This is a genomic window from archaeon CG10_big_fil_rev_8_21_14_0_10_43_11 (assembly GCA_002763265.1).
GTDB lineage: Archaea > Nanobdellota > Nanobdellia > PEZQ01 > PEZQ01 > PEZQ01.
Window position 1 is genome coordinate 37,788 of the sequence record PEZQ01000008.1, and the last position, 44,640, is coordinate 82,427.

Consider the following 44,640-nt stretch of genomic DNA (forward strand, 5'->3'; position numbering starts at 1 on the left):
CTTGAATCGTGATGCCTCGCTCTTGCTCTTCCTCAAGAAAGTCAAGCGCGCGCGCTTCTCCTGCTACTTTTTCACTGAGCATGCCTGCTCCTGAAAGAAGCGAGTCTGAGAGCGTGGTTTTTCCATGGTCAATGTGAGCTACAATACCCATGTTTCGGATTTTTGTAGGCTCGCTCATCAATTCCTTAATCTTTTGTGAATTATCCTTCTTTGCCATACTAACACCATTAATACGAGTAGTCAAACTAAACTCACATAGCTTTTTAATGCTTGTGGTACGCCCTTATTTTCCTGCTGACCCTACACATGCAAACCGCCTTTTTTAAAACATGACTCGTGTAGGTAACAACAAACCAATGCTTTAAAAAAAAAGCGTGCGCAAAAAACCCGGGCTAACTCACTACTCGCGCGTGGTTAACAAGAGTTAAAAAGAGTTAGTGCGCATAGTTTAGAGGCATTTCTTGAAATACGCTCCTGAAGGATAATCATGACAAACAGAAGCGATGAACGTAAAACTCTTGAAAAACTTGTTGACACAAAAAATATGTCTAGTCAGGTGCCTGATTGGACTGCATACGAGAATGGATGGTGCAAAGACCCGCGCGACCAGACGTGGATTTACATCCAAAATGGCAAACCCTTGTTTGGAGGGTATGGAAAAACAGAATTACGCTAAAGACTAGTTTTTGTTTGCGTAGCGGTACACTAAAAAGAGCAGGGCGCCTGCAGCAACAATAGCACCAATATACCACGGCGTAAGACCTGCATCAATAATCACGCGTCCGGTAATCATACTAAGAATTAGAGCAGGTGAGTGATTTAAACGTTTAGGAAAAAAAAGGTTTAACGGCTTGCTGCTGCTTGTCGTTCTGCTTCAACTTTTTTAGTGATTGAAAAACTGGTTTTATCATCTTTTGATGCTTTGATAAGCTCGTCTGCCAATACTTGCGCTGCGCTGCGCTTGTTTTTCACACATTTCAAGTACACGCCCTGCGTGAGCCAGCGAAGCGCTAAATCAACGCGTCGTTGCGGTGAGCAATCAACTGCTTTGGGGTGTCTAATACCCCCATACTCGATAGTAGTAACTTCTTCCATAGGTGCAGAATATTCGATTGCGCGCACAAGAATCTGAATAGGATTATCATTTGTTTTTTGCTCAATAATATCAAACGCATCAAGAACGGTTTTCGCGTTAGACACAAATTTTCCGCTGTTTCTTCCGCTGGTGAAATTGTGTTTTTTTCCTTTGTGGCCTGAAACCATCATTTTCGTGATAAGTCGCTCAACAATGTGCATGTCCTCACTTTTCCAAAAACGCTTGGTTTCCTGTCTGCCTTCGTTTCGTGGAACAATGATGTTTGGCGTGCTAATGTAGCCAATAAGACCCGGATCCCTAATTGAGACCGCGTTGTCATACTTATTGAATAATCTGATAGTGTCAACCATGTTTTAGCGCCCTACTTTTTCTTCTCCTTTTTGCCCTTAATAATTTCAGGCAAGCTGATGTTATTGACTTTAATTACTTTAAATTTAACCCCCGGCATGTCTCCTGCACTGCGTTTTTGGGGTCCGCCAACACGCTGAATTATCACGTTATCGTGCTCATCAATGTGCTTGAGCGCGCCAACACCCGGCATGAATGCGGTTACGGTTCGGCCATTTTTGATGAGTTGCACAACCGCACATTTACGCAATCCGCTGTGAGGCTGTTTGACTTCAACGTTTTTCTTTCGAATAACAATACCTGACGCCATTGGAGCTCCTCCAAGCGGGTCGTACTTTCTCCACGTTCCCTGAGACTTGTGCAATGACCCTTTTGCGGAGTTCTTGTAGTCTTTTCTTCGCTTTAATAAGGTTCGTCCGGCCATAATGCCGCGTGCTTTCTTAACCATTTTACCTCACAACTAATAGCACAAGGGTTTTTAAAGGTTATTCTTTGCCATGCAATAAACCAAACACGGCATTGCTTTTATCATCATCACAAATCGTTACCTGACATATGAAAGTACAAAGAGAATGCTCAACAGGATTGGCTGGTGGATAAGATAGATGACAAGCGAGCGCCTGCCAAGAGCACACAGGTGACTGACTACCGGCAATTTTGAGAAGTCTGGAACGCTGAGTTTTCGCGTCTGATTTTGGTAAAAAAACGCGCCAAAGGCAACACCGCTAAAGACGAAAAAAAGCCAGGGAATAAGGGGTTCATAATCAAAATAATACCAGTTGGGTTGCACAAGACCGGTTGGAATAAAAAGCGGGTGTGAAAATGAGAACAAGGGCTTTGCATACGTGATAAGGGCAACTCCAAGCGCGAGAATACTGTTTGCAACACCCAAACCAAGGTAAAGCGGGGCAAAAAGTACTGCTACCCCGATGAAGTGAAGCGTTCCAAACACAACCGTGTTTTGAGGAAAAAATGTAAACGTTACGATAGTGATAATAACGCCCAAAAGGAATACGCGCGCGCCGCGAAACACAAAATGCGTTTTTTGTTGTCTGCGCGCGTAGCTAATCGCAAGACTGGTGCCTACAAGAAACATAAATAATCCAAGACCAATCCACACCCCTACTTTGAAAAACGGCGCTGACAAGTTAATAGAGACAAACCCAAAAAAGGCAAGGTCAAACAAGAAGTGATACACGACCATAAGGCTGATAAGGCTTCCGCGCAAAAAATCAACTTCCCAAAACCGCTCATGCATAGTTATGGTTTAGGAGTGCGATTCATATTCAAAAAGTATTCGCGCTCAAGGCAGTTGCGTTGAAAATGAGGTTAAGGCGCGTTTGAGTTGGGCAGTGTTTGTAAGAAGGCGGTTGCGCAACAATTGCATGTCAGGTTTCTTTTCAATCTCATCAAGATTCCTTTTGCACATTTCAAACAAACTGTAGAGAAAGCCAAACGAGCGTTTTGTTGAGGTTGGCGTGTTCCTGATTGCTTCACGAACGCTCGGCGCGTGTTCTGCAAGCTCTTCACATTCCTCTAAAAGCGCGCGTATAGATGGTTTTTCTGTTGTGCTAAACGCGTCAAGATTAGAACAAAACGTGCTTGTTGCACGAATAAACGAATCAAGGGATTGTCTAGTCACAATGCTCACTCTGACGTATTAAGAATTAAAACATTGTTATACGCCACAGAATATGATTTTTCTCAGGTTAAGCGCACAATAGTAATGTTGTGGTAGCGCTTGATAAGCTGGGTTGCGTATTTGAACTTGCTTTTTACGAGCCCCTTATCACTTTCAGGTGACAAGTGCAGAATTGAATTGCCTGATGAGTCAGTGCTCACATAACTTCGTCCAAGCTTTGCGGGATGAAAAATGTTGCTTGCAAACTTGACCGGGTCCTGGCTAAACTCAATAACTTCCACTTTCTTATTGAGCTTGTTTTGAAGTGCAACAATATTACTTCCTCTCCTGCCTATTGCAAGTCCTGCTTGGCCTTCTTCAACAACAAAAATTATCTTGTTATTTCCAACAATACAATCTTTGACACGCGCGCCTGTTACACTCTCAAATAATCCAACAAAACGAAGCGAGTCCGTGTCAAGCTTGATTCTAACCATCTTACTTTTTCACCGCTAGAGCACTAACCATAAATGGTTTTTTACACACCACGCCAAGGTCATAACTGTTTCCAGGAAATACATTCACACGCGTGCCAGTTAGTTCTGCGTAGTACGTGACGCGCTCTTTGACTTTTTGGCTTGTGTTATTTGAAAGAAAGACTTTGCTCACAGCATCTTTTTGCAGTGCAGAAATCACATCATCAACGCCCACAACAGTTTTTTTTGCTTTGAGCGCTGCACGTATTTCAGTTGATTGTGCTACGCGCGAAGCGTCTTGTGTTATGTCAGTATCTTGTGTCATGGGGGAACGCTTACTCCTTAGAAGGTTTAACCTTCTTCTCTTTTTTATTACTATCTGTTTTTTTTGCAACCAGTTCAGGAAGCCCTGTTCCAATTGGTGCAGGCTGGTTTATCATGATATTTTCAATCACACCGCGAAGCATGTCTACCTTATTGTGTGTTGCTGCGTCAAACAAGTGTACGATAGGTGTTTCAAAACTTGCTCGTGCAAGCGGACTTGATTTTCTGCCAACAATACCATAGCGAGTGATTCCCCGAATCTCGCCTGTGTAGGTCATAAGGTCTGCTACAAGCATGATGTGGCGAATGTCAACACCAAGACCTTGTTCTTCCATAGTGCTTACAACTTCGCGAATAATTGCTTCACGAGCAGCATCAATGCCAAGCACGTCATACATTTCCCAAATATGATTGCTATGCGTGCGGGTTTCGTCAACTTCAGGAATTTTCACCACTTTTTTAAGGTTGGTTCCGCTTGTTTTAATAACAAAACCGCGGCCGCTTCGGATTGGAAGCACTTGTGAAATGCCTTTAACACCGCGCACATAGGTTTGCAACACTTTTGCTTTAAACTTGTACACGTCAGTCACATCAATATTTGTTTCTGCGCTAATGCAAATAGTTGATTCGCCTGCAAGCTCTGCTTCAATTTTCTTGACGCGCTGCTGTAATGATTCAAGCACTTCTTGTGCAGTAATATCATAACTGCCCAGTTTTTCTTCATCAAGTTCAAAATTGATTTTGAAGTTAAGCAGGTCAATAGTAACATACTTGATAAGGTCATCGAGCGTGATTTCAATCAAACGGGCTGCCACCTTTCGCGCAATTGACTCGTCTGCTTCAAACTCTGGTTTGAGATAGATAACCATTGTTGGCGTTGAGGGCTCTTTTCGTGCGTCAAAAATTTCAATAATACGAGGCAAACCCAAGGTAACGTTCATATCACTTACGCCAGCGTGATGAAACACGTTCATAGTCATCTGCGTGCCGGGTTCACCAATGGATTGTGCTGCAATAACGCCAACGCTGTCTCCTTCTTCAACGTACATGCTATATAATCGTTCCAAAATCTTTGGAAGCGCGCCTTTCTTGTTTTTTGAAGCTTCAAGCTCTGCTTCGATTTCGCGTCTAATTTGTGGAGCAACGTCTTCTATGTTCATTCAAGCACCTCAGTAATGATTTGTCTCATGTTTGGTTTGCCGCCGGCACTTTTTCCAACGTCAATACCATCTTCTCCAAACAGGAATTGAACAATGTTATTCCAGTCATCTCGCACGCTCTTGTCGCGCACAACCTTAAGGTCTTGCAAGGAATTAACCAGTCTGCGCTGCAAATAACCGCTCTTTGGCGTTGCCATGCTCTTGTCCATAAGGCTTGCACGACCCGTGACCGCAACAAAGAAAAACTCGAATGGATCGAGCCCGTGAATAAAACCGTTTTCAATAAACCCATGACTTTTTGCACCAAGGTCTCCGCGCTCAAAGTGAGGAAGCACGCGTTCAAAATATCCTTTGCTGATTCGTGAACCGCGCAAACTTGTTTGTCCGTTAAACGCGTTCATCAAACCAATGTTGAGAAGTGAGCCTTTTGCACGTGTTTTAACCATAACCATGGTATCGTTTTCAAGCGTTTTAAAGACTTTTCCAATTTCATTGATTGCCTGGTTTCGTGCTTTGTTAAGCTCAGTTACGATGCGAAGCTCAAGAGTTTCTCTAAGAGTCCTGCCAGGAAATGCAACCAGTTTCTTTTGCTTGAAGTCAGTAATAAGATCCAAAACGCGTTTGATGCCATCCCGTTTGATTTGCTTAACTGTTTTTTCAAGGTCTTGGGGGATTCTAATATCTCGAAGCAGCATAGAAAACCCGTGCATTTGCAGGGTTTGCACTGCAATTGATGAGATTTGTTGGATAAACGTTGCCGCGCGTGCTGAGCCATGCTTATTTGCAATTGCTTGCACAAGCTTTCCGCCAGGACCCACGCTTGATGCGTCAATGGCACCATGCACAAGCTTTCCTGATTTAATCACCACAAGCGCATCATCTTTGATAAGCTCATCTTTACTTGCTTGTTTTTGTCCATACGCAGTTGGGCCTTCATAATCAAAATCGTCGGGCAAAAAAAGACTAAACACTTCTTTTCCCGTGTACTCTTCTTTTCGTTCAGGAAATTCTGTTTCAATGCCTGACTTGAAAAGAAGCTTGTACGCTTCTTTTGCGCTAAGCACCATGCCTTTTCGTGTGAGCACGTAACAACCACTAATCTGGTCTTCTACAGGTGCAATAATTGATGTACCATGTCGAGGAGAAATTATAAGTTCATTAACGCCCATGAGGATGCGTGCTTCTGCTTGCGCTTCTTCAGTTTGGGGAACGTGCAAGTTCATCTCGTCACCGTCAAAGTCTGCGTTGTACGGCTTTGTAACTGCTAAGTTGATTCTAAACGTTTTTCCAGGCAACACGCGCACGCGATGACCCATAATAGACATTTTGTGAAGTGAGGGTTGTCGATTGAAAAGTACAACATCATCATCAATGAGGTGGCGTTCAACAATGTATCCTGGCTCAAGTTCTTCAAGCAATACTTCTTTTGTTTGGTCAGTGACTTTCTTTCGCTTTCCATCAGGTGTGATAATGTAGTTTGCTCCCGGATAGTTCGGCGTGTTTTTGAGCAGGCGTTTCATGTAATCCATGTTCCATTCTGTCACGCGTTCAGGAATAGTGAGGTCTTTTGCGATTTGTTCAGGAATACCCACCTGATCAATTGCAATACGTGAATCAGGTGAAATAACGGTTCGTGACGAGAAGTTCACGCGTTTTCCTGCTAAATTTCGTCTAAAGCGACCTTCTTTTCCTTTGAGTCGTTCTGTAAGGGTTCGCAGCGGTCTGCCGCTTCTGTGTCGTGCTGGTGGGATTTGTGAAATACTGTTGTCAAAAAATGTAGTAACGTGATACTGAAGAAGCAACCACAAGTCTTCAATAATAGGTGCGGGTGCTCCTGCGTTAAGGTTCTCATAGAGGCGTTGGTTTGTCCGCACAATGTCACCCAGCTTGTGGGTGAGGTCGTCTTCGCTTCTCTGTCCGCCTTCAAGCGTGATAGATGGTCGCACAGTTACAGGAGGAACGCCAAGAACAGTGATGATTGCCCATTCAGGTCGTCCTGCACTCAAGTCAAGACCAAGAAGCGCGGTGTCTTCTGAGCGAATTTTTTCAAGCCAATCACGAATATCAATAGGAGTAAGTGATTCAGTTCCAAGGTAGAATTTGCTTGGTTTTTCGTACACAACTTTTTCTTTCTCAGCATTGCAGTGCGGGCAGGTTTTCTTTGCTTTGAGCCGGTTCACGATTTTTTTGATGTGCGCCCACATTTCAAGTTCTCCAACGTTTTCTTTAACTTGGTGGAGTTCATGTTCGTATTTTTCTTTTGTTGCATCCGTTACCATTAAACGGCCGCAATCACGGCACGTTCCGCGAAGCATGTTGTACATCATACCAATGTATTCATAATGAAGTACCGGCCGGGCTAGTTCAATAATGCCAAAGTGTCCTGGACACTCATTGACTTTTGCACCGCACGTTCTGCAACGGATGCCCGGGTCAATCACACCCATACGCTGATCCATAAGACCACCCTCAATAGGGTAACCGTCAACATCGTAGAGTTCAGGGTTTACAATATTTACAACAGCATTACTCCTGATGAGCTCAGGTGCCATTATCTTGAATTCAATGCTTCCGACTTTATCCATTACGCGTATCATAGTAGTGTTCAACCTTTCTTGGGTTTTAGATTTAGTTTTGGATGAATGCCCAGTGTTCTTAGCTCATCAAGCATGAGTTTGAATGCGTAGCTCATCTCTACGAACGTGATTCGTGCTTCTTTACAGCTTGGGCATACTGCTTCATTTCTAAATGTGTTGTATACTGCAGTAAGGCCACAATTCTCACATACGGGAATAACGGTTTTGTCACTGTCAAAGCGCTCCTTGAGCAGGAGTGATGCTCCGTGAGCAACAAGCACATCTTTTTCCATCTCACCAAGGCGCAGACCGCCGTCTTTAACACGACCTTCAGTTGGTTGTCTTGTGAGCAGCTGCATTGGTCCGCGTGAGCGTGCGTGAATCTTTTTGCTGACTAAGTGTTTGAGTCGCATATAGTAAATATTTCCAACAAGGATTTTTGCCTGCATTTGCTCGCCAGTCACACCATCGTAGAGTGTTTCTGAACCGTCTTCTCTAAATCCAAGTTCTTTGAGTTTTTTCATGAATTCTTCCTGTTTTTGACCTTCAAACGCGGTTCCATCCATGTACTCACCGGTAAGCGCACCAACTTTTCCTGCAAGTGTTTCAAGCACTTGACTCAACGTCATTCGACCCGGAAGTGAGTGCGGGTTGAAAATGATATCAGGCACAACACCGCTTGCAGTAAACGGCATGTCTTCTTGACTGTAGACCATGCCAATAACGCCTTTTTGTCCATGGCGGGTTGAGAATTTATCACCAATTTCTGGAATCATAAGTTTTCGAACCTTGACTTTAACGCTCTTGTTTCCATCCTCGCTTTCAGTGAGAACAACACTGTCAATAACGCCGTCTTCTCCGGGATGCACGATAATTGATGCATCTCGTCGTGCTTCAACACCCATCTTGAATTCTTCCATTTCTGCAAGGAATCGAGGCGGGCTTGTTTTTCCAATCACAACGTCTCCTTCAGAAACAATTGCTTCAGGATGGATAAGACCATCTTCTTCTAAATAGCGATAATCAGTTTCCACTTTGTAGCCGCGAACATCTTTATCAGGCACTTCAAACAAGTCAACTTGACCGCCAAGATAGCGGAGTTCCTGACTCTTATAGGGTTTGAAGTATGCTGAGCGGAAGAGTCCCCGTTCAATTGATGATTTGTTGAAAATAATTGAGTCTCCAACGTTGTACCCATCAAAACTCATAACCGCAATCACAATATTTGAACCGCAGGGGTGCTTATCATATCGGAGTCGGTTAAAAATAAGGGTGTCAACAATGGGTCGTTGAGGATAGAATAAGAGGTGTGAGTCAGTGTCTTGGCGCAGGTGGAAGTTTTGCGTGTACAAACCAATGCTTTGCTTTTGCAGCCGTGCACCAAAACTGACACGAGGTCCCTGATTGTATTCTGAGAAGGGAACCATTGCCGTGAGCACGCCAAGAATCACATTTGGACTAATTTCTACATGAGTGTGTTCTTTTGTGATTTCTTTTTCAGTAATGGCAATAAGCGCGTTTTCTTCCTCATCAGAGTCCAGATACTCAATAATACCGGACTTAACAAGGTCGTGCCAGCTCATTTTTCCGCTGGTCATATCTTTAATAATGTCTTTTGTGAGTTTTGACACGCCTTTTTCAACAACAAGAAGAGGCCTGCGTGCTCTACCTTTCTCAGTGAGGATTTCAACAGAATTTTCTACCTCATTGTAGTACACATTCATACTTGAAGGGAATATTCCTGCTCTTCGCAGTTTTTTAACCTCTTCAATGAATTGCACGGGTTCATCGTGCGTGCCCACAAATATGTGGTCAAAACTTACATCAGCCATGATTATAATTCACCTATTGTTTTGAGTCCGAGTTTCTTGAGTTGGGGAAGCGCGTCTTTGAGTTCAACCGGGTTCTCAGTTGAGATTTCACAACTGAGCGCTAAGTGTTTTCGCAAACCCACGTTTTGTCCTTCAGGAGTCTCGGACGTACAGAGTTTACCCCAGTGCGTTGGGTGCAAGTCACGGGCTTCAAAATTTTCGCGTGAAGATGAAAGCAAAGACACAACACGGCGCAGATTTGAAACTGATGCGAAATGATTCATGCGGTCAAGACGTTGTGAAATACCGTTTCTACTGCCCCAATTCCCTGTTGCAAGCGCGCTTCGCAGGCGGGATGTGAAAATCTTTGAGCGCGTTACTCCCTGCAATGAAGGAATACGACCTCGTTTAATGAGTCGTTCGTAATTGTATTTAATGTCTGAAATCATCATTCTAAATGAGCGTCTAAAGAGGATTTCCATCATGTCTCCGGCAAGGCGGAGGCGTTTATTAGAATAATGATCCTTATCATCAGACGGCAAGTCACCATTTGAGACAAGAAGCAGTTTTTTCACACACTTTCCAAGATAGTGCGCTTTGAGAATGCGCGTTTCTGGCGCGTTACCAACATGGGGAAGAAAATAGTTGTCAATCAGGTTCATGATGCGTTCTTTTCGCTTATCTTCCTCAATATAGGTTATCTTTGCTTTTTTCGCGATGTAGTTGAGCGCATCTTCCTGGGTTTTAATCTCTTTTGCTGTGTAGAGATTGATGTAAATATCATTGTAGAGTTCGCGCTTTGTTGAAATATATTCTGCGATTTCACTGTCTTTTGTAATGCCAAGCGCTTTCATAAGAATAACAAAAGGAATATCGCGAAGACGCGTGAAGCTTGCATACACCATGCCTTGTTTGTTTCTTCCAAACTCATGGGGGATACGGTATCCTTGCCGTTCTGAAAATATTTTTCCAACAAACTCGTGTTTTCCATGCGGATTATCCTGGATGAAAAGCTTGTTTGGCGCAAGATCCTCAATAATCACGATTGCACGCTCAGTGCCATTAACAATAAAATAGCCGCCAAGGTCGTACGGGTCTTCTCCAAGCTTAATGAGTTCTTCCTTGTTCTTGCCATTAAGGTAGCACAACTCGCTTTTGAGCATGACGGGCATGTTTCCAAAATAGACCGTGACTTCATCTTCACGAACACCATCAGCAATAGGAGTCATTTTAAGATAAATAGGAGCTTCATACACAAGGTCGCGCGTGCGCGCTTCAATTGGCAGCACTTTTCGAGTTGAACCGTCTGCTTCACGAATAACTGGTTTTTCAACCCACACATCACCAAACTCGATTTCGTACGTTTGATACCCTTCTGGTTTGATGTCAAGGGCAATAGTCTTTGTTTCGTTTACGACTTCCTGCATGGTTTGTTTAATAAATTCATCGTAAGAACAAATATTGTGTGATACAAGGTCAACTGATTTGAAATATTCTTGAAGTAATTGTTGAGAATTATGCATCCACTACCACCCGATAATATTTTGCTTCCCCTGCTGTTCTGCTCTTACGTGTGATTTCCACCACGTCACCCGCCTTGAGTTCCAGTCGCTCGACAATAGGGTCGGATGAGAGCAGCTTTGGCAGCTTTACCCGTTTAATAGAAAATGATTCAAGAAGTGAGGTAATTTCAGATTCTTCAAGCTTACGGTAGGCGGGTACAAAATCATGTTGAAGGATATCAAACTTTTTAGGCATTCATTTCACCAAAGCTTTATGCAACACAATGGTATCTTTTAAAAGCTTTTCGATGAGCTTTTCAGGGCTTTGTGTTTGGGGAGTGTGGAAGTGAGAAACATAACATTACAACTTCTTTTAAACGTTTTGGTAATTAACGAATTTATCCCCGATTGTATACCTTTTGTCTAACATAAACACATAAATGTGTTTCACGCATCAGAACCCCCTGCATGCACGCGGTTGATGAATTTTTGTTTTGCAAAGCAGATCTTCCTTGTTATGGCAAGGAATGGTACTATTTTGTTCTCTCACCAAACAAAGGCGAGCAAGCGGTCTACTGGCTTTTGCGCTCGCAGATGAAAACACAAGGCAGCGCGCACAAAGAAATAGATTCTGCATGGTTTTACAAAAACCAAACACTAACTGAACTTGGACGGGCACCCTCACACATGAAAACTGCAAAAGGTATTCGCATCTCAAATGATGCACGCACATTTGAACTGCGCGGGTCATACCCTCACTACGCGATACGGCTCACGCATGAGGGAAGCGTGCTTCTTGAAGGACGCACAAAACAAGCCTATGCAAAAAGCGCTGAACTGAGTAACTCACGCGTTCTTGCCTTTAACACACGAGTCTATAATGATGTGCTTAATTTTAGCGGAACATTTCTCGAAGACAATGTTGAGTCACATATTATCATCCAAAAAGCAGTGGTAAACGGACCCTTTCTTCCCTGGAGATGGTCGCGTCTCTCTTTTGAAGATGGAAGCGTGCTTGGTTTTTCAAAAATACCGATTCCAAAACTCAAAAGGGATTTTGCTAACTACGCATACTTTTATGACGCAACAGATTACAAAACACATGACCTTGGGTGCGTGAGCGTAGAGCAAAGCCCAAAACAGTGGCAGATACAATCAAAAAATCTTGAACTCATCTTAGAACCCTACGCAAAACAACTCACCACCTTTGAAGCCCGCGGTTCTTTTAGCTATGAAGTGAATCTTGTACGAACAAAAGAAGTGCTCATCAAAAACAGGACAATAACGCGCAGTACGCGCGATTTAGGCACAGGGTACGGACCGTTTGAGAATGCAAATGGTTTTGTGTTATAACCTTTGAGCGCAACAAGATTTATGTGCAAAAAATGCATGACCCTTACCCATGCGCTCGGTTATCAGACCTGAACCTGCAACGTTTCGAACGCTCTTTTTGCGGGCTCTCAAAAAAGGACATAGTATCAGCATGCATTGCACGTGCCGTGTTGAGTACAAAGGACGCGCAGTGAGCACGCTTGAAACAGGCGACCGTCTTGTTATTATCAAACCAGATAAGACCGTTATTATACACCAGCCTGCAGGACGAAACCCAGTAAACTGGATGCCGGTACACTCACACATCACACTTGATGAGAATATTATTCGCGTTGAAAGTGTGAATCCTCGTGAGTTTATGACAATTCATCTTGAAAAAGTGCTCGTATTCTTATCCTCACCGCTCACTGACGGCGCATCACTCGTGCAAGCGGGCAGCGAGGCTGACATGGCAAACATGATTTATCAAAACCCACACGTGCTTGGCGAGTTCGTGCCGGCAAGCAGAGAAGAACAGACCGCTTACGGGTTTATAGACGTGTTTGGCAGGGATTACAACAATAATCTGGTAATTGTTGAGTGCAAGCGCTATAAGGCCGGCCTAGACGCGGTTCAGCAACTGCGCAGGTACGTGGAAAAAATAAAAAAAGACAAGGGTAAGGAAGTAGTAAACGGAATAATCGCTGCTCCGGCAATAACTGAGAACGCGAAGAAAATGCTTGAAGACTGGGGTTTCAATTTCATTAAAGTTGAACCGCCAATGTACCTGCTCCCGGATAGGGAAAAGCAAAAAAACTTAGGCGAGTTTTTTTCATAAACGCGTGAGAAGCGTGTTAGGGATATTTTTGGTTTGTCTGATGTAATCAATAACTGCCTGAAGCCCTGCACCCCAGCGCTGAAGGCGCATAACGTCATATTCTGAGCGTAGCGTCCCGTTTTGCTGAAGCGTCCATGTCATGTCTTTGTAATGCAACACTTGCTCAATTGTGTTGGAAAAAATATAACGCAATTTCACTGGACAGTCGGGTTTTGAAAACTGTTCAGTCAGCTCATCTAATGTTTCACGCGGCACGTGCGCGCTAATGGTATCATGCAACGTGTTCATAATAGCCCCATTATTAAACTACGCCATGCCTATATTAATACACCTAGCCCGCCACCCCGCTACTTTAAAAAGAGCGTGAGAACGGGTTAGCCAAATGTGAACGCGTTCGCGCTTACGTTTTCTTCAAACACGAGTTGGAGCAAATGATTGGCGTACTCTCCTGCAACCACGTTATAGAGTCGCGGCTTGTCAATAGTGATGTAGGCTCCAGATTCATCAAAGCGCACGTCATCTCCGGCATAGGACTCGTTAATGTCAGCACCATTAAGCATAACCCGCACGCGCTTTGCACCATTATTTGAGTCTGCAACAATGTTTGCGTTTTTTGCGTAATAGTCAAGAAGCATTACTGACTCATTTGATTTGGCAATCACATACTCGTTTGTGCTCTGCCATGCTCCGCTTAGATACACGCGGTGCGAGCCAATTGAGCTTGGAAGCGTGTAGGTAACTATTTCACCAAGTTGTAAACCCCCACTGTTTCCGATGTTTTGACCGCGTGGAATTGCATACGCATAGCCAAGATAGAGTTCAGGCGTGTTTGGTGTTGTCGGCGTGAGGTCAGGCATTATGTCACCAACATCTTCAAGACTCGCACCGGCTTCTTCAAGAAGTGCGCGAATGGTTTGCTCGGTTTTTTCATATTGTCCTTCACCAATCACATCATCACGAATCACGCCGTTTGCGTCAATAATGAATTTGTGCGGCCAAAACCGATTATTGTACGCGCGCCACGTGAGATAATCATTATCCTGCACCACCGGGTACTCAATGCCAAAATCCGCAACAGATTGTGCAACGTTATCATACTCTTTTTCAAATTCGAATTCAGGCGTGTGCACGCCAACAATCACCAGCCCGGCATCTGCATATTTCTCATACCAAGAGGTAAGATGCGGAATGGTTCGAATGCAATTAATACAGGAATACGTCCAAAAATCAACAATCACCACGTTCCCGCGCACGCTTGCAAGCGTGAAATTCTCATCAGTGTTAATGTAGCCACTAATGCCTGCAAGCTCTGGTGCTTCAACATTTTGTGTTGACCAGTACGCGTCAGAAATAGTGCCAAGCACGCCTTGTGACGCATTTTGCCCCTGTAAGTAAAGTATAAGTCCTACAATAATAATCAATGCAAGAGTGAGCCATACGTGTCGTGATTTCATTTTGAATCCTTACCTTTTTTTGCTATGTTTTTTGTTGAGATTGATGCAAGATACGTTAAGTATCCGGGAATAAGGGGGAGCACGCACGGACTTAGGAACGAGACAATACCGGCTAAAAACGCGATGCCAAGATTAAGAGACGCGCCAAGGGATATTGACGCGTTAAAGCTTACAAGAATATCTGTTGCAAGCGCAAAGTTTGCAAGACGGCTAAGCTGGTTTGTAAACACCAGAATGCCAATAAGCACGAGAATCGCGCCAAAAAACTTGTTTACATATTCAAGTGTGCGCCCTGCTTTTTTGATAAGACCGCGCGCTTCATTGGTAAAAAGACCTACTAACAGGAAAGGAACGCCAAGACCAAACGAGTACGAGAGCATGAGCAGCAATGCCATGCTTGGCTGAGTTGCAGCTAAGGTGAGAATCGCTCCAAGAACCGCGCCGACACACGGCGTCCAGCCAACAGCAAAGGACGCGCCAAACACAAATGACGCAAGATATGATGAATTGAATTTTCGCGTGATACTGAATTTGTGTTCGCGTGAAAGAAAATCAATACTAATAAGCCCCATCACGTACAGACCAAACACAATAATGATAACGCCGCCAACGCGCGAGAGCCAGATTTGCACAAGATATGAGACGCGGACAAGAATGGTTTGTAAAAGCACGCCAAGAATGGAAAACACCACTGAAAATCCCAGCACAAAAAACACGCTACTTATAAATGTTGACCAATCCCGCTTTTTTAGTGATGTAAACATTTATAGACCAACTCCAAAGACAGTGTGGATTCTAAACACAAAAATAAGATAGTAAAGCGAGATTAAAAACATGATGATTCCTGCGCCCCGGTTAATAATGGTTTTATATTTTGTTACAAACAAAATGATGTGCTTGCTTTGATTAAGGGATATAAAAGAGAACGCAAGAAGCGGTGCGCTAATACCAAAGCCAAATGCAATAAACGTGAGCACGTTTGTTACAAAACCAATGACAGTAATTGCGCGCGTAAAAAGTGCTGCAATAAATAAGGGATTGCAGGGAATCACGATTGCGCCAAAAAAGAAACCAAACAAGAACGCGCGCAAAAACGTGTTTTTTACGCGGGGAGCCTGCAGGTGAGGTGCGTACTTTGACACATCAATATCAAAGATGAGCAGGACACTAATAATAAGAAGCACCACAAATGCGAGCGGAGAGATAATGCCAATCACGTTTGTAAGTGAAACTTGTAAGATAGTGGTAAAAACCAAACCAACAAGTGACATGAAGGCAATCACGCCAAGACTCACAATCACGCCAAACAATGCAATACTGTTTTTATCATTCTTTTTTTTCCGATGACCCGGTGAGAAGGTGCTTGCAAGATAGGATAAAAATGCGGGGTATAACGGCAAAACGCACACAGCAGTAAGCGGAGTGAGCACGCCAAGCACGAACGCAGCAAGAACATCAGCAATAAACGGGCTCACCGTCACACGCCCCCGCACTGTGAGAGCGCCTCTGCTTCAAGCGTGCTTGCTGATTTCACGCCAGACTGCAGAAAATACGCTGACTGGTCAGGACAAACAAGGATAACCGGTGCGCTTGGTGCTGACAAAACACCAAGACCAAACGCGTCGCGAAGAAGCGCGGTCATTTGCGAATCTGCAACAGCAAAACGCCAGTCAAAACCATACGCGTCCAAATGCGAGCGCACGCGAGCTTCATCTTCATTAGGGTCTGTGTCAAGAGACACGTGCACATATGTGTCCTCAGTTATTTTTGCAAGCTCCCGCTGTTGAGCAAGACATGTTGGACACCATACTGCAAAGCTTTCAACAAACACGGTTTTTCCCGAAAAATCAGACACGCTAAACGATTCGCCACTCAACACGTCAGTAAGAGGAATTGTCTTCCAGTCAATCTCAGCGTTTGATGAGAGTTCAGGCGTTGTTTGCAACGCAGTTGTGCAGCCTGAAATAAACATTCCCGCTATAACAAGCATGAATACAAGACCTGGATGATGCCCATTATTCATACACAGTAAAATGTAACATTTGTTAATAAATATTGTTGGAATGTGCAAAAACACATTAAAATACTGAACACCTTTTTTTATGAGTATGACATCATTTGCTGAGGGGGTATACACCGTTGTTCGCACCATCCCCTGCGGGCGCGTAACAACGTATCAGGCAGTTGCACACGCTCTTGGATGCAGAGCCTATCGGGCAGTGGGTGGTGCGCTTGCAAAAAATCCGTACGCGCCACAGGTACCGTGCCATCGGGTTGTGCGCTCAGACGGAACACTTGGCGGTTTTGGAGGCGCAACAGACACCACAGAAAAACGCGCACTTCTCAAAGCAGAAGGCATCCGCTTTGATGGCGACCAGATTCGTGATTTTGACCGGGTTTATGTGGATGTAACACATCAAGAATAAACTATTTCTATGCATAGTGCGAAAAGAAGAGTATGAAAAAACAAAAAACACGCCAAGACGCGCTTGACAAGCGTCTTTTGGCACGAAACGGGAAAAAATTGAACACGGTTATTAGCGCGCTTTTGGCTGATAACGAACTTGATGCTCTTTTAGAACTTGCAAACATTGTCTCAATAAAACGCCTCGGATTCAACGACCATGGACGCGTGCATGCGCGCATTGTTGCGCTTAACGCGCTCACCCTGCTTGATTTGATTCATGCAAAAACAAAAACCAGTCTTGAAGAAGAAGGAATCGGTGATTTTGAGGACTCTCAGGTCGTAGCGGTTGTTGCCGGATTTGTGCATGATGTTGGTATGAGTACCGGACGCTACGAGCATGAAATGCACGGACTTGTTCTTTTGCACGATATTGTGATGCGCATACTTACCACACACTATGAGCCTGCAAAAGCGCGCGTGATGCACGCAATGATTCAAGAAGCGGTTGCAGGCCATATGGGAACGCGGCCAATTACCAGTATTGAAGGCGGGGTTGTGCCCATTGCAGACGGGTGTGATATCACTAAAGGCCGTTCTCGCATCCCCCTGCGACTGAGTGAACAAGCGCATAAAGCAGATATTCATGAATTCTCAGCAAACGCAATACAAAGCGTAAGCATAGAAGGCGGAAGAGAAAAAGCAATTCATATCACGGCAATCATGGACAATCCTGCGGGCTTGTTTCAAATTGAGCAAATCCTATTGCCAAAAATAAAAGTCACACCGCTCAAAAATGATGTGCGCGTGCTTGCTCGAATTGGGAAAAAAACGTACACATACCTGTAAAAACGTTTTTAAACACGCGCGGGATTATTGCGGGCTATGAAAACAATTCGCGTATATCCCGCATACCATATTGTTTCTCGTAGTGATGAAACAAAAAACGGAGTTATCTTTGTTGGCCAACACAACAACGTTATTGGATTTAGAGGCAAAAATTGTGAGCTTATCCCGATTAGAAGCGTGTACAATCCAAACAATCACTACACGCTAAGCTGTTTTAACAATGATGCGAGCGTGCCAAGCGTGGATGAGATGCAAAAAAAACAAGGACTTGTGATATATGAACCAACAAAAAACGTAACGCATGGCAGTCTTGTTGGCATCTTGGAACACACGAAAAAAAGTGGCATCCAAAAATTCTTTTTTGATTCAAAAGGAGTTATTAGCGGAGAACCTGATTTTGCGTGGCTTGTTGAAAACCTGCTTGAAACGCAGTGAGCGCGGCCTACACGGTATCGTAACCGGAAAATCTTGGGTAGGTTATTTTCTCTTTTTTAAACACTTCTTTTACGCGCAGCGCAATATCAGTTCGAAACGCGACTTCTCTTCTCTGGTCAAACACGTAGGCTTTGACAACAAATTGAGTAAAATGCGTTCCTTCACTTACCACAATGCTCACGGGCTTATGGAAGTTGCAGTATGATGAGCCTACTGCAGCTTCCCACAAAATCTTTTTGACAAGGCGTGGGTCGTTTTCTGGTGCGGTGTAAAAGGTTGTTATCACAAGCATTGACAATCCCCCGCTTGTGGCGTTTGCAAGCTGGCGTGTTTGCACAAGACTGTTTGGAATGCTTACCTGCGTGTCATCAAGGGTTTGAATTCTTGTGTCAAACAATCCCACGCTTTTAACTTCTCCATAAAAGTTATCAACTGAAATCTTATCCCCCACGCTATACGATTTTGACCAGGTAAGCATGATACCACTTAAAATGTTTGCAATAATCTCTTTTGCTCCAAAACCAAGGGATATAACAACAATTCCAACACCGGCAACAAGTGTGCCGCTTGGAATGCGAAACACTGATGTAAGAATAAGAAGAAACGTGACTGAATAAATAAGAAACATGATAATGGGCACCACGTTTTTTATCATCAAACGATAGCGCGTTGTTCGCTCTGAAACGTAGGTAAGAAACACACGCAGTGCGCGGGAAAGCAGTAGTGCGAGCACAAAAAGGATAATGCCTGAAATGAGTTGCGCAACTGAAATGTCGTGGAGAACATCAAATTCAGGCATGACGTTTGAAACAACGCTTGGAAGCGATAAATTTTGTGCAAAAACACTTGTTAGGGATAATAACGCTGCAAGCACCACTTGTTTTCTTCTCATCACACGTTCTCCGTGAGTATGTTATATTTTTTGAGCACACCTTCAAGCAAAGGAAGAATAATAATTGGCGCACGATAATAGTTTCCTTCTTTTATAATGATGCGCTTAAAGTGCAAGTCATTAAGAATGATTTTTGCTTCCACGCGCTCAAGGCCCATGATAACAGCAAAGTCTTGAGCGCTCAGCGCGCTGTGAAAAAGAATAGTTGAAACGGCAAAGATACGGTCTTCTGCATCTGAGAGCAAATCATCCATGTCAAGGGCACGCACGTTTTGGAGAGTAACGCGTTTTTTATCATACATTACTGAGTGCTTCACGTATTGCAATGCAGCAAGGGGGTTTCCTTCGCTTACTTTTGCAATTTGCGCCCATAACTCGCTCTCAAGCTTTTTTGCATTTACCACGCGATGCGTTTTTGCGTATTCTCGCGAAGCTGAAATGCGGATTGCAAGTCCTGTTGATTCAAATACGCGCGTAATCAAAAATTTGAGTTCGCGCTCACCCATGCCCGGGATGACTTTTACTTTTGAAAAAAGAAGAGACAGTTTAAGCACTTCATTAAGATAGTAATAGGAATACTTGTCCCACGTTGTGACCCACAGCACGTTTTTTTGTGTCACTTCAATAAGATAGAATAATGTTTTTATCAAATCAAAACCTCCAATTTTTCGCAAAAAAAGAAGGTGACAGTCGTCAATAAAAATAGCACGTTTCTTCTTGTTGAGTTTTGTGATTAATTGGGAGATTGACGAGCATTGAAGCTTCAGCGCTTTTGAGAATGCGTATATAAGTTCGCGCTCATCACTCATTCGTTCAAGATGCATGAGAAGGGTTCCTTTTTGCGCGTGGTGTTTTAAAAACGCGGTTTTACCAACGCCTCTCCCCCCAACAATAGCAAAACTTCCGCTGCGCTTTTCGTTCCACTCACCAAACCAGCTGTCAACTTCCTCATCTATAGGGCGGGGGATATAGTCTTCTTTTGAAGGAAAATCAAGCACCAACTTTTTTTCAAGTTCTTGAGGAAGTTTTGATGCGTAATCAACAAATTCAATTGTTTCAGTTTCAATCACTTGTTTTCCAAGAACAGATTCGCGCAAGTCTAACAGTTCTTTTTTTAACACGTCCTCAGAAGAGTACATGAACCGTTTGAGCAAGAACACCGTGTCAAGCACACGATTTAATGTTTTTAGGTGTTTTTTTTGCGCGCGTGCTTGCTTTTTGTAGTTTGTTCACTTTCACTTCCCCTCCCGCTAACAGAATACAGGACATACTGGCTATAAAAATGTTAAAGCACGCGTGCATCCTGTTTATTTTTGAAGAAAAACAGTTTGCGTAGGATACGCAAGTTCAATCTTGTTTTTCTCAAATGCTTCAACAATAGCAAGATTCACGTCTTGCTGTGTGTCCATATATCTATTGTAATCACTTGTGTTTACATAATACACAACTTCGTATGAGAGACTTGAATCCTTAAATGATTGAAAATGCACACGGTCAAGATCTGCACTCTCAATTGTTTTAAAAATATCACTAATAAGAGTTGGAATAGTTCTAAGCTTTTTTGCCGGCGTCTGGTATGTGACGCCAAGGGTAAACACGACGCGGCGTTTTTTCATGCGCTTGTAATTCTGCACGCGCGTTTCAGTTAGTTCTTTGTTTGGCACGATAAGTTCTTGTCCTTGTAGTGTGGTGATGCGCGTTGACTTGATGCCAATCTTTTTTACAGTTCCGCTATCAGTGCCGATTACAATAAAATCACCTGCTTTAAAGGGTTTGTCAAAGAACAAGGAAAGTGAGGATAACACGTCAGAGAGAATGTTTTGGAGCGCAAATGCAATTGCAATACCGCCAATACCAAGACCTGCAACAAGGGCTGAAACATCATAGCCCATGTTTTGGATGATAAGCACAATTGCAATTACCCATACCAGTGCTTTGAGAATTTTTGAGAGCACGTCTAAGAGTGACATATCAATCTCGCCGGCGCCTTTTCGTTTCTCCACAAGTTTTGCGTATCCAAAATCAATAAGGGCCGTAATCGCGTGCACCGCGTAATACACAAGAACCAAACTTATCAAAAGTGAGAGCACGGTCGCAAACGTGCCGGTAAACCCAAGAAAGGGTGAAGAAACGAGCAATGCTACTGCAAGATAAAAGGGCGTGCCTGCGCTATCAAGAATGGAAACCACCAGGTCGTCAACATCGTTTTTTGTTCGTTTTGAAACGTTTTTTAATCGTTTGACAAGAAGCAATTCAAAGACTTTAAGCGAAATGATTGTTGCAAAAAAACTAATCACCGCACTGCCATACCTAAGCGCAAAGTCAGAGCCAAACACGGCGCTTGCTCGCGCCATTGCGTCAGTTATAAGAAGTGCAAGCGTAACTTCAGCCATCCCACACCATAGCAGTTTGTAGTGCTATAAATAATTTGTTAAAAAAAATGAAAAAGAATAAGCGCCCAAGCCAGAATTCCACCGCACCTTTTTTAGAAAAAAAGCTGCACCAAAAAAGTAGGTGTATCAAAGCGTTTAGAAAACTACTAAATAGAGCAGAGTAAGCCCTTAAACAAAAAATGAAAAAGAATAAGCGCCCCGGCCGGGATTTGAACCCGGGTCATCGGAGTGACAATCCGATATCCTAGGCCAGACTAGACTACCAGGGCCTAGCGTTGAATAAAATAAGAATCATTTAAGTACTTTTCTGCAAGAATGCTTCAAAGGTTATTTGTAGTTGTCGCATGAGATACCATTTGATGAATTGTACAAGTCATTCATCTGATTTTGAGTAATATCCATGTTAAACACCATGAACTCATCAAGCAAGCCATCCCATGGATTCCCATCCCAACCCTTGCCAATCGTGTTATTGCCCGCGCGCGTTGATGAAGCATATGCGTTCGTTGCAGACTTCATAAGAGTCGCGTTCGTATACCCTTTAACTGAAGAAAGCGTGTTATTCCACGTCAAGCATGAGAAATACCATTGACTCGTGCTGTTTGAAAGGAAAGGCACTCCCCAAAGCCCACTGCCAAGATTGTTTTGCACCGCCCAAACATAACCCTGTTCATTGCCATTACCATGAATTCGCCACGCAATTTCACCTCCAGAATAGCTTGCACCACCATACAAATAATCCCACGAACCGCTGGTAATACCCTCCGTGTTATGCCACACGCACACTGTCCCGGCTGCAAGCTCATCAAGCATTGCATCTTCAATGGTAGCATAGGCATCCACACCATCAAGGGTTAAACACTCATTTATTTTACAATTCGTATGCGTTGAATTCGCATCATTAAGATATTGTGCAGCGTACGTTCCTGTTGCGTCAAGCGCAGTATCGTTTCGTCCATTATTATCAAGGTCATCATAATCAAAACTAAAACACGCAACCAAATTTTCTTTTGCAGGTGAAACGGCACTCACATTAAACGTGACTGTGTCACTTCCATATCCCCCCGTGTTCGTGCACGTCACTAAAACAGTGTACATTCCCCCATCAAGAACTGAGGAATTTGTAAAGTTAAAAGGTGCTGAATAATCACTACCACTAAAGTAGCTCGAGTTTGTGTAGCACTCATCAACAGAACCTTCCACGGTTACATCAATTGATATTGTTTCATTAGACAAAAGCGTTACCCCCTCAGAGGGAGTATCAATTGTAACACGTGGAGGCGTGTAGTAGTGGTCACATGAATACCCACGACCATAATTGTATAACAAGTTTGCAAGGGATTGGCTCATATTTGTTTCAAGCACAATAATTTCATCAATCGTGCCATTCCACGGCTGACCGTCCCACCCGTCACCAAATGTGTTATTCCTGCTGCCCGTTGATGAGTCATACGTGTTTGGCGCTGACGAGACGAGTTTTCCATCCTGCCACACGTACGTGTTTGACGCGTCCCAACTCATGCAGATAAAATAATTCTTTGACGTGTTCGTATCCACACTCACGCTTGTTCCTGCATTGTTTTGAGTAAACCAACCACTTGTGCTATTAAGAATACGCATACCAAGCTCATCACTTGATGGATTTGATGACGCGCCAAGCAAATAATTATAACTCCCACTGGCAAGACTATCAACGTTGTACCACATGCACACCGTGCCATTCTCCAAATTATTTAACAAGCCATTGTCAACGCTCAAATAATCGTTTGTGCCATCAAATTTCAAACACTCACCCAACTGGCACTCAGTCGCTGTAGGTGTTGCCCCAACAACTTGCGCAGAATAATTCCCACGCTCACCAACAACTGTATCATTCACACTCGCACCTGTTTCAAGCTCATCATAATCCAGCGAAAAACACTCACGAACCTCAGAAGAACCGAAAATTGTGTTATAGGCATTGACAATACCATGACCTTGCTCAATATCATTACATCTATCTGAAACTGACTCATCATAAAGTGAACCATCAAAATAATAAAAATAATTTCTAGGTTGACAACTAATCGTATCTAAAGTAGTAGATTTTAAGATGTGGATGATTTCTTGATTTGATGCAGAAGGATTTTTTTGCAGATAAAGAGCTGCAATCCCTGAAACATAGGGCGCAGCATATGAAGTTCCAGAATCATAAGCATACCATTGACGAGTGCAGTTGTCAGTTACATTAATAGAACAGGAATAGGAAGAAAATGTTGTAACTCCTGGAGCCACGACATCCAACTCCGTTCCATGACTAGACCAGTAGGGAACAGTGCCATTATTATCTATTGCGCCTACTGATAACACTTTTGAAGCACACGCGGGGTCACGCATACCCCCAACGCCTTCATTTCCTGCAGCAACAACAACTAAATAACCACTATCTACTGCCCAATTAGTTAAGTTAGCAAATACTTCAGTATCACAGGTAGATGTATGAAGATTAGTCTTGTTACCAAAACTTAAGCTCATAATACGCGCATCAATACTATCCACCGCATATTCAATTGCGTGGCGAACGTTATCCTCTGTACCAACTCCATTTGCATCTAATACTTTTAGCATATAGAGCCCCGCATTTGGAGCAATGCCTCTAACAGAATTACCCTTCAATTGATTGAATCCACTGCCCACGATTATTCCAGAAATAAGAGTTCCATGCCCTCTTAAATCAGTGCAGTTATTAGTCTGATTTCCTGAAGGTTCATCAGCAACAAAATTATAACAACCAACAATACTGCTATTTGTCTCGTAGTGTAAGTTGTCAACACCCGAATCAAGAACAACGATAGTTTCCCCACTTCCATTAACACCAAAGGTACTAAGTAACTCAGCTCCAATGACTTTTAGACCTGACAAATCACTTTCTTCATAATAGATTACATCTCGCAACCAATCTTCTAGAGCAATTAATTCGTCTGCAATTTTTTCAGGACAGTTGAATGAAGCGGAGTCAGAGAAAATGTATACTCTAAAGCAACCATTGCTAACTAACAAATCAATGTTTTTCTTAAGAGAAGATTCAGCAACGACACGCTTGTAAGAAATATTATTTTTGACAGTCACTCTCGTTTCGTAATTTCTTTGAACATTTGAAAAGTCAAACTGTGGCACTTCACTCCAATTAACTTTATCTTCAATAACGGATTGTACCAGCGTTTGCGTGGAAGAATTATTGTATGTTACAATTGTTTGATTTGTAGCATTTGTAGAATTAGTAATATTCAATGCAAAACCAGTGAGCGCGAATAAAAACAAGACAGAGAATGATAGACTAAAAATGAACAGATATTTCTTCTGATTCACCTAAGCCCTCCAAAACAAAATAACAAAGTTACAATTATATAAAATTTATTAAAAAACTACTAAAAACAAGATACTACATACAACGAATACAACACTAATTCAAAAACAATTGACATTGCTTCATAACTAAAACCTATACAAATAATTATTGAAAAACACACGTTGTTTCTGCTGAAGTTCCACCTAGAAAGAGGGCGTATAAACCATACTGGCTTCCAACGACAAAATTGGAATTTTCTTCATCAAGTACCCAAGTAACAGTAACTGAATCACCTACATCAAGAAAGTCAGAATCAGCAACACCAACAACGCTATTGTTTTCTATGTATAGTAAATCAACACCATTCTCATCCCGCACTGTAAGAGAGATTTCCCCGTTATGAATTGGTCTAGACCCGATGTTCTTAAACGTAAGTGTAATCTTACCTGATTCAACTCCTTCCTGTGCAATACATGACTTTGAGAGTATATCAACACGTATGGGTGCTGTTGAAATCCCAAAACTAGGCGTACTTACGCTAGGAGGTGAAGGAGGAGTTATAATCTCATAGACAATAGGATATATTAAAAATATTCCACTAGCAGCGCTTATACCCACTACCACACCGATCGCGAGAAAAAAATATTTATTTGCAAGTAAGTTTCCCTTCACAATCAATTAATCCTCATACAGTATTATAAAATTTTTCCCTTAAAAAAAAGTTAAAATCCACATCATAACCACAAACACTTACCGCGGCACTTCACTCCAATTAACTTTATCTTCAACTACTACTTTTGTTTCGATTTGCGTGGAAGAATTATTATACGAAGCAAAAGTTTGATTTGTCCTGTTTGTACTATTCGTTGAATTAGTAATGTTAAGTGCGGTTGCGGTTACAATCGAAAAGAAGACAGAAAAGAATAAAGAAAGAATGAACAAAAACGTATTCTTACTCTTCTGGAGTTATGACAAAAAGTTGGGTTTTTGCGCGCGCAGTTCTACCCCTGAATTTTGCCGTAATCAAAGTTGCGGGCAGAATGATTTTTCCAAGAATACCAACAGACGTTCGAATACGGTATGAAATAACTGCTTCATCACCCGGACCAAGCTCATTGATTTCCCACAACAATTTCTTACCTGTTGAATCCTTAATCATTTTTGGATGAAGCGTGCCATAACTGCCAACCGTTTTTGCAAAAGGCAAAAGCTTTTCGCGAACGCGAATGTTTTTGAGCTTGTCTTGCGACACGTTTTTGACCCTAAGCACAACCTTAAACGAGAACTCCTCGTTTGTCATGGTCGTTTCTGTGACTGCGCGAGAAACATCCATTTTTCGTGTGAAATGTTTGAACGCGACAACAAGCCCAAGCAGGACAAAAGGACTTATGAGAAGCGGGATGTACGTTACTTTATACACAACGTCTTTTGATTGACCTGGAAGCAATAACGTGTAAAGCGTGAGCGCACCGTTCGCGTAGGTTACCTCACCTTCAGTCGCGTAGTTGAGTAAACGTTGCAAGGGGGTGAGACTTACAACACGCGTTGAGCTTCCAATTGCCGTCCCCTCATTAGTGAAACGCACGCGAATGGTTTTTCCAAAAATCGAGCTTGAACTCAAATCAGATACGTTAAATTCAGAAAAACCACCAACCTGAAACACGCTGAAGTTTGCTGGAAGCGAATAGTTCTGGTTATATGCACGAATAGTAAACGTGTAGTTTCCCGGTTCCTGATAATAAAAGAGGTCAACAGGAATCTCAATCTGGCTAAACGCAAGCGGCTCAAGAAGGGTAGTAATATTATTATTGAGAACGATTTCAGTATCTTTTTTTACGCTGTAATTGATAAAAGATTCGACAAGACTATCTGACGGGTTGTATATAGTTGCGATAATAGCTTGTTCATCTCGCGGGTCAAGGCTTTCAGCAATTTCAATCTTTGTAATGACTGGTCGCTTTGGAATGTCTGACGGAAGCTTATCAAAGCGGCCGCGAAGAACAAGTTCTTGATTGTTGTCCACAAGACTTGAAAAATAGATTTTAAACGGAACTTCAATTGCAAGCGGCGTGTTGTCAGTTGAACTAATGAGTATGGTCACGTTCTTTGTTTCTCCCGCAGCAAGCAGGACACGCGAAATGGGCACGTAGGACACGCGAAATGAAGAAATACTTACTAAATCAAAATAAGACACGGTATCAGTAATATTCTTGTCGTTTGTTATTTCAACGGTGTAATTGAGCTTTTGTCCTTCATACACGCTTCGATTAATATCATACGCACTAAGCGTGAACGCGCTTGCGCTTTGAAGAACAAGAAGTGACGCAAGTATGATAAGCGCGCCTATAATATATTTCACAAGAGTTTACTATCATAGCGCAATATTAAAGATTTTCTTGCAAGCAGAGACTATTTCACGCCAAATGAGTGCATAAGCGCATCAACTTTATGATACAACTCCAAAAGGGTGGTAGTATTGTTAAGCGTGAAATCAGCGCGAGCAAATGTTTTGTCAATGCCAAAAATGTGTTGTTCACGCGCTTCATGCTGGCTAAATTCTTCAAGAGTTTTTGGAAAACCAGGTCTTCTGCGCTTTTTTAAGCGTGAAAAACGGACTTCTGGTTTTGCATCCACTAAGATAAGCGAAAATTGTTTGCCAAACACTTTTTTTGGCACTTCAACATCCCATTCACCCCTAACCCCATCAATAATAATACGCTCTTCTCCTGATTGTTTTATTTTTTCAACCATTAAATCAATAAAGCACGTTTTTCCGTACTTTTTGCGGTATTCTGCATAAATATCCTGCAAATTCTTTCGCGTCGCTTCAACATCCCGTTTGCGTGCAATATCACGCGCAAGGTCTCCCATGCGAAACATAACAAAACCATACGTTTCTTTGAGATATCGTGAAACAACGTCTTTTCCTGCACCAATCGTGCCGGTTATGCCAAGAATAATCATTGAAACGCTTCCCCCCTCTTTTGTATGCAGGCACGCATATTAAAGAGTTGCTTAAAAACAAAGACGGGTGTTTTATGTTTCTAACTCTTTTTCAAGAGCAGATGCGTACTGTTTTGCAAGAGCGTAACTTTCAGGAACTGGAGCGTACACTTCAAGTGCGATACTGTTATTGGGCAACGCAACATGGGATATGTCACTAGGCATTTTGTCCCAATCATACTTCCAATCAATGCCTTGTTCTCGTATGATATCCATTGTCTCAGAAACGTATGCGCGTTTACATGCGTCCAAAAAACCTGCTTTTACTAGTCTTAGTGTCGAACCTGAAACATTGGACACAAGATAACCCACGCGATATTGGTCCCATTTGTCTTTGAAGAACGTGACTTTTTCAAGAGGCGCATTCATGTAATGAGAATTAACTTCCTCATCAAAACTATCTCCCATACCAAATAAAAATATATTTTAAAGCTCTTTAAACTTTCGCTTGCGTACCCTAAACGCCCGGGGAGAGATTCCACCGCACCTTTTTTAGGAAAAAAAAGCTGCACCAAAAAAAAAGAAAAAGAGCCCCGGGAGAGATTTGAACTCTCGACCTCTGCCTTACCAAGGCAGCGCTCCGCCGAACTGAGCTACCGAGGCGATGCTCAACTAGAAAGGACTAAAAGTGCGTTTATTACTGTTTTGGTAGTGTCTTAATACTGACCTGAAACAATTGAACTAAGACCACGCTCGTTGAGTGATTGTAACTCTCCTGACTCCCGATAGTTTCCCTGGTTATAGGCAATAAGCGCGTTGGTGAGGTCTTTAACGCGGTTGCGAATCGTTACTTCAGATAGGTGCGCGAGTTTTCCAATGGAGCTTTGTGTTCGTTTAGTACGGTCTAAGATGCTTACCACATATGAAACGCCTGCTGCAATACCAAGCGGGTCTTTGCTTGTTTGCGCTCCTGCGCGTTTGAGTAATTCAACTAAATCTTTTGCAAGAAGAAACGAGCGGCCAAGACCAAGTTCAGCAAGCATGCGCGGTAAGTATTCGTTTGGGCTTTGTGCGGGCAGGCGAATATTAAGCGAATTGAGAATAAAGCGATATTCTTTTCCAAGTTTTTTTCGACTCACCTCTTGACATGATGCATCATACTCCCACTGACTAGATACGCTCTGGTTTTCAGTTATTGATGCAATTTCATCAAGGGAGCGTGGAATGCGTTTTGCACGCAATACTAAGTACAAGCTCGCAAGCGCCATGCCCTGAGTGGAATGACCTTTTAAAAGACCCTTATCAGCAATGTGATACGAGAATTGAATTGCGTCTCGTGCAACATGCGCGGGAAGTTCAAGCGTGCTTACTGCATGACGGATATATCTTTCAAGAGTAGCATTTCTTCGCGTGCTTTGAGTGCCACGATTGTTGATGTTTCGTAATTTAGCCCATTTGATAAAGTCAAGCGCATACCCTTGAGCATCTTTTGTATCATAACCCATAGCTGTTGAAAGTCTTCTTGGCGTGAATGCAGGGTCGCCTGTTCGTGCACGTGCTTGTTTTTCTTGTTTTGAGTACGCGCGCCATTCAGTGACATCTGTTTGGATAGCGTGTTCTTGAATAACAAGACCACAATCAGAACACGTTTTTTCGCCACGGTCAGGGTCGCTTATGATATTATCAGAACCGCAATCGCTGCAAACGAGGGCTTCTTCTTTTTCAACAAGGTCAGCAAGCGTATGCTTATTTAACATCGCGGCTTATGATTGCAAGTCCGCTTAAAAACCTTGTGGTACGCTTATTTTTTGAGTTTTGACATTTCCAGCTTTTTCCCGCACGCATCACAGGCGAACGTAAACTTCTTTGATGTTTTTGTGCGAATAAAGTGTTCTTGTTTTGCCCCTTCATGCGAACAATAAGGACACACGTATTCTATGTTTGCTATTGCTTCAAAATCGTTTTCGTCAAGCGTTGTGCCGCACGTTTCACACTTAAAATATGGTGCTTTTTTTCGTCCGCGAATGCTTGGTTTATTCATTGGCATATCACACGTTTCACAAACAGGTCGAAACACCCATACGCGCGCAAAGCCCGAATCATCAGTCTCTCCTTTTCTTGAAAGAGGTCGTTGTGTGTGATACACCACTTCTTTAATATCCGCGGGGTGTTTGAGTACTGCCATATCCTATCCTAAAAAGCAGAGGTATTTTAAACGTTACCCCTGTCTTAGTAATTTTTAAAAGCAGATTGCGAATAAAAGTATGCACGCGGGGGTGGCTGAGCGGTCAAAAGCGCAGGACTTAAGATCCTGTGGGTTAGTCCCTTCGAGGGTTCAAATCCCTTCCCCCGCACATATTTTTTTTACTTGACATAAAAAACCTTGGAAAAAAAGAAAGAAGAATACTGTTTTTTGGTACCTGCTTCTTTTTCTAAAAAAAGGCGCGGTGCAACTAACAGTCCTCACGTGCTTTTAGGCTAAACACCAAAATATGGGTGTATCTTAGTCAAGAGCACAATAGATGACACACTTCCAAAAAGTATAATACCTCATGCTCTCTTAAAAAAATGTATGCGGACAACAAGACTTGAATGCGAAGATAAAACACGCACAGAAAAACGTGCACGCCTTACTGATTTATTTGAGGATGTTGGAAACGATTACTTGCAATATAATGTGGCAGACCCTATGGTGTATCAAAGCCATGATGTACACGCGTTCTACCATCTCACCACAGACTTAACCAAAGTCGTGCACGTGCAAGGCTATCTGGACATGAGTAGTGACAAAAAAGCACGAGTATTAGCGCGTCTATTGGATTATGAACACATGCTTAACTTGCGCGAACAAGGTTGCGGCATAGGCAACGAGCACAACGCAGTAATTAAAGACTTTAACGCGTTTAAACAAGGAATCGAAATTGATTATGACCCAAAAACGCTTGAAACAGTGCTCGCTCAATATGTTCTAGAATTAGTCCTTGAGTGAAATCATAACGCGTGAAACTTCCTTTGCCACATCACTTGCCAGATAGGTGTACCATTGCTTCTCGTCTAATAATGCATCCCCACTTCTTCCACTAATAAACGCAGCATTCACTGCTGCTTGCGGCGCATCTTTGAGTTGCGCAAAAAAACCAGCGCACAAACCAGCAAGCACGTCACCAGTTCCTGATTTAGTCATTCCCGGGTTTCCCGTTGTGTTGTACCACACGTTTTTCTTGCTGATAATAACATCAGTTGAACCTTTAACGAGAAGCACATTATTCTTGTCAAAAAAGAACGGAAGAGATTGACGCAAGTGCTCGGGCTTTGTTGCAGGGTCAAGACCTGAGTTTTGCAAGAATAGTTCAAGCTCGCGCTTGTGAGGCGTGACAATCGCGTTTGAAAGCTCTTGGGCGCTTAATGCTTTAATCGCATCAGCATCAACCACTTTAGGCATGTTAAATGATGCAAGATGCTTAAAGAGTTTTAGTGTTGAATCATGAAGTCCTGCGCCATTGCCAAACAAAAGCACATCCGCATCTTTTGCAAGACGCGCAATCACGGTCTTGTGTGATTCTTTAAGATACGCACCAGAAAGTTTGTGCGTCATAAGGTCAGAGCTGATTAGGTTAATTGCCCACGCAACTTTTTGCGGTGCTGCAATCATAACACTGTCCGCGCCGGAATGCAGTGCTGCAATGCCTGCAAGCGCGCTCGCGCCAACGTACTCAGGCGACCCGCCGACAATAAGCACACGCCCATTATCACCTTTATGGCTTCGCTTTGCGCGCGCAGGAATAACCAAATCCTGAGGCGTTATGTATACGCTTCCCACACCAAACTAAGGAGCCCAATATATAAGAAGTCTTTGCAACCACACACATTAGAAAAACCTTTTAAATGCTAATACGGTTGTGTGTCAAAGATGCCCTTGTCGTCTAGTTCGGCCAAGGATTCCGGACTTTCAATCCGGAGACCCGGGTTCAAATCCCGGCGAGGGCACTTTTTCACTTTCTTTTTCTTTTGGTACAGCTTTTCTTTTAGCAAAAGAAAAGGTGTTGTGAAATTCAGGCAAGGGCACTTTCTTTTTCTTGATTCTGCGCGCTCCACACTATTAATGCTTAAATACACGCACGCTCCCAGATTTTTAACATAATGAACGCGCGCACCCTCTTTGACAGCTTGATTGATAATTGTGGTTCAAACTTTGTTGGTTTTTCAGAATTACTAGAGAGCCGCGAGCGATTTGAAGTGCTTAATGCCATTCCATCAATTGTAACCTACCTAGAATCACAGCAGTTTTATCCAACAGGGTTTGTGCTTCAACAAGAGCAGGGAGGAACGCAAAAAGAGGCAAGCAACATAACACAGTATGCGCTTCTCACAAAAAGACTGGAACGAATCGCTGATGACGTGCTAAATGGGGACACACTTTTTGAATTACATGTTGAGTTCTTCAAAAAAATAGCTCAAAAAAATGCGTATCAGCATATGCTCCTCGTGTACAAGGACAACACCTCACTTGAACCAGAAAACATGACGCAAGATTGTACCGCGTTTTTGCATCTTGATGCGTTGGGCATGGTTCTAAAACCTGACTCATCTTTAGCACGTGAAAAATAACAAAAAAGATGTGTGGGAAAATTAACCTGAAAACAAGTTTCTCAAAAACGAAAGCACATTCTCAAACAGGCTTTTTTGCGCTTCTTCTGCTTCAAGCTCATCAAATTCAGGATACTGACTTGCAAACGAATCCTCAAGAGGCGTTGATTTGATGCCTCCGTCTGTTGCGCTTGAGTCCTGACTAGCTGCGCTTACAAGTGACGCAGTTTCTGCTGAACCCGCACTTACTTGGTCAAGACTTCGCGCAATTCCTTCTTCTGCGTAAAGCGGGTAAAACACACCGCCACCAGCACGCATGGTCAAATTCCATTCTCCCGTCGCAAGATAAAGGTCAATAAATGACTTGATTTGTTCCTGAGCTTTAGCGGGATTGTTCTCATCAAGGGTTATTGATGAGTATACTCTGTCTTGGGTTATGACAAAGTTTCGATCCCAATAACTAGGTGGCAAAATGCTGCGCTCTTCGCTTGATGCTACAGACCGCGCTTCTTCAGGTTGTTCTGGCACGTAAACACGAATAAAAGGTTTACTCACGCTTATGCTCACGTTCGCACCTTCATAGTATGAATCCATCTGATTTTGGTAAAAGTTTAGCCCTTCAACACTAGATTGGTCAAAATTGAATGAACTAATCTTTGCCTCACCTGAAATGTACGTGTAGCGGTCATCACCTTGCTGTTCAAGTGTGACTTCATACGCCTGAGCTAAGTACGTTCCTGTTACTTCGCGTACAAAAGCAAGAATATCACTCTCAAAAAGAGAAATATCCTGTCCGTACGCGTTGACAGAAATCCTGCCTGCACCATCCTCAAATCCGTACACACTCACGTACGCTCCGCTCTCTTCTGAAAATTGTTTTTGTGCTGAAATGTAGATGCGCGTGTTCTCTTCGTAACTGCCAAAACACTCTTTTACGCTATTATAATATTGGGTGCTTCCAAAGTCACAATCAAGACTTGAAAAAAGCGTTGCTAAATCAAAGCTTCCCTCACTATAGCCGCTAAAGCTAAAAGAGAGCGTATCTGTTAGATACCAAATGTACGCGACATGTGTTGATGCAAGCGATTTTATCTGATTACTTGACGTTTTAAACACAACACGACACTGATTGTAGTCATCCTCATAATATTTCTCAGCACTGATTGCATCATAATATGCGCGCAATGAATCACAATCATATTCTCGCGTATCCGAATTGTAAAGCGGTTGTGCCTGCACATAAAATTCTTCAATCGTACCATTTATGAGGTGGTCAGCATACCTGCGTTTGAGATTCCAACCAAGTTGTTTGCTCTCATTTGGCGTGAACACAACATCATAGTCTTGCACGTCATTTACGTAAAATGATACGCCAAGCACTTTGCCAGTAATATCAGATGACGCGTTTTTGACAACAATATTAAAGTTCACGCTCTTGTAGTCACTCCACTGATAGCAGTTTGTATCAGACACGTTTGTGTACGCGTACCCTGACAAGCGCATTTCTTCAAGAATACTTGGCAAAATAGCGTCCACAAAGCCTTCTGACACGTTGCACTGAGTGTCACGCACGTCATCTGCTATGCTGATTGCAAGAGCCGGTTCTGATACGGCAACACTACTTGTTCCTTGAGAGGTTTGCCCAAAGCCAACGCCAACCACCATTAGTGCAAGTAACACAAAACTCAGTATTCTCATAGTAAAATAACACGTGTTATTACTTTATAAAATGTACATACACTTTTGTTGATATAACAATCTTTAATACAAAAAAAAATAGGGAGTATAGATATGGACCTCAAGCTCAAAGATGAACTTACCAAAGCATTGATTGAAACACCCGGTCTTTCTATTAGCGAACTTGCAAAAAAAACAGGCAATTACTATTCGTACACGCACAAGGTCATAACTGAAATGAGTGCTAAGGGGCTTATCAGCATTAAAAAACGTGACAAGAACGGAAAAGACGTGACTGTGTGCTATGTAAATGATGCGTACAAAAAAGAATGGGTGGGGCGTGTTCGCACATTTCTTCGTGCCATTCTCAAAGATGGAGAAATAAAAGCAGCATTTTTTATTATGTACGCTTTTATCATGCTTAATATTGCAAAAGACTATCTTTTGCAGCAAGCACCACACGGGACCGCGCTTTTTTCGCGCGCAACAGCTGAATCCGCAGATTCCGCGCTCCAAACCATTGCTGCAACAAGCACTCCTGTTTTTTCAAGCATAAGCATTGCCGTTATTATTCTTTTGAGTGCGAGCGCGCTTCTCGTGGTATGGCTGTATCGCACGCGGCGTTCTTAGAATTTGCTTCCTTCACTAAAATTTTCCTTAACTGATTTGTCTTGGCGAATAATTTCTAGCACTTCAGCAGGCGAATCATGCGGGTTTGAAAGCACATAGTTTGTCCCCTCCTTGATAAAAAGGGTTTTTCCTTTTGCAAACTCGTAAGTACTTTCTCCAAATATGACGCGCATCACACCCTGCAACACGTAGAGCACACAATCGCTTGACGCGGTTTTGCTCACTTCACCTTGTAATTCAAGAATTTTGCCAACAAACCACTCCTCATTAGCAAAGAGTATTTCTTCTCCCCAATCAAACAAATTAATCTTGCGCATACCTCATGTTATGCCTGTTGAGAATTTTAAGGATTTTTAGCATAGAGCACAACCCTTAATATTTCTAACCGTGTAATGCACACGTATGGGCAAGTGGAGTGCGGTTGGCACAATTATTGCGCTTGTTGTTGGGGCAGGCGTGCTTGGCATCCCTTATGTTGTTGTGCGTGCCGGATTCTGGAATGGGTTTGTGCAAATCTTTTTGATAGGCTCACTTATGATTGTGCTCAACCTTTTTGTTGGTGAAATTGTGCTGCGAACCAAAGGAAAACACCAACTCGTTGAACTTGCAAAACACTATCTTGGCGCGCGCTTTGAAAAACTTATGTTTATCACCTTCATGCTTGGACAGTACGGCGCGCTTGTTGCGTACCTTGTTGGTATCAAAAACATTCTTATCACCTTGTTTGGTCCTTGGGGATTACTTGCAACACTCCTCACCTTTGCGGCACTATCGCTTTTGCTTTTAATGCGCTTACACATGCTCGCTGACATCGAGACCGGGCTAACCATTGTTATGCTCATACTTATTGGCATTATTGCCCTTTCCCTCTTCTCACAGGTTGATTACATGAATTTCAGCGTGATAGGAAGCGCACCATTCTCAGCATATGGTGTCATCCTGTTTTCAGTGATGGGTTTTACCATTATTCCTGAAGTGATTCGAGAATTAAAGAAAAAAGAAGAACTCGTTTCAGTTGTGTTTAATGCGTTTCTTGTTATCATGCTTATTAACGCTTTGTTTGCGTACGTGTTTGTTGGCGTGTACGGATTTGATGTTGCAGAAATTGCAACAAACTCGCTTAGCGGCTCGCTGCTCTACATTGGCGGATTTCTCGTGATGAGCATGCTTATCACTTCATTTCTTGCAATTGGTCTTGTGCTCAAAGACATGTTTGTCACTGACTTGGAAGTTAAAAAAACCAAAGCCTGGCTTTTTGCCATTGTTCCTGCATATCTTTTCTTTTTTGTTGCACGACCTGACTTCATCAACGTGCTTGGCATTGTAGGAAGCTTTACTGCAGGCATTGTAGGCATTCTTGTATGCTGGATGGTGCTTCGCTCACGAAAACGCGGGAATCGAAAACCGGAATTCGTGGTGCCGGGCGGAAGCGCTCTTGTGTACGTACTTATTGGTGTGCTCTCACTTGGCGTTGTGTGGCAAGCGCTCCACCTGTTCTAACTCTTTTGCGCATGCTGCAACAAACGCGCTAAACAACGGCTCGGGTGCTTCAAAGCGCGACGAGAATTCAGGATGCGCCTGGGTTCCAACAAAGAAAGGATGATTAGGAAGTTCAATAAATTCAACAAGCAGTCCATCAGGTGACCGGCCTGAAAACACAAGACCTGCCTCACTGAGTTGTTTGTGGTATGCGGGGTTAACTTCGTAGCGGTGGCGGTGGCGATGCGAAACCTCACCTGAGCCGTACATGCGCGAAACGCGAGAATCTTTTGCTAATACCGCGGGATACGCGCCAAGGCGCATGCTCGCCCCATACCTGCTTTGTGCAAGCACGTTTTTTTGGTCGGGAAGCACACAAATCACCGGGTGTTTTGTGAGGGTATTGGTTTCTGTTGAGTCAGCATCAAGACCAACAACGTTTCGGGCAAATTCAACAACCGCAAGTTGCAGGCCAAAACACAAACCCAAAAAAGGAATCTCATGCTCGCGCGCGTACTGTATTGCCTTAATTTTTCCTTCAACCCCGCTTGAACCAAAACCGCCAGGAACAAGAATACCATCAACACCGTCAAACACGCCCTCTCTATCAATGCTTGACGCGTCAATCCAGTTGATGCGCACGCGAACATTGTGGTGCGCGCCTGCATGGTGCAATGCTTCGTTTACTGATACGTATGAATCTGCAAGCGTAAAATCACCAGTGTTCACGTACTTACCAACCATGCCAATCACGATTTCCTTGTTCGCGCTCTTGATTGCATTTACCACGCGCGCCCATTCGTGCATGTTGCTTTTGAGCGGCGGCGTGTCAAGCACATTCAATATTTTTGTTGAAAATTGCTGGGCTTCTAAGAGAAGCGGAACTTCATAAATCGTGCCAACGTCAGGAGCTGAAATAATATGCTGTGGCTTTACATTGCAAAAGAGCGCAATCTTGTCCCGGCGCGCCTGATCCAAGTGAGAAGGGGTGCGACACACCACAAAATCAGGATGAATGCCCATGCCCATGAGCTCACGCGTGCTGTGCTGGGCGGGTTTTGTTTTTGCTTCGCCAAGATGGCTTGGCACGGGAACAAACACTAAGTGCACAAAAACTACGTGTTCCTCATCTTCAAAACGCATTTGCCTAACTGCTTCAAGAAAGGGCACGTTTTGATAGTCTCCAACTGTTCCGCCAATTTCTACAATCACGAAATCCGTGTTCTCATCGCCAACTGCACGAATGCGGCGTTTTATCTCATCAGTAATATGAGGAATGATTTCAACAGTTTTTCCCAAGTACTTTCCCAAACGCTCGTTATCAATAACTTGCTGATAAATTTGACCGGTAGTAAGATTATTCTTTTTTGGCAGGGAAATGTTTAAGAATCGCTCGTAATGGCCAAGGTCTTGGTCAATTTCACCGCCATCATCAGTCACCCATACTTCACCATGCTCTGTTGGCCGCAGGGTTCCTGCATCCACATTCACGTAGGGGTCAATTTTAACCGCCGTAACGTTAAACCCTCTGCTTTTGAGCAGACGGGCAATGCTTGCAGACAAAATGCCTTTTCCAAGACCGGAAATGACACCGCCAGTGATAATAACATACTTTCTTGGCACAAGATACGAAGCAAAAAAGAGTCTATTAATGTTACGGTCGCGTGACCATAGTATGAACATCCATCAGCCAACGTTATGCACCATCATTTTTTCTTTGAAATCTAAAATGTATTGAGCACACCTAGGTCATGGTCATGTCATTAACCGGGTCAGAGTTTTGTTCAAGCAGAACTGCGAGATGGTCTTTAAACACGTAGTGCACTAACTCATCATAGTTCGTTTTGTACACGCCATACACTGCATCGGATTCTGGAACGCTTCTGCCCGTAAAATCGTGAAGCATGGTTTTGTAACTCTCAAGCACGTTTGCGTATTGCGCGTCAAGATTGTTTTGTGAGAGGTCGGGCGATTTCAAAAACCAGAACTGTAAGGGCACGTGCTTTTGTGCAAGAAGACCTGCAACATCGCAGCGAGAACTGGACATGAACACGAGTCGTGGAAAATCAATTGCCATGCTTGCAAGGAGTGAACCGTCATTAACCGGATTGCCTGTTTTGTCCACGTTTAAGACAAGATAGTTTGTGTTGTCAAACATGTTTTTGTACAGGCTTGGGTGCAATTCATCAACAATAACGCCTTTGCTGGTTTGTTTTGCAAGCTTTGAGAAATACGCGAGCGCGTCATTTCGAGCTCCTGTGCACTGACCACTAGTTCGTTCTGCAATAGGCACGCCTGAAGGAATAGAAAGACGCGCGCCATTACCAAATTCAAACGTCAAATACGAGCCGGTAATTCTTCCAAGAATATTGTCATACACGAGCCCGCCACGATTGTGTTCTGACACGTGCTGAGAGAGCGTGTCTGTCTGAGCGTTGTAGAGGCTGCGCACCAGGTATGCGAGCGTGGGGTGCGCGTCAAAAATAAACATGTGCGGACGCTTTTTTGCGCGATTAACTATCATGGAGAGCAAACATTACTAATCTCTTAAAAAGGGTTTCTATGTTACGGTAACGCTCTTTGCTAAATTTCGTGGTTTGTCAATGTCTCTGCCGCACGCAAGCGCCGTGTAGTAGGCAAGAAGCTGGCAGGGAATGTTTGCAAGAAGAGGGTAGTGAAGCGAATCAACTTTTGGAATAACCAGGTTCACGTCAAACACACCATTTGCATAATCAGTAATGCCAATAGTAAAGCCTCCGCGCGCCTTGACTTCATGCACGTTGTTTACTGTTTCTTCATAGGTGTAGTCATGAGGGGCAATGCACACTACCGGCACGTCTTTTGAAATGAGCGCAAGCGTGCCATGCTTAAGCTCTCCTGCGGGCATGCCTTCAGCGTGAATATAGCTAATTTCTTTCATTTTAAGCGCGCCCTCGCTTGCAACCGCAAAATTGATTGCGCGGGCAAGATAATAAATATCAGATGATTTGCTCAAGCGTTTTGCAAGTTCTTTGATTTTTGGCTCGTTATCTACAATAACTTGATGAATTTTATCTGCAAGTGCTTCAAGGTGCGGAATGTTCTCATCCAGTGTATACGCAAGCGTGTAGGCAATCATGTACATCACCGTTACCTGTGCAGTAAACGCTTTTGTTGAGGCAACACTCACTTCAGGACCACAATTAAGGTAGAGTGACACATCGCTTAACGTATCAAGAGATGAACCCACCACGTTAACAAGACTCACCACGTTACACCCGTTCTTTTTTGCTTTGCGAACCGGGTTTAACACGTCAGCAGTCTCTCCGCTTTGGGATACGGCAATAACAAGCGCGTCTTTGCCGATTTTGTCAACAAAGTATTGGAATTCTGAGGCCATGTATACATCACAATATTTTCCTGAAATTTCAGAAACAGCATAGCGACCAACAATTGCCGCATAGCGTGACGTTCCCGCAGCAACAATGCAGACGCGAGGAGCGGCATTAATGAGGCTTGCAACTTTCTGCAGTTTCTTTTTATCCTGCATCAAGGCTTTACGAAACGTTTGGGGTTGTTCATTAATCTCTTTAATCAAAAAATGAGGATATCCTTCTTTGCTTGCCTGTTCTGCATCCCACTCAACTCGAGACACTGATTTTTTGAGCGGATGTCTTGTTTTTGCATCAAAAAATTCCACTGACTGCGAAGTGATTTTTGCAGCCTCATCTTCATCCATAAAATACACGTTTTTCGTATGCTTCAAAAAAGGCAGTGTATCAGACGCAATATAATACTCATCAGGTCCAACACCAATAACAAGAGGGCTCTCGCGCTTAACTGCTAACAGGGTATCAGGATTGTCTGAGGATACGGCAAGAATAGCATACGAACCTTTGAGATGATTAATTGTTTTAAAAAACGCGTCCTCAAATGAGTTTCCCTGATGCAGGTAATCCTCAATAAGATGAGTAACAATCTCAGAATCAGTTTCGCTTTTGAACACGTATCCTTTTGCAAGGAGCAGGTTTTTAAGAGAAATGTAGTTATCAATAATACCATTATGCACAATAGCAACGCGTCCTTCTTTAGACACGTGCGGGTGCGCATTTTCATCAGTTACGCCACCATGCGTTGCCCAGCGCGTATGAGAGATTACTGTGTTTCCTGAAAGCGATTCAAAATCAAGGCGTTTTGAAACGACGTCAATTCTTCCTGCTGCTTTTTTCACGTTGACTGTCGGATTTGAAACAACAGCAATACCGCACGAATCGTAACCCCGATACTCAAGTGCTTTTAACCCATTAATAACGGTTTGAACGCCATCACGTTTTCCTACAAACCCAAAGATTCCACACATAGTTACACCAATACCGTTACGCACGTGCGTGCGCATTCACAAAACCATTCAAGGAGTATTTAAAAAGACGTGGCACAAAACGTTCACAACATTTAAAACATGACGCGCGCACAACGAGTTTTTTAAAGAACCGGCATGTACAATACCATCAGGTATGAGAATTATTCGCGCTGACTACAAAAAAGACACGGTCCGTCTTGCTGTTGAAACAAATGATGATGTATACTTTCTCCAACGCGTGCTTGAAACAGGCGACCTCATCACCGGCTCGACCACGCGCAAAGTCAAAAAAGGTGCAAAAGAAGAAGCAGTGCGAAAACACGTAACCCTCACGTTGCGTATTGAAAAAATTGAGTTCAAAGATGAACCGCTCGCGCTTCGCGTGAACGGAAAAATTGTGCAAAGCAGCGATGAAGACGTTGCCCTTGGCAGTTATCACTCGCTTGAACTTGGCGAAGCAAGTATAGTAACTGTTTTAAAAAAATTCTCAGCAGTTGATAAGAAATTGCTTGAAAAAGCCGCAGCAAAAACAAAACACAAACTAATTTTGCTTGCCGTGCTTGACTATGGCGAAGCCCACTTTGGCATGCTCACACGAAACAAGATAAAACCAGTAGGAAGTTTTGAAAAAAGCATGGGTCGAAAAGACCTTAAAGACGCTGAAAAAAACAGAGAGCTCTTTCTTAGAGAATTTCTTGAAAAAATACGCGTGCACCTTGAGAATTCAAAAGCAGAGATTGCCATTATCGGCGCGGTCGGATTTGTTTCTGATGCGCTCAAAAATCTCATATCAAAAGATTTGAAACCGCGCGTTCGCTTTGCAAAAGTCTCAACAAACACAACGCGCGGACTCCACGAGCTTATTGCACGCGGAGAAGTTGCACAGGTTATCAAAGATGATGAGATAAGTAAAGAAAGCACGCTTGTCATGATATTTTTTGAAAAGATTCAGAAAAACTCAAAAAAAGTATCATATGGTCTTGAAGCAGTGCATGAAAAAGCAAAAAAAGGAGGGGTGGAGACCCTGCTGGTAAGTGACGCGCGCGTTCGTGACGCGCGTGTGCAAGAACTTATTGAACGCGTAGAAGAGGGCGCGGGCAGCATTGAACTTATCAGCGCACAACACGAGCGTGGCGAAGAGTTTTTGCGCTTTGGCGGAATTGGAGCGCTCACACGATTCTAATACTGATATTTTGACCAGTAAATAGCAAACAGTGCAATACCCACAAGAGCGAGCCCAAGCAATAGTATTGCAATCCACACAAACCAGGGAATCATTATTCCCGCTTCTCTTTGAATCGCGCTAAGCGGATATGTAATGGTGATGTTGTCCTGATTTTTGACAATGTGCACGTCAGAAGGAGTGACCAGGGTTTGTCCGTCCTCAAGCACGACCCACTCATCATCAAACGCGATATTGAGCTTATCACTATTTGCCGGGTATTCAATAATAAGAGATTGGTTGTCTTCTGAAAATTTTGCTTCAAGCAAATTATTTGAAACATTCACCAAATACCAATTGTTTTGAGAATCATTTACAAATGCAAGCGGGAGCACGAGAAGGTCTTCAACTTGTTCAATTACTTCCTCAACAGTTTCATTCTCTTGTGCAGGAAGCTCTTCTTCAATAATCGTATCTTGCTCAACTTGTGCGCTTCCCTGCGTTATGAAAAGGGCTACAAAAAATATGAAAATAAGGCCAAGCGCGTGATGGCGTTGCATAGTATACATAAAGAAGAAGCGCGCATATTAACGTTTAGGTTAATTCAAGATAGAGGGTTCCTGCCTCAAATTCTTTTCGAAACACCGTGCGCGTCCTGCCCGTTTGGATGAGTGTGTGATACGTTTTTGAAGCGCAATGCGCGCGAACTTCAACGCTTTCAGGAAAATTCATGATTTCAACATCAGCCATGCTTTTTACTTCAGGAATCACCACTTCAACAAACAATGAATCACCATCTTCGCGAACCGTAGTTTTTGGCTCTTCAATCTGTTTTTTTGGCGCGCGAAGCGAAGACGCGCTTGTAGTGAGATTTGCTGGTTGTTTCACGTCCTGTTTTGAAAGATTTTTGATATGCACATTTGGCGTGCCGTCAATATCACTAATATTAATGGTAAACGACTGGTGGGGCTCGTCTTCAAGAATCCCTTCATTTCGAAATTGTTTGAAAACGTCATTTAACACTTTAAAAAAACCATTAAACATAGGCGAAACGCTTGCAGCTTTATTACCACAAGATGGACAAAATGCCCACTCATGTTTCATGTCTTTTTCACATTGTCCGCATTTCATACTGCTTCATTGAGAACAATCAATATGCTCGTTTATAAATGTTGAGGGAGCACAGTGCACGCGTAGTAAAATACGTCTGATGGAAGCAGGGTATCAGTCTTAATATACACGTTTGCTTCTTTTGCTAAATCAAAATAATCAAATCCGTACTGTCTTTTCCATGTCTCACGCTCTTTTTTCTCCCGACCAAAAATAATGTCTTGTGCTTTTTCAACTGAAACCCCATCGCGCTTGACTGTGCGATAGATGCGTGTCTCATCTGATGCATCAAGCCATACGCTCATCTTTGCGTATTGGCCAAGCATGCGGATGCTAAGTTTCCCGTCAAACACGGCATTGCCTTGTTTTGCAAGGTATTCTTGGGTTTGGTCAATAATTGTGTGCAAAAGCGGGCTCTGCCCGAGTCCCGATTCCCACACATCATGCACAGCATCAGCCTCTGAAGCGCCGTTCTTTTTTTTCTTTGGAATGTTAAACCCGTGCAAAGACGCAACACGCGCAAAAACAGGATAGTACTCACTGGTCTGAAGACTGCCATTGCCAAGCCCTTTAAAGATTTGACCCGGGCTCACGTAAGTGTAGCCAAGCAGTTCTGCCAAGCTTTTAGCAAGCGTGCTCGAGCCTGCCCCGGGCTTTCCAGAAACAACAATCACTCCCATTGTATGAGCAACACGTGAGATGCTTATGTATTTTTTGAGTCTCTAGAACGAATAAACGCCATAATTTTATCTACAATCATATCTGTTTCAAGCGCGGACACGTCAATACTCGTGTCAGCTTCTTCTTTGAGTTTTGAGAGTTTGATGCCATACATTTTTTCAAAATTAAATGCATCAATGCGCTCGCGAAGCGCGAGCTTTCGCTCTGCTTCATCAGGGGTCAGACCGTCCCGTTGTATGGTTCGCAACACGCGTGTTTGTTTTGAGCACGCAAGCCAGATACGATAGTCTGCAAGGCCGTGGAGGAAATAGAAACTGAGCTTGCCATCAATTACTATATTTCCACGCTTTGCTTTTTGAATCTGCAACTCATCAACACGCGCGTGAAATGATTTACGCATGCCCTGCTCACTTTTGAGCACGTCAAGTGCCTTGTCAGTTTCTGTTTTCGCATTTGACTGTGATTTCACGTACGCGCCGGGACTAAAATGGTCAAGACCAAGACGCTTTGCTAATGCGCGCGCAACAGTTGTGCTTCCTGCTCCAACATCCCCTGAAATAACAATAACCACCATACCTTTCTATAAAGGAGCTGCACACGTATAAAACTAACGCACAACAGCGGACAAGGGGTTTAGAATCTGACTTAAAAAAAGACCGCGTGCACCCTTTATGCCTATTTACTGAGGAGTTATGCGATTTAAAACTGTGTCTGAATTCGAGTCATTTGTTGCCACAAGTTCATGGCAGAGCTTTGAAGAACTGGTTGGAAGCGTGTTTGAATCACATGATTTTAACGTGCGCGTGAGCGTTGTCAAACGGTTTGATGATACCAAGCGCCAGTATGACGTGCTTGCAACACGCTATGGAAGAACGCTTGCTATTGAGTGTAAACGCTGGCAGAAGCGCAGCAGGTCACAGATTATGCGCGCAGCAAAAAAGCATGATGAGCGCGCAAAACGCATTGGTGCAACACCGCTTATGGTTACCCTGCTTGATGAAGATATTGTTTGCGCGCACAGCGTTTGGGTTGTTCCTGTTTTCAAGCTTAACGAGTTTATTCGCGCGTATTGTTAGAACACTCCTGCAAGCATAGCAATGCCAAGCAACACGAGCAACACGCCCATGGCAAGCCGCATCCATTTCTTTTTTGATTCGCGCATGTGCTTGAACCGGTCAAGATTAATGCCATAGACTGCACCAAACAGGATGAGC

49 protein-coding genes and 4 tRNA genes (1 of these 53 cut by a window edge) are annotated in these 44,640 nt (G+C 43.2%); 14 read left to right on the forward strand and 39 right to left on the reverse strand.

Annotated features, from left to right (window positions below; all coding sequences use genetic code 11):
• On the reverse strand, window positions 1-217 hold the beginning of the coding sequence (locus tag COT72_04455; GenBank protein ID PIN99812.1) for an elongation factor EF-2. The gene continues 1,895 nt to the left of window position 1, outside the view; the window shows 217 of its 2,112 coding nt (coding positions 1-217); it begins with the start codon at window positions 215-217; its stop codon lies off the left edge, out of view.
• 270 nt (window positions 218-487) lie between these two features.
• On the opposite strand from COT72_04455, the gene COT72_04460 reads away from it, so the two are divergent.
• Window positions 488-676 (forward strand): hypothetical protein, encoded by a 189-nt coding sequence (locus tag COT72_04460; GenBank protein ID PIN99813.1) that lies wholly within the window; start codon window positions 488-490, stop codon window positions 674-676.
• Window positions 677-843: 167 nt separating this feature from the next.
• Here COT72_04460 and COT72_04465 read toward each other — a convergent pair whose 3' ends face one another.
• The 11 genes from COT72_04465 to COT72_04515 form a co-directional block, all read right to left on the reverse strand.
• Window positions 844-1,446 carry a 30S ribosomal protein S7 gene (locus COT72_04465; GenBank protein ID PIN99814.1) on the reverse strand — a complete coding sequence of 201 codons (603 nt, stop codon included), beginning with the start codon at window positions 1,444-1,446 and terminating at the stop codon, window positions 844-846.
• 11 nt (window positions 1,447-1,457) lie between these two features.
• On the reverse strand, window positions 1,458-1,892 hold the full coding sequence (locus COT72_04470; GenBank protein PIN99815.1) for a 30S ribosomal protein S12: 435 nt from the start codon (window positions 1,890-1,892) through the stop codon (window positions 1,458-1,460).
• Between the two features lie 96 nt (window positions 1,893-1,988).
• A complete protein-coding gene (locus COT72_04475) occupies window positions 1,989-2,702 on the reverse strand; it encodes a hypothetical protein (GenBank protein ID PIN99816.1) in 714 nt (237 codons plus the stop codon).
• Between the two features lie 45 nt (window positions 2,703-2,747).
• Window positions 2,748-3,086 carry a hypothetical protein gene (locus tag COT72_04480; protein ID PIN99817.1) on the reverse strand — a complete coding sequence of 113 codons (339 nt, stop codon included), beginning with the start codon at window positions 3,084-3,086 and terminating at the stop codon, window positions 2,748-2,750.
• A gap of 62 nt (window positions 3,087-3,148) precedes the next feature.
• Window positions 3,149-3,562: a NusA-like transcription termination signal-binding factor gene (locus COT72_04485; GenBank protein PIN99818.1), complete on the reverse strand. Its 414-nt coding sequence runs from the start codon at window positions 3,560-3,562 to the stop codon at window positions 3,149-3,151.
• Window position 3,563: 1 nt separating this feature from the next.
• Entirely contained in the window at window positions 3,564-3,866 is a 303-nt protein-coding gene (locus COT72_04490; GenBank protein ID PIN99819.1) for a 50S ribosomal protein L30e, read from the reverse strand.
• Window positions 3,867-3,876: 10 nt separating this feature from the next.
• Entirely contained in the window at window positions 3,877-5,025 is a 1,149-nt protein-coding gene (locus COT72_04495) for a DNA-directed RNA polymerase subunit A'' (GenBank protein ID PIN99820.1), read from the reverse strand.
• A complete protein-coding gene (rpoA1, locus tag COT72_04500) occupies window positions 5,022-7,622 on the reverse strand; it encodes a DNA-directed RNA polymerase subunit A' (protein PIN99821.1) in 2,601 nt (866 codons plus the stop codon). The genes COT72_04495 and rpoA1 overlap by 4 nt, the downstream gene beginning before the upstream one ends.
• A gap of 8 nt (window positions 7,623-7,630) precedes the next feature.
• A complete protein-coding gene (gene rpoB / locus COT72_04505; GenBank protein ID PIN99822.1) occupies window positions 7,631-9,433 on the reverse strand; it encodes a DNA-directed RNA polymerase subunit B in 1,803 nt (600 codons plus the stop codon).
• A gap of 2 nt (window positions 9,434-9,435) precedes the next feature.
• Complete coding sequence (locus tag COT72_04510) at window positions 9,436-10,935, reverse strand: DNA-directed RNA polymerase subunit B'' (protein ID PIN99823.1); 1,500 nt, start codon at window positions 10,933-10,935, stop codon at window positions 9,436-9,438.
• Window positions 10,928-11,170 (reverse strand): DNA-directed RNA polymerase subunit H, encoded by a 243-nt coding sequence (locus COT72_04515; protein PIN99824.1) that lies wholly within the window; start codon window positions 11,168-11,170, stop codon window positions 10,928-10,930. The genes COT72_04510 and COT72_04515 overlap by 8 nt, the downstream gene beginning before the upstream one ends.
• Before the next feature lie 212 nt (window positions 11,171-11,382).
• Between COT72_04515 and COT72_04520 the strand changes: the two genes are divergently transcribed.
• Together COT72_04520 and COT72_04525 are read left to right on the forward strand one after the other, a co-directional pair.
• Entirely contained in the window at window positions 11,383-12,267 is an 885-nt protein-coding gene (locus tag COT72_04520; protein ID PIN99825.1) for a hypothetical protein, read from the forward strand.
• Window positions 12,268-12,316: 49 nt separating this feature from the next.
• Window positions 12,317-13,063 (forward strand): endonuclease NucS, encoded by a 747-nt coding sequence (locus COT72_04525; protein ID PIN99826.1) that lies wholly within the window; start codon window positions 12,317-12,319, stop codon window positions 13,061-13,063.
• Here the strand turns inward: COT72_04525 and COT72_04530 are convergent.
• The 5 genes from COT72_04530 to COT72_04550 all read right to left on the reverse strand — a co-directional run bounded on the left by COT72_04530 (window position 13,058) and on the right by COT72_04550 (window position 16,669).
• Window positions 13,058-13,351, reverse strand: a complete 294-nt coding sequence (locus COT72_04530; GenBank protein ID PIN99827.1) for a hypothetical protein — start codon at window positions 13,349-13,351, stop codon at window positions 13,058-13,060. The genes COT72_04525 and COT72_04530 overlap by 6 nt on opposite strands.
• An 86-nt stretch (window positions 13,352-13,437) precedes the next feature.
• Window positions 13,438-14,517 (reverse strand): thiol-disulfide isomerase, encoded by a 1,080-nt coding sequence (locus COT72_04535; GenBank protein PIN99828.1) that lies wholly within the window; start codon window positions 14,515-14,517, stop codon window positions 13,438-13,440.
• Window positions 14,514-15,281: a cytochrome C biogenesis protein gene (locus COT72_04540; GenBank protein PIN99829.1), complete on the reverse strand. Its 768-nt coding sequence runs from the start codon at window positions 15,279-15,281 to the stop codon at window positions 14,514-14,516. Before COT72_04540 ends, COT72_04535 begins: the two co-directional genes overlap by 4 nt.
• Entirely contained in the window at window positions 15,282-16,010 is a 729-nt protein-coding gene (locus COT72_04545) for a cytochrome C biogenesis protein (protein PIN99830.1), read from the reverse strand.
• Window positions 15,995-16,669, reverse strand: coding sequence for a hypothetical protein (locus tag COT72_04550; GenBank protein ID PIN99831.1), 675 nt, complete (start codon window positions 16,667-16,669; stop codon window positions 15,995-15,997). The genes COT72_04545 and COT72_04550 overlap by 16 nt, the downstream gene beginning before the upstream one ends.
• Here COT72_04550 and COT72_04555 point away from each other — a divergent pair.
• The 3 genes from COT72_04555 to COT72_04565 are packed head-to-tail and all read left to right on the forward strand — an operon-like array spanning window position 16,620 to window position 18,205.
• Window positions 16,620-16,943, forward strand: a complete 324-nt coding sequence (locus COT72_04555; protein PIN99832.1) for a cysteine methyltransferase — start codon at window positions 16,620-16,622, stop codon at window positions 16,941-16,943. The two genes, COT72_04550 and COT72_04555, sit on opposite strands and share 50 nt — an antisense overlap.
• 32 nt (window positions 16,944-16,975) lie before the next feature.
• The gene (locus COT72_04560) at window positions 16,976-17,770 is read left to right on the forward strand and encodes a phosphohydrolase (protein ID PIN99833.1); all 795 of its coding nucleotides are present in this window, start codon (window positions 16,976-16,978) and stop codon (window positions 17,768-17,770) included.
• 36 nt (window positions 17,771-17,806) lie between these two features.
• Window positions 17,807-18,205: a hypothetical protein gene (locus COT72_04565; GenBank protein ID PIN99834.1), complete on the forward strand. Its 399-nt coding sequence runs from the start codon at window positions 17,807-17,809 to the stop codon at window positions 18,203-18,205.
• Between the two features lie 7 nt (window positions 18,206-18,212).
• Here the strand turns inward: COT72_04565 and COT72_04570 are convergent, their stop codons facing one another.
• The 12 genes from COT72_04570 to COT72_04625 form a co-directional block, all read right to left on the reverse strand.
• Window positions 18,213-19,097, reverse strand: coding sequence for a hypothetical protein (locus COT72_04570; protein PIN99835.1), 885 nt, complete (start codon window positions 19,095-19,097; stop codon window positions 18,213-18,215).
• Complete coding sequence (locus COT72_04575) at window positions 19,097-20,269, reverse strand: hypothetical protein (protein PIN99836.1); 1,173 nt, start codon at window positions 20,267-20,269, stop codon at window positions 19,097-19,099. Before COT72_04575 ends, COT72_04570 begins: the two co-directional genes overlap by 1 nt.
• A gap of 135 nt (window positions 20,270-20,404) precedes the next feature.
• Complete coding sequence (locus COT72_04580) at window positions 20,405-21,490, reverse strand: mechanosensitive ion channel protein MscS (GenBank protein PIN99837.1); 1,086 nt, start codon at window positions 21,488-21,490, stop codon at window positions 20,405-20,407.
• Between the two features lie 194 nt (window positions 21,491-21,684).
• A tRNA-Asp gene (locus COT72_04585) sits at window positions 21,685-21,759 on the reverse strand.
• Window positions 21,760-21,817: 58 nt separating this feature from the next.
• Window positions 21,818-24,838: a hypothetical protein gene (locus COT72_04590; GenBank protein PIN99838.1), complete on the reverse strand. Its 3,021-nt coding sequence runs from the start codon at window positions 24,836-24,838 to the stop codon at window positions 21,818-21,820.
• A gap of 145 nt (window positions 24,839-24,983) precedes the next feature.
• The gene (locus COT72_04595) at window positions 24,984-25,490 is read right to left on the reverse strand and encodes a hypothetical protein (GenBank protein ID PIN99839.1); all 507 of its coding nucleotides are present in this window, start codon (window positions 25,488-25,490) and stop codon (window positions 24,984-24,986) included.
• A gap of 280 nt (window positions 25,491-25,770) precedes the next feature.
• The gene (locus COT72_04600) at window positions 25,771-27,177 is read right to left on the reverse strand and encodes a hypothetical protein (GenBank protein PIN99840.1); all 1,407 of its coding nucleotides are present in this window, start codon (window positions 27,175-27,177) and stop codon (window positions 25,771-25,773) included.
• A gap of 50 nt (window positions 27,178-27,227) precedes the next feature.
• Window positions 27,228-27,782, reverse strand: coding sequence for a hypothetical protein (locus tag COT72_04605; GenBank protein PIN99841.1), 555 nt, complete (start codon window positions 27,780-27,782; stop codon window positions 27,228-27,230).
• 72 nt (window positions 27,783-27,854) lie between these two features.
• Window positions 27,855-28,229, reverse strand: a complete 375-nt coding sequence (locus COT72_04610) for a hypothetical protein (protein ID PIN99842.1) — start codon at window positions 28,227-28,229, stop codon at window positions 27,855-27,857.
• A gap of 121 nt (window positions 28,230-28,350) precedes the next feature.
• Window positions 28,351-28,424: transfer RNA gene (locus COT72_04615), tRNA-Thr, on the reverse strand.
• Between the two features lie 53 nt (window positions 28,425-28,477).
• The gene (locus tag COT72_04620; protein ID PIN99843.1) at window positions 28,478-29,518 is read right to left on the reverse strand and encodes a hypothetical protein; all 1,041 of its coding nucleotides are present in this window, start codon (window positions 29,516-29,518) and stop codon (window positions 28,478-28,480) included.
• A gap of 44 nt (window positions 29,519-29,562) precedes the next feature.
• On the reverse strand, window positions 29,563-29,946 hold the full coding sequence (locus COT72_04625; GenBank protein ID PIN99844.1) for a hypothetical protein: 384 nt from the start codon (window positions 29,944-29,946) through the stop codon (window positions 29,563-29,565).
• Window positions 29,947-30,031: 85 nt separating this feature from the next.
• Between COT72_04625 and COT72_04630 the strand changes: the two genes are divergently transcribed.
• A tRNA-Leu gene (locus tag COT72_04630) sits at window positions 30,032-30,115 on the forward strand.
• Between the two features lie 218 nt (window positions 30,116-30,333).
• Window positions 30,334-30,750 carry a hypothetical protein gene (locus tag COT72_04635; protein PIN99845.1) on the forward strand — a complete coding sequence of 139 codons (417 nt, stop codon included), beginning with the start codon at window positions 30,334-30,336 and terminating at the stop codon, window positions 30,748-30,750.
• Here COT72_04635 and COT72_04640 read toward each other — a convergent pair.
• A complete protein-coding gene (locus COT72_04640; GenBank protein PIN99846.1) occupies window positions 30,736-31,581 on the reverse strand; it encodes an NAD(P)H-hydrate dehydratase in 846 nt (281 codons plus the stop codon). The two genes, COT72_04635 and COT72_04640, sit on opposite strands and share 15 nt — an antisense overlap.
• 92 nt (window positions 31,582-31,673) lie before the next feature.
• Between COT72_04640 and COT72_04645 the strand changes: the two genes are divergently transcribed.
• Together COT72_04645 and COT72_04650 are read left to right on the forward strand one after the other, a co-directional pair.
• A tRNA-Glu gene (locus COT72_04645) sits at window positions 31,674-31,748 on the forward strand.
• 153 nt (window positions 31,749-31,901) lie between these two features.
• A complete protein-coding gene (locus tag COT72_04650; protein ID PIN99847.1) occupies window positions 31,902-32,369 on the forward strand; it encodes a hypothetical protein in 468 nt (155 codons plus the stop codon).
• Window positions 32,370-32,390: 21 nt separating this feature from the next.
• Here the strand turns inward: COT72_04650 and COT72_04655 are convergent, their stop codons facing one another.
• Window positions 32,391-34,046 (reverse strand): hypothetical protein, encoded by a 1,656-nt coding sequence (locus COT72_04655; GenBank protein PIN99848.1) that lies wholly within the window; start codon window positions 34,044-34,046, stop codon window positions 32,391-32,393.
• Window positions 34,047-34,139: 93 nt separating this feature from the next.
• Here COT72_04655 and COT72_04660 point away from each other — a divergent pair, with 93 nt between their 5' ends.
• Entirely contained in the window at window positions 34,140-34,655 is a 516-nt protein-coding gene (locus COT72_04660; protein ID PIN99849.1) for a hypothetical protein, read from the forward strand.
• On the opposite strand, the gene COT72_04665 is transcribed toward COT72_04660, so the two are convergent.
• A complete protein-coding gene (locus tag COT72_04665) occupies window positions 34,652-34,972 on the reverse strand; it encodes a hypothetical protein (GenBank protein PIN99850.1) in 321 nt (106 codons plus the stop codon). The genes COT72_04660 and COT72_04665 overlap by 4 nt on opposite strands.
• Before the next feature lie 85 nt (window positions 34,973-35,057).
• On the opposite strand from COT72_04665, the gene COT72_04670 reads away from it, so the two are divergent.
• A complete protein-coding gene (locus tag COT72_04670; protein PIN99851.1) occupies window positions 35,058-36,155 on the forward strand; it encodes a hypothetical protein in 1,098 nt (365 codons plus the stop codon).
• Here COT72_04670 and pyrG read toward each other — a convergent pair.
• The 3 genes from pyrG to glmS all read right to left on the reverse strand — a co-directional run bounded on the left by pyrG (window position 36,117) and on the right by glmS (window position 40,509).
• Entirely contained in the window at window positions 36,117-37,817 is a 1,701-nt protein-coding gene (gene pyrG, locus COT72_04675; GenBank protein PIN99852.1) for a CTP synthetase, read from the reverse strand. The two genes, COT72_04670 and pyrG, sit on opposite strands and share 39 nt — an antisense overlap.
• A 61-nt stretch (window positions 37,818-37,878) precedes the next feature.
• Window positions 37,879-38,658 (reverse strand): hypothetical protein, encoded by a 780-nt coding sequence (locus tag COT72_04680; GenBank protein ID PIN99853.1) that lies wholly within the window; start codon window positions 38,656-38,658, stop codon window positions 37,879-37,881.
• 36 nt (window positions 38,659-38,694) lie between these two features.
• Window positions 38,695-40,509 carry a glutamine--fructose-6-phosphate transaminase (isomerizing) gene (gene glmS, locus COT72_04685; GenBank protein PIN99854.1) on the reverse strand — a complete coding sequence of 605 codons (1,815 nt, stop codon included), beginning with the start codon at window positions 40,507-40,509 and terminating at the stop codon, window positions 38,695-38,697.
• A gap of 118 nt (window positions 40,510-40,627) precedes the next feature.
• Here glmS and COT72_04690 point away from each other — a divergent pair, with 118 nt between their 5' ends.
• Window positions 40,628-41,656, forward strand: a complete 1,029-nt coding sequence (locus COT72_04690) for an mRNA surveillance protein pelota (protein ID PIN99855.1) — start codon at window positions 40,628-40,630, stop codon at window positions 41,654-41,656.
• On the opposite strand, the gene COT72_04695 is transcribed toward COT72_04690, so the two are convergent.
• The 4 genes from COT72_04695 to COT72_04710 are packed head-to-tail and all read right to left on the reverse strand — an operon-like array spanning window position 41,653 to window position 44,000.
• Window positions 41,653-42,195, reverse strand: a complete 543-nt coding sequence (locus COT72_04695; GenBank protein PIN99856.1) for a hypothetical protein — start codon at window positions 42,193-42,195, stop codon at window positions 41,653-41,655. The two genes, COT72_04690 and COT72_04695, sit on opposite strands and share 4 nt — an antisense overlap.
• A 34-nt stretch (window positions 42,196-42,229) precedes the next feature.
• Complete coding sequence (locus tag COT72_04700; protein PIN99857.1) at window positions 42,230-42,766, reverse strand: hypothetical protein; 537 nt, start codon at window positions 42,764-42,766, stop codon at window positions 42,230-42,232.
• Between the two features lie 32 nt (window positions 42,767-42,798).
• Entirely contained in the window at window positions 42,799-43,425 is a 627-nt protein-coding gene (locus COT72_04705; protein ID PIN99858.1) for a hypothetical protein, read from the reverse strand.
• A 23-nt stretch (window positions 43,426-43,448) separates the two neighbouring features.
• Complete coding sequence (locus tag COT72_04710) at window positions 43,449-44,000, reverse strand: hypothetical protein (protein ID PIN99859.1); 552 nt, start codon at window positions 43,998-44,000, stop codon at window positions 43,449-43,451.
• Between the two features lie 118 nt (window positions 44,001-44,118).
• Between COT72_04710 and COT72_04715 the strand changes: the two genes are divergently transcribed.
• Entirely contained in the window at window positions 44,119-44,502 is a 384-nt protein-coding gene (locus COT72_04715) for a hypothetical protein (protein PIN99860.1), read from the forward strand.
• The last annotated feature ends 138 nt before the right edge of the window (window positions 44,503-44,640 follow it).

Bases quoted from the DNA above. Each gene is read 5' to 3' on its own strand.
- COT72_04460 (PIN99813.1), top strand. From the start codon at position 488: ATGACAAACAGAAGCGATGAACGTAAAACTCTTGAAAAACTTGTTGAC.
- COT72_04465 (PIN99814.1), bottom strand. From the start codon at position 1,446: ATGGTTGACACTATCAGATTATTCAATAAGTATGACAACGCGGTCTCA.
- COT72_04470 (PIN99815.1), bottom strand. From the start codon at position 1,892: ATGGTTAAGAAAGCACGCGGCATTATGGCCGGACGAACCTTATTAAAG.
- COT72_04475 (PIN99816.1), bottom strand. From the start codon at position 2,702: ATGCATGAGCGGTTTTGGGAAGTTGATTTTTTGCGCGGAAGCCTTATC.
- COT72_04485 (PIN99818.1), bottom strand. From the start codon at position 3,562: ATGGTTAGAATCAAGCTTGACACGGACTCGCTTCGTTTTGTTGGATTA.
- COT72_04490 (PIN99819.1), bottom strand. From the start codon at position 3,866: ATGACACAAGATACTGACATAACACAAGACGCTTCGCGCGTAGCACAA.
- COT72_04495 (PIN99820.1), bottom strand. From the start codon at position 5,025: ATGAACATAGAAGACGTTGCTCCACAAATTAGACGCGAAATCGAAGCA.
- rpoA1 (PIN99821.1), bottom strand. From the start codon at position 7,622: ATGATACGCGTAATGGATAAAGTCGGAAGCATTGAATTCAAGATAATG.
- rpoB (PIN99822.1), bottom strand. From the start codon at position 9,433: ATGGCTGATGTAAGTTTTGACCACATATTTGTGGGCACGCACGATGAA.
- COT72_04510 (PIN99823.1), bottom strand. From the start codon at position 10,935: ATGCATAATTCTCAACAATTACTTCAAGAATATTTCAAATCAGTTGAC.
- COT72_04515 (PIN99824.1), bottom strand. From the start codon at position 11,170: ATGCCTAAAAAGTTTGATATCCTTCAACATGATTTTGTACCCGCCTAC.
- COT72_04520 (PIN99825.1), top strand. From the start codon at position 11,383: ATGCACGCGGTTGATGAATTTTTGTTTTGCAAAGCAGATCTTCCTTGT.
- COT72_04525 (PIN99826.1), top strand. From the start codon at position 12,317: ATGCGCTCGGTTATCAGACCTGAACCTGCAACGTTTCGAACGCTCTTT.
- COT72_04530 (PIN99827.1), bottom strand. From the start codon at position 13,351: ATGAACACGTTGCATGATACCATTAGCGCGCACGTGCCGCGTGAAACA.
- COT72_04535 (PIN99828.1), bottom strand. From the start codon at position 14,517: ATGAAATCACGACACGTATGGCTCACTCTTGCATTGATTATTATTGTA.
- COT72_04540 (PIN99829.1), bottom strand. From the start codon at position 15,281: ATGTTTACATCACTAAAAAAGCGGGATTGGTCAACATTTATAAGTAGC.
- COT72_04555 (PIN99832.1), top strand. From the start codon at position 16,620: ATGAGTATGACATCATTTGCTGAGGGGGTATACACCGTTGTTCGCACC.
- COT72_04550 (PIN99831.1), bottom strand. From the start codon at position 16,669: ATGGTGCGAACAACGGTGTATACCCCCTCAGCAAATGATGTCATACTC.
- COT72_04560 (PIN99833.1), top strand. From the start codon at position 16,976: ATGAAAAAACAAAAAACACGCCAAGACGCGCTTGACAAGCGTCTTTTG.
- COT72_04565 (PIN99834.1), top strand. From the start codon at position 17,807: ATGAAAACAATTCGCGTATATCCCGCATACCATATTGTTTCTCGTAGT.
- COT72_04570 (PIN99835.1), bottom strand. From the start codon at position 19,097: ATGAGAAGAAAACAAGTGGTGCTTGCAGCGTTATTATCCCTAACAAGT.
- COT72_04580 (PIN99837.1), bottom strand. From the start codon at position 21,490: ATGGCTGAAGTTACGCTTGCACTTCTTATAACTGACGCAATGGCGCGA.
- COT72_04605 (PIN99841.1), bottom strand. From the start codon at position 27,782: ATGATTATTCTTGGCATAACCGGCACGATTGGTGCAGGAAAAGACGTT.
- COT72_04610 (PIN99842.1), bottom strand. From the start codon at position 28,229: ATGGGAGATAGTTTTGATGAGGAAGTTAATTCTCATTACATGAATGCG.
- COT72_04620 (PIN99843.1), bottom strand. From the start codon at position 29,518: ATGTTAAATAAGCATACGCTTGCTGACCTTGTTGAAAAAGAAGAAGCC.
- COT72_04625 (PIN99844.1), bottom strand. From the start codon at position 29,946: ATGGCAGTACTCAAACACCCCGCGGATATTAAAGAAGTGGTGTATCAC.
- COT72_04635 (PIN99845.1), top strand. From the start codon at position 30,334: ATGCGGACAACAAGACTTGAATGCGAAGATAAAACACGCACAGAAAAA.
- COT72_04650 (PIN99847.1), top strand. From the start codon at position 31,902: ATGAACGCGCGCACCCTCTTTGACAGCTTGATTGATAATTGTGGTTCA.
- COT72_04655 (PIN99848.1), bottom strand. From the start codon at position 34,046: ATGAGAATACTGAGTTTTGTGTTACTTGCACTAATGGTGGTTGGCGTT.
- COT72_04660 (PIN99849.1), top strand. From the start codon at position 34,140: ATGGACCTCAAGCTCAAAGATGAACTTACCAAAGCATTGATTGAAACA.
- COT72_04665 (PIN99850.1), bottom strand. From the start codon at position 34,972: ATGCGCAAGATTAATTTGTTTGATTGGGGAGAAGAAATACTCTTTGCT.
- COT72_04670 (PIN99851.1), top strand. From the start codon at position 35,058: ATGGGCAAGTGGAGTGCGGTTGGCACAATTATTGCGCTTGTTGTTGGG.
- pyrG (PIN99852.1), bottom strand. From the start codon at position 37,817: ATGTTCATACTATGGTCACGCGACCGTAACATTAATAGACTCTTTTTT.
- COT72_04680 (PIN99853.1), bottom strand. From the start codon at position 38,658: ATGATAGTTAATCGCGCAAAAAAGCGTCCGCACATGTTTATTTTTGAC.
- glmS (PIN99854.1), bottom strand. From the start codon at position 40,509: ATGCGCACGCACGTGCGTAACGGTATTGGTGTAACTATGTGTGGAATC.
- COT72_04690 (PIN99855.1), top strand. From the start codon at position 40,628: ATGAGAATTATTCGCGCTGACTACAAAAAAGACACGGTCCGTCTTGCT.
- COT72_04695 (PIN99856.1), bottom strand. From the start codon at position 42,195: ATGCAACGCCATCACGCGCTTGGCCTTATTTTCATATTTTTTGTAGCC.
- COT72_04700 (PIN99857.1), bottom strand. From the start codon at position 42,766: ATGAAATGCGGACAATGTGAAAAAGACATGAAACATGAGTGGGCATTT.
- COT72_04705 (PIN99858.1), bottom strand. From the start codon at position 43,425: ATGGGAGTGATTGTTGTTTCTGGAAAGCCCGGGGCAGGCTCGAGCACG.
- COT72_04710 (PIN99859.1), bottom strand. From the start codon at position 44,000: ATGGTGGTTATTGTTATTTCAGGGGATGTTGGAGCAGGAAGCACAACT.
- COT72_04715 (PIN99860.1), top strand. From the start codon at position 44,119: ATGCGATTTAAAACTGTGTCTGAATTCGAGTCATTTGTTGCCACAAGT.